Annotated in this window: 55 protein-coding genes and 5 tRNA genes (1 of these 60 running past the window's edge); 27 read left to right on the top strand and 33 right to left on the bottom strand. The window is 35.9% G+C overall.

The window, feature by feature from the left end:
• Positions 1 to 125: 125 nt before the first annotated feature.
• Both O4O04_RS19885 and O4O04_RS19880 read right to left on the bottom strand, forming a co-directional pair.
• The gene (locus O4O04_RS19885) at positions 126 to 1,079 is read right to left on the bottom strand and encodes a hypothetical protein (protein ID WP_272533692.1); all 954 of its coding nucleotides are present in this window, start codon (positions 1,077 to 1,079) and stop codon (positions 126 to 128) included.
• A 50-nt stretch (positions 1,080 to 1,129) separates the two neighbouring features.
• Entirely contained in the window at positions 1,130 to 2,053 is a 924-nt protein-coding gene (locus tag O4O04_RS19880; protein ID WP_272533690.1) for a branched-chain amino acid transaminase, read from the bottom strand.
• A 127-nt stretch (positions 2,054 to 2,180) separates the two neighbouring features.
• Here O4O04_RS19880 and mnmG point away from each other — a divergent pair, with 127 nt between their 5' ends.
• On the top strand, positions 2,181 to 4,055 hold the full coding sequence (gene mnmG, locus O4O04_RS19875) for a tRNA uridine-5-carboxymethylaminomethyl(34) synthesis enzyme MnmG (protein ID WP_272533688.1): 1,875 nt from the start codon (positions 2,181 to 2,183) through the stop codon (positions 4,053 to 4,055).
• 309 nt (positions 4,056 to 4,364) lie between these two features.
• Here the strand turns inward: mnmG and O4O04_RS19870 are convergent, their stop codons facing one another.
• The gene (locus O4O04_RS19870; protein ID WP_272533686.1) at positions 4,365 to 5,093 is read right to left on the bottom strand and encodes a hypothetical protein; all 729 of its coding nucleotides are present in this window, start codon (positions 5,091 to 5,093) and stop codon (positions 4,365 to 4,367) included.
• A gap of 41 nt (positions 5,094 to 5,134) precedes the next feature.
• Between O4O04_RS19870 and O4O04_RS19865 the strand changes: the two genes are divergently transcribed.
• The 3 genes from O4O04_RS19865 to O4O04_RS19855 are packed head-to-tail and all read left to right on the top strand — an operon-like array spanning position 5,135 to position 7,514.
• Positions 5,135 to 5,887: an RsmG family class I SAM-dependent methyltransferase gene (locus O4O04_RS19865; RefSeq protein ID WP_272533685.1), complete on the top strand. Its 753-nt coding sequence runs from the start codon at positions 5,135 to 5,137 to the stop codon at positions 5,885 to 5,887.
• A complete protein-coding gene (locus tag O4O04_RS19860; protein ID WP_272533683.1) occupies positions 5,866 to 6,624 on the top strand; it encodes a ParA family protein in 759 nt (252 codons plus the stop codon). The genes O4O04_RS19865 and O4O04_RS19860 overlap by 22 nt, the downstream gene beginning before the upstream one ends.
• A 5-nt stretch (positions 6,625 to 6,629) precedes the next feature.
• Complete coding sequence (locus tag O4O04_RS19855; RefSeq protein WP_272533682.1) at positions 6,630 to 7,514, top strand: ParB/RepB/Spo0J family partition protein; 885 nt, start codon at positions 6,630 to 6,632, stop codon at positions 7,512 to 7,514.
• A gap of 10 nt (positions 7,515 to 7,524) precedes the next feature.
• Here O4O04_RS19855 and O4O04_RS19850 read toward each other — a convergent pair whose 3' ends face one another.
• From O4O04_RS19850 to O4O04_RS19835, 4 genes are read right to left on the bottom strand one after another with little or no spacing between them, the layout of a single operon-like run.
• Positions 7,525 to 9,315 (bottom strand): ABC transporter transmembrane domain-containing protein, encoded by a 1,791-nt coding sequence (locus tag O4O04_RS19850; protein WP_272533680.1) that lies wholly within the window; start codon positions 9,313 to 9,315, stop codon positions 7,525 to 7,527.
• Positions 9,315 to 9,812: a DUF327 family protein gene (locus O4O04_RS19845; protein ID WP_272533678.1), complete on the bottom strand. Its 498-nt coding sequence runs from the start codon at positions 9,810 to 9,812 to the stop codon at positions 9,315 to 9,317. Before O4O04_RS19845 ends, O4O04_RS19850 begins: the two co-directional genes overlap by 1 nt.
• Positions 9,813 to 9,870: 58 nt before the next feature.
• Positions 9,871 to 10,224, bottom strand: coding sequence for a bactofilin family protein (locus O4O04_RS19840; protein WP_272533676.1), 354 nt, complete (start codon positions 10,222 to 10,224; stop codon positions 9,871 to 9,873).
• The gene (locus O4O04_RS19835; protein WP_272533674.1) at positions 10,225 to 11,220 is read right to left on the bottom strand and encodes a M23 family metallopeptidase; all 996 of its coding nucleotides are present in this window, start codon (positions 11,218 to 11,220) and stop codon (positions 10,225 to 10,227) included.
• A 112-nt stretch (positions 11,221 to 11,332) separates the two neighbouring features.
• Between O4O04_RS19835 and O4O04_RS19830 the strand changes: the two genes are divergently transcribed.
• The 5 genes from O4O04_RS19830 to O4O04_RS19810 all read left to right on the top strand — a co-directional run bounded on the left by O4O04_RS19830 (position 11,333) and on the right by O4O04_RS19810 (position 17,189).
• Entirely contained in the window at positions 11,333 to 12,160 is an 828-nt protein-coding gene (locus O4O04_RS19830) for a TatD family hydrolase (protein WP_272533672.1), read from the top strand.
• A complete protein-coding gene (serS, locus tag O4O04_RS19825) occupies positions 12,153 to 13,409 on the top strand; it encodes a serine--tRNA ligase (RefSeq protein WP_272533670.1) in 1,257 nt (418 codons plus the stop codon). Before O4O04_RS19830 ends, serS begins: the two co-directional genes overlap by 8 nt.
• Before the next feature lie 46 nt (positions 13,410 to 13,455).
• Entirely contained in the window at positions 13,456 to 14,709 is a 1,254-nt protein-coding gene (locus tag O4O04_RS19820; protein ID WP_272533668.1) for an OmpA family protein, read from the top strand.
• 87 nt (positions 14,710 to 14,796) lie between these two features.
• The gene (locus O4O04_RS19815) at positions 14,797 to 15,648 is read left to right on the top strand and encodes a substrate-binding periplasmic protein (RefSeq protein WP_272533667.1); all 852 of its coding nucleotides are present in this window, start codon (positions 14,797 to 14,799) and stop codon (positions 15,646 to 15,648) included.
• On the top strand, positions 15,645 to 17,189 hold the full coding sequence (locus O4O04_RS19810) for a hypothetical protein (protein ID WP_272533666.1): 1,545 nt from the start codon (positions 15,645 to 15,647) through the stop codon (positions 17,187 to 17,189). The genes O4O04_RS19815 and O4O04_RS19810 overlap by 4 nt, the downstream gene beginning before the upstream one ends.
• An 81-nt stretch (positions 17,190 to 17,270) precedes the next feature.
• On the opposite strand, the gene recR is transcribed toward O4O04_RS19810, so the two are convergent.
• The 8 genes from recR to O4O04_RS19770 all read right to left on the bottom strand — a co-directional run bounded on the left by recR (position 17,271) and on the right by O4O04_RS19770 (position 21,402).
• Entirely contained in the window at positions 17,271 to 17,867 is a 597-nt protein-coding gene (gene recR / locus O4O04_RS19805; RefSeq protein ID WP_442915976.1) for a recombination mediator RecR, read from the bottom strand.
• A complete protein-coding gene (locus tag O4O04_RS19800; protein WP_272533662.1) occupies positions 17,860 to 18,216 on the bottom strand; it encodes a YbaB/EbfC family nucleoid-associated protein in 357 nt (118 codons plus the stop codon). Before O4O04_RS19800 ends, recR begins: the two co-directional genes overlap by 8 nt.
• 10 nt (positions 18,217 to 18,226) lie before the next feature.
• The gene (gene dnaX / locus O4O04_RS19795) at positions 18,227 to 19,666 is read right to left on the bottom strand and encodes a DNA polymerase III subunit gamma/tau (protein ID WP_272533660.1); all 1,440 of its coding nucleotides are present in this window, start codon (positions 19,664 to 19,666) and stop codon (positions 18,227 to 18,229) included.
• Between the two features lie 10 nt (positions 19,667 to 19,676).
• Positions 19,677 to 19,763: transfer RNA gene (locus tag O4O04_RS19790), tRNA-Ser, on the bottom strand.
• A gap of 47 nt (positions 19,764 to 19,810) precedes the next feature.
• Entirely contained in the window at positions 19,811 to 20,149 is a 339-nt protein-coding gene (locus O4O04_RS19785) for a deaminase (protein WP_272533657.1), read from the bottom strand.
• Positions 20,150 to 20,257: 108 nt separating this feature from the next.
• Positions 20,258 to 20,334: transfer RNA gene (locus tag O4O04_RS19780), tRNA-Arg, on the bottom strand.
• Between the two features lie 886 nt (positions 20,335 to 21,220).
• Positions 21,221 to 21,307, bottom strand: a tRNA-Ser gene (locus O4O04_RS19775).
• A gap of 11 nt (positions 21,308 to 21,318) precedes the next feature.
• Positions 21,319 to 21,402: transfer RNA gene (locus O4O04_RS19770), tRNA-Ser, on the bottom strand.
• 186 nt (positions 21,403 to 21,588) lie between these two features.
• Here O4O04_RS19770 and O4O04_RS19765 point away from each other — a divergent pair.
• The 3 genes from O4O04_RS19765 to O4O04_RS19755 all read left to right on the top strand — a co-directional run bounded on the left by O4O04_RS19765 (position 21,589) and on the right by O4O04_RS19755 (position 26,157).
• On the top strand, positions 21,589 to 22,725 hold the full coding sequence (locus O4O04_RS19765) for a class I SAM-dependent RNA methyltransferase (RefSeq protein WP_272533656.1): 1,137 nt from the start codon (positions 21,589 to 21,591) through the stop codon (positions 22,723 to 22,725).
• Between the two features lie 92 nt (positions 22,726 to 22,817).
• The gene (locus tag O4O04_RS19760) at positions 22,818 to 24,959 is read left to right on the top strand and encodes a cation:proton antiporter (RefSeq protein ID WP_272533654.1); all 2,142 of its coding nucleotides are present in this window, start codon (positions 22,818 to 22,820) and stop codon (positions 24,957 to 24,959) included.
• A 4-nt stretch (positions 24,960 to 24,963) separates the two neighbouring features.
• The gene (locus O4O04_RS19755) at positions 24,964 to 26,157 is read left to right on the top strand and encodes an MFS transporter (RefSeq protein ID WP_272533652.1); all 1,194 of its coding nucleotides are present in this window, start codon (positions 24,964 to 24,966) and stop codon (positions 26,155 to 26,157) included.
• Between the two features lie 5 nt (positions 26,158 to 26,162).
• Here the strand turns inward: O4O04_RS19755 and O4O04_RS19750 are convergent, their stop codons facing one another.
• The 7 genes from O4O04_RS19750 to O4O04_RS19720 form a co-directional block, all read right to left on the bottom strand.
• Positions 26,163 to 26,552 (bottom strand): hypothetical protein, encoded by a 390-nt coding sequence (locus O4O04_RS19750; RefSeq protein ID WP_272533650.1) that lies wholly within the window; start codon positions 26,550 to 26,552, stop codon positions 26,163 to 26,165.
• Between the two features lie 27 nt (positions 26,553 to 26,579).
• On the bottom strand, positions 26,580 to 27,146 hold the full coding sequence (locus O4O04_RS19745; protein ID WP_272533649.1) for a Tll0287-like domain-containing protein: 567 nt from the start codon (positions 27,144 to 27,146) through the stop codon (positions 26,580 to 26,582).
• Positions 27,147 to 27,148: 2 nt separating this feature from the next.
• On the bottom strand, positions 27,149 to 27,349 hold the full coding sequence (locus O4O04_RS19740) for a YgaP family membrane protein (protein ID WP_272533647.1): 201 nt from the start codon (positions 27,347 to 27,349) through the stop codon (positions 27,149 to 27,151).
• Between the two features lie 145 nt (positions 27,350 to 27,494).
• A complete protein-coding gene (locus tag O4O04_RS19735) occupies positions 27,495 to 28,487 on the bottom strand; it encodes a CE1 family esterase (RefSeq protein ID WP_272533645.1) in 993 nt (330 codons plus the stop codon).
• Positions 28,457 to 28,969 carry a WbuC family cupin fold metalloprotein gene (locus O4O04_RS19730; protein WP_272533644.1) on the bottom strand — a complete coding sequence of 171 codons (513 nt, stop codon included), beginning with the start codon at positions 28,967 to 28,969 and terminating at the stop codon, positions 28,457 to 28,459. The genes O4O04_RS19735 and O4O04_RS19730 overlap by 31 nt, the downstream gene beginning before the upstream one ends.
• Entirely contained in the window at positions 28,932 to 29,114 is a 183-nt protein-coding gene (locus O4O04_RS19725; RefSeq protein ID WP_272533642.1) for a hypothetical protein, read from the bottom strand. The genes O4O04_RS19730 and O4O04_RS19725 overlap by 38 nt, the downstream gene beginning before the upstream one ends.
• 188 nt (positions 29,115 to 29,302) lie before the next feature.
• Positions 29,303 to 30,409, bottom strand: a complete 1,107-nt coding sequence (locus O4O04_RS19720) for a glycosyltransferase family 4 protein (RefSeq protein WP_272533641.1) — start codon at positions 30,407 to 30,409, stop codon at positions 29,303 to 29,305.
• A gap of 72 nt (positions 30,410 to 30,481) precedes the next feature.
• On the opposite strand from O4O04_RS19720, the gene O4O04_RS19715 reads away from it, so the two are divergent.
• Complete coding sequence (locus O4O04_RS19715; RefSeq protein WP_272533640.1) at positions 30,482 to 31,348, top strand: hypothetical protein; 867 nt, start codon at positions 30,482 to 30,484, stop codon at positions 31,346 to 31,348.
• 8 nt (positions 31,349 to 31,356) lie between these two features.
• The gene (gene acs / locus O4O04_RS19710) at positions 31,357 to 33,321 is read left to right on the top strand and encodes an acetate--CoA ligase (protein ID WP_272533639.1); all 1,965 of its coding nucleotides are present in this window, start codon (positions 31,357 to 31,359) and stop codon (positions 33,319 to 33,321) included.
• On the opposite strand, the gene O4O04_RS19705 is transcribed toward acs, so the two are convergent.
• Complete coding sequence (locus O4O04_RS19705) at positions 33,318 to 34,619, bottom strand: tetratricopeptide repeat protein (protein ID WP_272533637.1); 1,302 nt, start codon at positions 34,617 to 34,619, stop codon at positions 33,318 to 33,320. The two genes, acs and O4O04_RS19705, sit on opposite strands and share 4 nt — an antisense overlap.
• Between O4O04_RS19705 and O4O04_RS19700 the strand changes: the two genes are divergently transcribed.
• Together O4O04_RS19700 and O4O04_RS19695 are read left to right on the top strand one after the other, a co-directional pair.
• Positions 34,618 to 36,741 carry a sodium-translocating pyrophosphatase gene (locus O4O04_RS19700; RefSeq protein WP_272533635.1) on the top strand — a complete coding sequence of 708 codons (2,124 nt, stop codon included), beginning with the start codon at positions 34,618 to 34,620 and terminating at the stop codon, positions 36,739 to 36,741. The two genes, O4O04_RS19705 and O4O04_RS19700, sit on opposite strands and share 2 nt — an antisense overlap.
• A gap of 116 nt (positions 36,742 to 36,857) precedes the next feature.
• Positions 36,858 to 37,817, top strand: coding sequence for a TPM domain-containing protein (locus O4O04_RS19695; protein ID WP_272533634.1), 960 nt, complete (start codon positions 36,858 to 36,860; stop codon positions 37,815 to 37,817).
• Between the two features lie 22 nt (positions 37,818 to 37,839).
• On the opposite strand, the gene O4O04_RS19690 is transcribed toward O4O04_RS19695, so the two are convergent.
• From O4O04_RS19690 to cueR, 4 genes are all read right to left on the bottom strand, one after another.
• A complete protein-coding gene (locus O4O04_RS19690) occupies positions 37,840 to 39,318 on the bottom strand; it encodes a carboxypeptidase M32 (RefSeq protein WP_272533632.1) in 1,479 nt (492 codons plus the stop codon).
• A 9-nt stretch (positions 39,319 to 39,327) separates the two neighbouring features.
• A complete protein-coding gene (locus tag O4O04_RS19685; protein ID WP_272533631.1) occupies positions 39,328 to 39,759 on the bottom strand; it encodes a hypothetical protein in 432 nt (143 codons plus the stop codon).
• 90 nt (positions 39,760 to 39,849) lie between these two features.
• On the bottom strand, positions 39,850 to 41,013 hold the full coding sequence (locus tag O4O04_RS19680) for a DUF3095 domain-containing protein (protein WP_272533630.1): 1,164 nt from the start codon (positions 41,011 to 41,013) through the stop codon (positions 39,850 to 39,852).
• Positions 41,014 to 41,130: 117 nt separating this feature from the next.
• Positions 41,131 to 41,520 carry a Cu(I)-responsive transcriptional regulator gene (gene cueR, locus O4O04_RS19675; RefSeq protein ID WP_272533629.1) on the bottom strand — a complete coding sequence of 130 codons (390 nt, stop codon included), beginning with the start codon at positions 41,518 to 41,520 and terminating at the stop codon, positions 41,131 to 41,133.
• A gap of 205 nt (positions 41,521 to 41,725) precedes the next feature.
• Between cueR and O4O04_RS19670 the strand changes: the two genes are divergently transcribed.
• The 7 genes from O4O04_RS19670 to O4O04_RS19640 all read left to right on the top strand — a co-directional run bounded on the left by O4O04_RS19670 (position 41,726) and on the right by O4O04_RS19640 (position 48,057).
• The gene (locus tag O4O04_RS19670; protein WP_272533628.1) at positions 41,726 to 41,938 is read left to right on the top strand and encodes a heavy-metal-associated domain-containing protein; all 213 of its coding nucleotides are present in this window, start codon (positions 41,726 to 41,728) and stop codon (positions 41,936 to 41,938) included.
• Positions 41,916 to 44,231 carry a heavy metal translocating P-type ATPase gene (locus O4O04_RS19665; RefSeq protein ID WP_272533626.1) on the top strand — a complete coding sequence of 772 codons (2,316 nt, stop codon included), beginning with the start codon at positions 41,916 to 41,918 and terminating at the stop codon, positions 44,229 to 44,231. Before O4O04_RS19670 ends, O4O04_RS19665 begins: the two co-directional genes overlap by 23 nt.
• Positions 44,232 to 44,357: 126 nt before the next feature.
• Positions 44,358 to 44,428, top strand: a tRNA-Gly gene (locus tag O4O04_RS19660).
• Between the two features lie 540 nt (positions 44,429 to 44,968).
• A complete protein-coding gene (locus tag O4O04_RS19655) occupies positions 44,969 to 45,457 on the top strand; it encodes a thermonuclease family protein (RefSeq protein WP_272533625.1) in 489 nt (162 codons plus the stop codon).
• Between the two features lie 548 nt (positions 45,458 to 46,005).
• Positions 46,006 to 46,548 (top strand): hypothetical protein, encoded by a 543-nt coding sequence (locus O4O04_RS19650; RefSeq protein WP_272533624.1) that lies wholly within the window; start codon positions 46,006 to 46,008, stop codon positions 46,546 to 46,548.
• A 279-nt stretch (positions 46,549 to 46,827) separates the two neighbouring features.
• The gene (locus O4O04_RS19645; protein ID WP_272533622.1) at positions 46,828 to 47,202 is read left to right on the top strand and encodes a DUF1304 domain-containing protein; all 375 of its coding nucleotides are present in this window, start codon (positions 46,828 to 46,830) and stop codon (positions 47,200 to 47,202) included.
• Positions 47,203 to 47,208: 6 nt separating this feature from the next.
• On the top strand, positions 47,209 to 48,057 hold the full coding sequence (locus O4O04_RS19640) for an RNA polymerase sigma factor (protein WP_272533621.1): 849 nt from the start codon (positions 47,209 to 47,211) through the stop codon (positions 48,055 to 48,057).
• A gap of 9 nt (positions 48,058 to 48,066) precedes the next feature.
• Here O4O04_RS19640 and O4O04_RS19635 read toward each other — a convergent pair whose 3' ends face one another.
• From O4O04_RS19635 to O4O04_RS19625, 3 genes are all read right to left on the bottom strand, one after another.
• Positions 48,067 to 48,237: a hypothetical protein gene (locus tag O4O04_RS19635; protein ID WP_272533620.1), complete on the bottom strand. Its 171-nt coding sequence runs from the start codon at positions 48,235 to 48,237 to the stop codon at positions 48,067 to 48,069.
• Positions 48,234 to 48,686 (bottom strand): hypothetical protein, encoded by a 453-nt coding sequence (locus O4O04_RS19630; protein ID WP_272533619.1) that lies wholly within the window; start codon positions 48,684 to 48,686, stop codon positions 48,234 to 48,236. The genes O4O04_RS19635 and O4O04_RS19630 overlap by 4 nt, the downstream gene beginning before the upstream one ends.
• A gap of 200 nt (positions 48,687 to 48,886) precedes the next feature.
• Positions 48,887 to 49,144 (bottom strand): GlsB/YeaQ/YmgE family stress response membrane protein, encoded by a 258-nt coding sequence (locus O4O04_RS19625; RefSeq protein WP_272533618.1) that lies wholly within the window; start codon positions 49,142 to 49,144, stop codon positions 48,887 to 48,889.
• Between the two features lie 118 nt (positions 49,145 to 49,262).
• Between O4O04_RS19625 and O4O04_RS19620 the strand changes: the two genes are divergently transcribed.
• Positions 49,263 to 50,621: an EAL domain-containing protein gene (locus tag O4O04_RS19620; RefSeq protein WP_272533616.1), complete on the top strand. Its 1,359-nt coding sequence runs from the start codon at positions 49,263 to 49,265 to the stop codon at positions 50,619 to 50,621.
• Between the two features lie 51 nt (positions 50,622 to 50,672).
• Here the strand turns inward: O4O04_RS19620 and O4O04_RS19615 are convergent, their stop codons facing one another.
• Positions 50,673 to 52,421, bottom strand: coding sequence for a methyl-accepting chemotaxis protein (locus O4O04_RS19615; protein ID WP_272533615.1), 1,749 nt, complete (start codon positions 52,419 to 52,421; stop codon positions 50,673 to 50,675).
• Positions 52,422 to 52,570: 149 nt separating this feature from the next.
• On the opposite strand from O4O04_RS19615, the gene O4O04_RS19610 reads away from it, so the two are divergent.
• From O4O04_RS19610 to O4O04_RS19600, 3 genes are read left to right on the top strand one after another with little or no spacing between them, the layout of a single operon-like run.
• Positions 52,571 to 52,843 (top strand): metal-sensitive transcriptional regulator, encoded by a 273-nt coding sequence (locus O4O04_RS19610; protein ID WP_272533614.1) that lies wholly within the window; start codon positions 52,571 to 52,573, stop codon positions 52,841 to 52,843.
• A 15-nt stretch (positions 52,844 to 52,858) separates the two neighbouring features.
• Positions 52,859 to 53,584, top strand: coding sequence for a response regulator (locus O4O04_RS19605; RefSeq protein ID WP_272533612.1), 726 nt, complete (start codon positions 52,859 to 52,861; stop codon positions 53,582 to 53,584).
• Between the two features lie 21 nt (positions 53,585 to 53,605).
• Complete coding sequence (locus tag O4O04_RS19600; RefSeq protein WP_272533611.1) at positions 53,606 to 54,388, top strand: enoyl-CoA hydratase/isomerase family protein; 783 nt, start codon at positions 53,606 to 53,608, stop codon at positions 54,386 to 54,388.
• Here O4O04_RS19600 and O4O04_RS19595 read toward each other — a convergent pair.
• Entirely contained in the window at positions 54,385 to 55,047 is a 663-nt protein-coding gene (locus O4O04_RS19595) for a phosphoribosyl-AMP cyclohydrolase (RefSeq protein WP_272533610.1), read from the bottom strand. The genes O4O04_RS19600 and O4O04_RS19595 overlap by 4 nt on opposite strands.
• A 13-nt stretch (positions 55,048 to 55,060) precedes the next feature.
• On the bottom strand, positions 55,061 to 55,689 hold the final stretch of the coding sequence (locus O4O04_RS19590; RefSeq protein WP_272533609.1) for an aldehyde dehydrogenase family protein. The gene runs 835 nt beyond the window's last position; 629 of the gene's 1,464 nt are visible here — the last part of the coding sequence; the start codon falls outside the window, past its right edge — the gene reads right to left on this strand; its stop codon occupies positions 55,061 to 55,063.

Here is a 55,689-nt window from a genome sequence, read left to right as displayed (position 1 = left end):
AGTTTATGGACAGTACTAAACTTTCGTAACCTAGGTAAGATACAAATGAATTTTCGATATAGGATTATTTTTTTGTTAAAACTTTATGAGATAGAAATTAGTATTATGTCTCTTACGTTCGTATGTTACTTGTTAAGTGAACATAGCTTGGAAAAAAGTTGTGAAAGTATAAAGTTTTCCATTCCATTGAACTGTCGGTGGAGCATTTCTTTGAATTCAAAAACCGCAATGATTGATTCAGAATAATCCTTATCCATATTCTTCCGATATTCATGAATCATAATAGATGTAATCAACTCTAGAAATTTGGTATAATCAAATTCATCAGGCCATTCTGGATGTTTAACTTTATGTTCCCGAATCCATAGTTCAAGATCAAGTAGCTGTCTTGAGTCAAAAATTTTATTTTGAACAATGTCTTTGTATTCTGCCCAGACTATCGGATCCAAAAAATGATAATCAAATGAACCTGCTTGCTGATCGTGTAAAATTATATTTTGTTCAGAATTGATTTGGTTTAATGTTTTTGATGATAGATATCCGAATGGAATAAGGATAGCTCGACTTATTATTGTGCTCTTTAAGCTGTGAATGTCTTCCACAATAAAAATAAATCTAGTATGGTGTGGCGCTTCTTCTAATGTCTTGAGCATGGAAGTTTCTGCTTCACCGTTTATCTTATTTGCATCAGGAATAAGAACGACTCGCCGAGGTGAGATAGAAGGAGGATAGATTATCCTTTGATTTTGCAACCAGCGAATTGTAAATTCTTTGGGATCTTTTGATTCACCAATTGCAATTTTTTCCCCTTCAGGAAAAAGTATAAAGTCTGGATGAGTATTCTTCATGAACGTTCGGCAAGAAATGCAAGAACCACAGGAATTTTGATTCAAACACAATATTGTTCGAGCAAATCTTTCAGCTGCAAACCACTTACCAACACCAGATGGTCCATAAAAAATCAGAAGAGGAGGGATCTTGTCTTGATGCTTGGAATAATTTTCTAGATATTGTGATGCAGTTTTTTGTCCAAGTAGATCTCTTAGCGAAAAACTTGAACTTGCTTGTTCCGTTATCATATTTGAATCCCGATCTATTTTTAAAAGTTTAGAAATTTAACTTTATAGATTTAATAAATCGGAGTCAACCAATGCATAAATTTTTGATTATTTCCTTTTACAACATTGAAATATAGATCTTGTAATTTCTTACTAATAGGACCAATCTTGCCATCTGCGATAATTCTTTTATCAACTGATTTTACCCAGGCAACCTGAACTCCTGTTCCAGAGAAAAAGATCTCATCTGCAATGTAGAGCTCGCTTCTTGCTATCGAGCGTTCTTCGTAATCTATACCAAGTTCTTTTGCTAATTCAAAAATGGTTCGTCGTGTGATTCCTTCAAGTATAGAGGATTCTAAACTTGGCGTTATAATTTTTCCATTTCTAACAATGAAAATATTTTCAGCAGAACCTTCCGATACAAGACCTTTTGAATCCAAAAATATTGCTTCATCAAATCCATTTTGTATCGCTTCAGATTTCGCAAGTGCAGAGTTTACATATCCACCTGATGTTTTGGACATAGTAGGTATTGTTGTATCATCAATTCTTCTCCAACTAGAGATGCAGGTAGTTAGGCCATTTTCTGTATCAAGATAGTCATTCAATTTCAAAACATAAATTCCAATTTCTGTTGGAACATCATGAAATCTTGGTGATAGCTGAAGGGATGATGTATAAATGATAGGTCTTACATAAACATTTTGATGATAGCCACATTGCTTCAGTAATTCAATAGTGATCTCTTCAAGTTCCGCAGGAGATTTGGTAAATTGAAGCTGCATAATCTTAGTTGAATTGATTAATCTCTTGAAATGATCTTTGATTCTGAAGACATATAAATTCTTTTTATCAGAGTTATAGTATCCTCGGATTCCACCAAATACGGAAGTTCCATACTGAAGTGCATGAGTCTGGATACTAAGTTTAGCATTCTGCGCTGGAATAATATTACCTTCAAAGTAAGATAAATCTTTAGATGGTGTAGACATTGGCTTACGAATCTCCTTGTCTTATCCAAGTTCGTAAATTCCATTTCAATGAAAACTAGATTATATTTTGCTTTTAAACTAGAGACCTCATTCAGAATGAAACCAGAAGGTCTATCGTTAATATATTATGTCTAATGAAATCTATCCCAATCGATTCGACTGCATTGTTGTTGGAGCAGGTCATGCTGGAACAGAGGCTGCATACATTTCTGCGAGAGCAGGTCTCAAAACTTTATTGATAACTATGAATTTGGATACAATTGGACAGATGAGTTGTAATCCTGCGATTGGTGGAATCGCAAAAGGACATATGGTTCGGGAAGTAGATGCATTGGGTGGCTTAATGGGAAGAGTAATTGATGCAACGGGTATCCAATTTAAGATGCTTAATACTTCTAAGGGTCCTTCTGTCTGGGCTCCTCGTGCTCAAGCTGATAAAAAAGAATATCAACTAAAAGTAAAACATACTCTTGAAGCCACAGCAAATCTTTCTATAAGACAAGATACAGTTGAAGATTTAATCATAGAAGGTAATCAGCTTGTTGGTCTTCGCACGGGAAGAGGATTTGAGTTTTTTACGAATCATGCAATACTTACTACTGGAACATTTCTATCTTCAGTAATTCATATTGGAACATATCAGAAAGAAAGCGGAAGAATAGGTGAGCCAACTACAAAAGGTTTATCAAAATCTTTGGCAGGTCATCATTTTCGATTAGGTCGATTGAAGACAGGAACTCCAGCAAGAGTTCATCGTAGTTCAATTGATTTTGATGGATTGGAAGAACAACCGGGTGATGAGAATCCACCATCATTTTCTTTCTCAACAGATAAGATTACAAGAAAACAAATATCTTGTTTTATAGCTTACACGAATTCATTAACTCATGAAATCATAAATCAGAATCTTGAATTTTCACCTATGTACTCGGGTCAAATACAATCAACTGGACCTAGATATTGTCCTTCTATCGAAGATAAAGTTGTACGTTTTGCACAGCGTGATCGTCATCAAATCTTTATTGAGCCAGAAGGTTATGATACTAAAGAAATTTATTTGAACGGAGTATCAACCAGTCTTCCGGAAGAAGTACAATGGAAGTTTTTACGAAGCATCAAAGGTCTTGAGCGAGTAGAAATTATGCGACCTGGCTACGCTATTGAATATGATTTTGTGGATCCTACAGAATTAAAGCCAACATTAGAAACTCATAAGATAAAAGGTCTCTATCATGCAGGACAAATTAATGGAACGACTGGTTACGAAGAAGCTGCAGCTCAAGGTCTAGTTGCTGCTTACAATGTAGTTCGATCGGTTAAGAAAATGGAGCCTATGATTTTTAATCGATCTGAATCATACATTGGAGTTCTGATTGATGATTTAGTTTACAAAGGTGTTGAAGATCCTTATAGAATGTTCACGAGTAGAGCAGAGTATCGATTGATACTTCGTCAAGACAATGCAGATCAGAGATTGATGAGATATGGATTTGAAATGGGTTTAGTAGATAGAGAAACATTTGATAAATCTATTGATAAGTACAAGCGAATAGAATCTGTAAAAAAGAAAATTGAAACCACTTCCATGAAACCGTCCGAGCCCTTAGATCTTTTATTAAATAATAAAGGAATTCTAGATTATAAATTTGGCACCAAGGTTTCTGCATTTCTGAAACGATCTGACATTCATATACAAGATATTACTCCATTCTTGCCAGAAATTTCCGAACTAAGTATTGAAGATCAGGCTGTTCTGGAAATGGAAATTAAATATGAAGGCTACCTTAAGCGTGAATTGGATTCTATAGAGTATCGTAAGAAGTACATTCTTACTCCGATTCCTGATGATTTCAGTTATGATTCGATCACGAGTTTAAAGACTGAAGCTCTCACAAAATTGAAAAAACATAAACCAATCAATTTGGAAAAGGCATCGCAGATATCAGGAATCGATCCTTCAGATATAGACCTCTTGTTATTTCATCTCTCGGCTAAGAAGTAGTTTTTCCAAAACAGGTTTTATTAAAAACATTAATCATACTGTGTCGTAATGGATCTATTGTTTACTTCTAGATATAGATTTGTTGTTTGAATTAGTAATGTGAATTTAGCCATGGGCTTAAGCCCCTGGCTGAGGCGCAATAAGACCTTAAAACCATTTCAAGAACAGTATTCTAAAATAGTTTGCATCTACTCATGAAGATAAATTTGTTTTCTTGATTATCAAAACAATAAAGCAAAATAACTCTCATCATTTCCAAAATAGCGGAATTTAAAGTTCAACTTTTGGTTACCATTGACAAAGTAAAACTTAGTAAATCAATTTGTGTGTTTTAACAAGTTGCCATTTTCCATCTTGTTTCACATGAAACGAAAAGCCGATTAATTTGCCTTCACTGTCATAATCAAATAAGTTCTTACGGAATGAGTTATTCTGAATAAACAATCTTTCGGTTACATCACCTTTAGCATTTAAGGAAATTTCAACTCTTGCTATTGGCTTTTTCTTTTCGTCCATAACAGTAAGCACTTTAGATGTTTTGCTTCCTGTAAGGGAAAGTTTCTCTTTATCTTTTGTATCTTGCCAAGTTATTTCACCAGATTGAATCATCTCTCTATCCATAGAATTAATTACGCAGATCTGAATTAATTTTCCATCGGTATCGAAAATCTTGATAGTGGACAAATTTCCTTTTGAGTTGTAGAAGAATTCCTTTGATTCAGTAATTTTATTAGATGAATCATAAGTCACTTCTTTGGACAAACGACCTTTACTATCGTAGCTATACATCGTCCTTCCTTCAGACTTTCCGTCTCGAAAGAATTCTTCAGATTGCAAGAACTCTGAATTATATATGAGCTTGGATGTTAATAGAAGTTTATTATTCTCATCATAGACCTCTTCTTGTTTAGGTTTATGTTTTTGGTCTTTAGGATTTAAAATTAGCCGATCTGTATATGACCATTTTGCTGGAGTATAAGCAGATAAAGAGTTCAAGGAAAATAATAGAGTTGTTATGCAGATAAAAGTTTTCATCATTAAAGCTATCGGCTAAAATACAAAAAGGTTAACTATCGATTATGTCCTATAAAGAACTTGAAGATGCTTTTAAACTGAATTTCCCAACTACATGGGAAGATATCTTGGAAGAATTTGATCTAGAAATTTTGAGCGAATACCTTCGCTTCTTGGAAACTAAGAATGTAGAAGGGGGATTTTTTTCTAAGAATGACGGTAACAATATTTTGATACGACATGTTTTGGAATCAGCCTTCAGCATTTATGTTCTGGCGGGTAATGGATTCATTTCACGTGAAACAAAAATACTAGATGTGGGAACTGGTCCGGGACTCCCAGGTTTCCTTTTTATATGTTTAAAAGAAAGTCCAATCGTAACACTGATGGATAGCCAACGTAGAAAGTTAAGCTTACTTGAGGAATGGTGGAAGCAGTTAAAAACTCATTCTAAGAATTTACAATTTATATATAAAAGAGCAGAAGAGGCTAAAGGTAATTTTGATCTGGTTGTGATGCGAGCTTCAATTCCTTATCCATTCTCTGCTGAAATCGTTACACGCTTAGTGAAGATTGGTGGTTTCTTTTGTCCGTTTCTAGCAAAAGAACAACAGTGGCAGAAAGTGGAATCGGAAATTTTGTCCGAGTGTGGATATACAATTCAAGGCAAGATCGAATTGGATGAACTAAGTTTTCTAGGGAGCAGACATATTAAAGTATTGAAAAAGCTATCTCAAGCAAAACATGGTTATCCAAGAGATTGGAAAATTATCTCAAGAGAAATTAAGGAAAAGACATGGGAAAAATTATCTCCATAAGCAATCAAAAGGGTGGAGTAGGTAAAACGACAACAGCAATCAATCTTGCTGCGTGCCTATGCGAAATTGGTAAGAAAGTTTTAATAGTGGATATCGATCCTCAAGGCAACTCAGGTTCTGGTCTTGGACTTGAAATTAATAAAATAACAAAAACAACTTATGAGCTTCTTCTCGGAGAATGCTCGGTAAGTGAGACAATTAGCAAAACAGGAATTGATAATCTGCATATCATTCCAGCGAACATCAATCTCAGTGGATCGGAGGTGGATTTGCTTGATAACGAAAGAAGAGAATACAAACTTAGAGAAGCTCTTAAGGAAATTAGATCGGAATATGATTTTATTCTAATCGATTGTCCACCATCTCTTGGAATTTTAACAATCAATGCATTATGTGCATCTGACTCTGTGATGATTACTCTTCAGACAGAATATTTTGCCTTGGAGGGACTGAGTCAGTTAATGAAAATCATTGCTATGGTTCAGACGAATCTTAACACTTCGCTTGAGTTGGATGGAGTAGTTCTAACTATGTATGACAAAAGAACAAATCTTGCTAACCAAGTTGCAGAAGATGTGAGAAATTATTTTCAAGATAAAGTATATCAAACTTTAATTCCAAGAAATATTAAATTGAGCGAAGCTCCATCCTTTGGTAAACCAATCAATCTTTACGATTCAGATGGGATTGGTTCTTCAAGTTATCGAAGCCTTGCAAAAGAAGTGATAGGGAGATAATTCGAATGGCGAAATCAAAAGTACTTGGTCGTGGTTTGGGAAATTTAATTCCCATAAACGAAAACAAACAAGAAATGAATTATGACGGTAATAGTAATCTTCGAGAAATAAAAATCTCCGAGATACTACCCAATCCAAACCAACCCAGAAAAACTTTCTCTGATGCAAGTATTGATGAGCTCGCAGTAACAATAAAACAGCATGGAGTAATTCAACCTGTTGTTGTGCAAAAAACAGATAGAGGATACGAACTCATTGCAGGAGAACGAAGAGTAAGAGCTTGTAAAAAAGCTGGCTTTCAAAAAATCCCAGCATTAGTAAAAGTCGTATCGAAAAAAGAATCTTTGGAAATGGCCATCTTGGAAAATATTCAAAGGGAAAATTTAAATCCTATTGATGAAGCTATGGCTTACCAGAAACTTTCAGATGAACTTGGAATAAAGATTTCGGAACTTGCAACTAGAATGGGTAAGAACCGTTCCACTATCTCAAATTTAATTCGGTTATTGAATTTTCCAACTAAGATTCAAGAACTGATTCGCCAAGGTAAAATTAGCGAAGGTCAAGCGAGACCAGTTCTATCGATAGCAGATGAAAGGAAGCAACTAGAGACAATCGATAAGATTATCAATGGTGGATGGACAGCGAGACAAGTTGAAGACTACGTGGCAGAGGTTATGGGTGATAGCAAACCAAAGTCAAAATCTTCTAAGTCACCAAAAGCAAAAGATCAGAGCTTACTCAAATTAGAATCGAAGCTGAGAAATAAATATTCTTCAAAGGTCGAATTGCAACATAATGAGAATAACGGAAAAGGTAAGATTGTTTTGCATTATACGAACTTAGAACAAATGGAATCTATTCTAGAGCAAATGGGAATTAAAATATAAAACTCTAAAGCTATGCAAAGAGTTGCAATTGAGCCAATTTTCTATACAATTCATTATTCTCCAAAAGTTCAGAATGAGTTCCTTTGCCCACAACTCTACCTTGATCCAATACATAAATAAGATCTGCCCTAATAACGGTTGATAGGCGATGAGCAATCATCAAAGTCGTTCTTGCGGCAGTCAATTCCTGTAATGCTTTCTGAATATGGAACTCACTTTCCGCATCTAAGGCTGAAGTAGCTTCATCAAGTAAAAGAATTGCAGGATTTTTTAAAACAGCACGAGCAATCGCAATTCTTTGCTTTTGCCCACCAGATAAACGCACTCCATTTTCTCCTAATGCAGTTTGAAATTTATTTGGAAGTTTCTCTATAAATTCTAGGCAATGCGCTGCTTTGGCAGAAGCAACAACATCATCAAAATTTGCATCAGGTTTGCCATATAGGATATTTGATTCTACTGTTCCCGAGAACAGATTCGGTTGTTGAGGAACAACTCCAATAAGATTTCGTAGAGCTTTAAGATCTACGAAATTAATAGGCACTTCATTTATACTAATGGATCCTTTGCTTGGATCGTGGAAACGGAGGATCAAATCAAAAATAGTTGATTTGCCTGCTCCAGACGGTCCGACGAGAGCCGTTACTTTTCCAGCTGGAATAATTAGAGATAGTTGGTCTAGTGCTGGTTTGTCAAGTCTTGATGGATAATAGAAATTTACAGAGTTAAATTCAACAGTATAAGAATTTCGAACGGGAATAGATAATTTTTGAGAATCAACTGGATTCTGAATTTTTGGTTTTAAATTCAGTAACTCGATCAATCTTTCTGTTGCACCTGCAGCTCTTTGCAAATCACCAATTACTTCGGATACCGAACCAAGTGCGCTCGCAACGATAATTGCATAAAAAGAAAAAGCGATCAGTTCACCGGGAGTGATTGTCCCATCCAAAACATCTTTGCCTCCAGTCCATATCATAAAAGATATTCCAGCAAATATAAGAGAGATCACGATTACGATCATAAATGATCGGAATAAAATCCGTCTTGCTGATACTGTAAAGGCTTCTTCAGCAAAACCAGTGAACCTAACTTTTTCTAAATCTTGATGATGAAAGGCTTGAACGGTTCGTATATTTAGAAGTGATTCGTTTACGTGCGAACCAACGGATGCCAATCTATCTTGGGTATTCTTAGATAATGATTTTACTTTCTTTCCGAACAATAGAATAGGGAATACAACTAATGGAACAGAAATTAGTACTAAGCCAGTCAATTTTGGATTTGTAATAAATAACCAGATTACGCCCAGGAAGAAAATCAATGTATTTCTCAAGAAAATAGAAAACGAAGAACCGACAACAGTTTGCAGTAACGTTGTGTCTGTCAGAATGCGAGATTGAATTTCACCCACAGAATTTTCTTCAAAATATGTAGGTTCCATATCTATCACATGATTGAAAACAGATATTCTTAAATCGGTAGAAACCCTTTCGCCTATCCAAGAAACGAGGTAGTGTCTTACAAAAGTTCCAGACGCAAGCAATAGGCCGAGTATACCTAGAAAGGCAATTGCTAAAGCTAACTTAGCCGTTTGTTCCCATTGATCAACATTGATTGGAAGTAGTGTTAGCAGCTCTGAATTTCCATTTTCCGAGAATCCGATATCTACAAGAATTCGGAGTCCTTGACCTAAGGATAGAGTGGCTACAGAAGTAAAAATTAGTGAGATTCCTGCCCAAATGATTCCAAATTTATAAGGTTTAAGGAATGGCCAAATATGCTTTAATGTATGTATCATTAAGTTTGAATATCTAGAAGTAATCCTTTGATACTATCCATTTGCTTGAGGATTTGAAAGGCAGAATTCTGTGGATGGGTTATTGTTTCAGCCAACAACTTAAGTTTCTCATCAATATGAACGACATGAAAATGTTGTTTCTTCTGTGATGATCCCTTTATAGGTGATTGAAGCTTTTCTTCTCTTGTGTTTTTTGCTAAAATGAGTTTTAGGATGGAACGAATTTGCTCTTTGTATATTTGCAAATTTTCTGAAGATCTGTCAGATATTAAATTTCTCTCAATCTCGGGTAAATCTCTCCAAAGTTCATTGATTTCCCTGGTTGATTCTTTATGTGATGGAGCGATAGCTTCTAACAGTTCCGCAAAATCTGGACGATCAGAATTTGTTATTGGAGATGAGCTTTTAGGAGATCTCGCTTTTGATGAAGAAGAATTGTTATTCGATATTCCTGATTTAGAAGGAGTAAGCCTTGGTCCAATGGGTGATGGGAGCATACCTTAATGATCGGTTTTTTCTGTAAAAAATCTAATTAAAAAGGGACATAATGCAATTTTATGTTCTGGGATTGATCGTGCAGCTTCCTTGAAAAACAACACCTTCTTCAATTATCAATCTTGGAGTAACTATATCACCAGTTAATCTACAACTTGATAGTAAAGTGACACGTTCAGTTGCGTAGATATTTCCGCGAACTTCACCACCTGCCACTACAACTTTAGCTCGAATATCGGTATCAACTACTCCTGATTTCCCAACCAGAACTTTTCCATCAGTCACTATGAGTCCTTTGAATATACCATCAATTCTGATGAGACCAGAAAGTCGAAATTCTCCAGTGAATTCTGCACCTTCTCCAATTATACTATTAACTACGAATTCGTCTTCCGTTCTGTGAGGTTGAGCCATTTATTCCTGAATCTGATTTAAGAAAGAAAAAGGGTTCAATGTTTGTGTTCCGACATGAACTTCATAATGAACATGATAGATTGGATTCTCAGAAGATTTTCCAACATATCCTATCACATCACCTTTTGAAACTTTCTCGTTTTTATTCACTTTGACTCGGTCAAGATTTGAGTAAATCGTTTTCCAACCAAATTTATGCGCTATTTTTATATAGTAACCTGTTGTTGAAGATTGTCCGATTTCATAAACAAGTCCTGGTGCAGTGGATACAATTTCTGAACCTGGAAATGCCGCAATATCCAATCCTTTATTGAACTCTTCTTTTCCTGTGATTGGCGAAATGAATTTACCATAAGGAAAAAGAACATATCCTCTAGTCGGCCAGACAGATGGTGTATGTTTGATAATAGACTTTCTTTTTTTTATCATGTTGATGATTTCTTCAGAAAGTTCTCTGGATAATTTTAAATTGTGAATGTCTTCTTTAATCTTGTAAGTCTCTGATGTTAAATCCTTCGAAGAAGATTTTGTCTCCGAGAACTCAGAAATTCTTGGAGAAGCACCACCTATGCCTTTTGATACTTTTGAAGGATCCCCACCAAGTTTTATATAAAGAGAAGAAATTCGATCATAATAATAATTGATTGTTGAATGAAGCGAACTAACTTCTTCTTTGAGTTTTTCTGATTGTCTTTGGAAATCAATATTAGAGAGGTTTAGTTCAGTCAGTTCATGTACTGATCCACTATGGCTCAAAACATTCACTGCACTTACGAACATCAATACAACAATCAATCCAAGAAAAATTGTTATGGCTTTGTAAGAAATGACGAAGTTGACGGTTTTCCTCTCTGTGTGAGGAATGACCATGATAGTAAGTTTTTCACGACCTTTGATATTTAGGTCGCTGTACTGTTGAGATAATCTAAGCTTCCATTCTTGGAATTTGTATCTTAAGCGATAGAAAATTAGAGTGAGATATTTCTTACTGTCCACGGAACTAACCTTCTTGGTAACAAAGACGACCTTTTTATTTATCGGAAGAACTAAGTTCTTTTATTTCAACCTTTTGTAGATTTGACAAAACCGTCAAGGATGATTGCATTTTATGAGCTTTCGGATCATAGATACACACTGCCACTTAGACATAATTCAGGAACAAGGCCAAGAAATTGAGGTTTCTTTGAAAAAAGCTAAGTCTGCAGGAGTGCAAAAAATACTTCAAATAGGGATAGATCTAGAGTCATCTATTCGAGCCAAAAAAATCGCTCATACAGATTATGATAATTTTGGAGATTCTTCGGATTATCCGTCCGTACATTACTCGATTGGATGTCACCCGACAGAGACTCATGAATTTCCTAAAGCCGAAGAAATTATAGATTTAATTGATCAAAATATTTCAGATCCGAAACTTTCAGCAATAGGTGAAATTGGAATTGATCTGTATCATACAGCCGATTCCAAAAATATCCAAATTGAAATATTGGAAAAATTTCTAGAAGTATCCGCGCGAACTAAGATTCCAGTTGTGATACATTCTCGAGAAGGTTTTCAGGATACTTATGATGTGCTCAAATCTTGGAAGACGAAAGCAACAGGTGTAATTCATTGCTTTACTTATGATTATAATGCCGGTAAAAAATTTGTTGATTTGGGATATTATGTATCTCTTTCTGGAATAGTTGCTTTTAAATCAGCCCACGAAATCCAAGATGCGGCAACCAAACTTCCACTTGATGCATTGTTAATAGAGACAGACGCACCTTTTCTTGCTCCACCGCCTTTTCGTGGAAAGAGAAATGAATCCTCAAATATGCCGATAGTTCTCGAAAAAATATTTTCATTGCGTTCGGAATCGAACGCAGTTATTGAAGAAAAGTTATTTTCTAATTCTCAAAAGTTTCTAAACAGAAAGGCTTACTACGATGCTTGATTTAAATCGAATTCTCAACCAGCCAGAAGATCTAGTTAATCTTCTAAAAAAGCGAAACATGTACGATGCGGGTGTGGAAAATACACTTCTCACATTGATACAAAGTAAAAGAACTCTACAAGCGGAAACAGATGAACTTCGCTCGGAAAGGAATTCTGCCTCCAAAGAAATTGGAGCTTTAAAAGCAAAAGGTGAAGATATAACATCGGCTTCCGATTCTGTTCGTGAGATTGGAAACAAGATTAAAGAATTAGAAGAGAAATTGAATTCTGTTGAAACTCAACTTGCAGACTTGAATCTCGCAATGCCGAATTTTCTATCTGATGACGTTCCTGCAGGAAAGTCAGAAGCGGATAATATTGAGGTATCAGTTTTTGGTAAAAAGAGAGAATTCAATTTCGATCCTAAACCACATTACGAAATAGGTGAAGCATTAGGAATTCTTGATTTCGAACGTGGAGTCAAGATTTCTGGAGCAAGATTTTACACCTATTTTGGGTTAGCTGCTAAGATGGAAAGAGCGCTGATGAATTTTATGCTCGATCATCATGCAACATCCAATGGTTATCAGGAAGTCTGGGTTCCAAGTTTGGTCAATGATGAATCCCTTACAGCAACGGGACAATTGCCCAAATTTAGGGAAGAATTTTATCATTTAGAAAATGATCGACTCAATTTAATTCCCACTGCAGAAGTACCTCTTACCAATCTTTATAGAGATGAGATAATCGCTGATAAGGATCTTCCGATTTCAATTATGGCTCACACATCTTGTTTTCGAAGGGAAGCTGGTTCTTACGGAAGAGATACGAGAGGGCTTGTGAGAGTTCACCAATTTCAGAAAGTAGAATTGGTTAAATTTTGCCATCCGGAAGATTCTCAGAATCAACATGAGAAAATGCTAAAGGATGCAGAATCTATATTACAAAAATTGAACCTCCACTATAGAGTTGTACTACTTTGTTCGGGAGATATTTCCGCTTCTTCCTCTAAAACCTACGATTTGGAAGTTTGGATGCCAGGATTGAATCGATATATGGAAATTTCTTCTGTTTCTAACTTCCAGGACTATCAGGCAAGACGAGCAAAAATCCGATACAAAAATAGAGAAGGGAAGAATCTATTGGTTCATACTTTGAATGGTTCAGGTCTTGCTATCGGAAGAACGCTTGCGGCAATTCTAGAAAACTATCAAACAGATAATGGACAAATAGAAATACCAGAAGTACTCAAAGCATATATTCGATAGAATCGATTGCTTTGATTTTTGAAACTTCCTTTCTTGGAGGTTTATAATGGTTTTTAGATTCAAAATTTTTTTTGTAGTTTTTGTTATTCACTGCTTGCTTCTTTCCAATTCTGTGTTCGCACAATCAGAATTAGTTGTTGAGGAGATTAGAGGAAATGTGAATACATCATTTCAAGAATTTTCACCCTCATTGTCAACAGATGGGCAAACGTTATACTTCTATTCAAAACGTGATCGAAATAGTTATACAGATATTTTTTCTTCGAATCGAAAAACAGATGGAACTTGGGATTTTCCCAAAGAAGTAGTAGAATTAAATTCTGAATTTGATGATCAAAGCCCATTCATAACAGCCGATGGTAAATATATTTATTTCTCTTCCAACCGTGACGGATCTTGGGAAGCTCGATTGGCAAATGGTAAAATAGGAATCTCAAGAGATATTTATGTATCAGAAAAGGTTGGAAATGGTTGGAGTGACCCGCAACCATTACCTATTGAAATCAATTCTGATATGATCGAAGAGAATCCTCATGTTGTTGGCGACACAATGCTATTTACCAGATATCCATTCTCTCAGCCAGAACTTGCGAGAATCTATATTTCAAAAAAGCAGGGAAATAAATGGACTCCGGCAGTTGCCTTAAGCGGTCCAGTAAATGATGCGAATGCAACCATTGCTGCATCATTATCTGATGATCAGAAGAATATTTTCTTTTCTTCGAATCGTCAGGGTGGCTTTGGAGGCTTCGATCTTTATTCTGCTAACTGGGATGGAACTAAAGCAGTAGGTTCAATTGAGAATCTAGGATCTGATTTCAATACGAAAGGAGATGAAGCGTATTTTAGTTATCATCGCTTGTCTAAGACTATTCTATTCTGTAGAAGAGAAGAGGGCAAAAATTTTAATATATTCTCTGCTTATATTCCTAAAACAATCGAACAGAATTTGGTAGAGAATAAAAAAATCAGTTTAGACAATATCAATTTCGAAAAGTCATCGCATGAACTTTTGGATTCATCTAAAATTCCTTTAAATCAAATTGTCGAATATATGAAGAAAAATTCTTCAGTCAAAATTAGAATTATCGGACATACAGATCTTAATGGAAATTTAGAAGATAATATGAAATTATCAAGAGATAGGGCTAATTCTGTAAAAGAGTACATTGTGAAACAAGGGATAAAATCTACAAGACTGGAAACAGAGGGTAAAGGTCCTAATGAGCCTTTATATCAAGGTACTGATGAGAATGTCTCGAAAAAGAATCGTAGGACTGAATTTGAAATACTAAATTGAAATTAGATTCAATTCGATAAAAATAAAATCCTTGTAAGGAATCAAAAGTTTCGACGATCATTACAGTATTATATGAATAATGCATGTATGAATAGAAACTTTATGAAGGTGACATATTTTTGTGTATTGGCACTTAGTCTCAGCATTTCCAATTCATTGAATGCTGAGAGTTCTACTCTTCAAAAAATTCTAAAAACAAAGACACTCACAGTTTCAGTTAATCAATTCTATGATCCATTCTACATTGATGATCCCGTAGAAGGTTCGCCTGGATTGGATGTTGAAATTGCACAAGAGTATGCGAAATACCTCGGCGTGAATTTGAAAATTCTACCTCTTCGTGATTTTGATGAGCATGCTAATCGTCTTGATAAAGGTGACACGCAAATAGCAATTGCGGGGATATCGACGAGTTTAGAGAGATTTAGAAAGGTTTATTTTACAGATCCGTATTTAATAACCAGTCCAGCGGGTCTTATCAATAGACAAATACTTCCACCAGAACCTGAAGGACAGATAATAACCTCGGCTCCATTTCGTTCACTCTTGGATTTACAAACTGTATCTGGAATTTTATTTTCGGTAAGATCGAATGGACCAAACCATGCCTGGTTAAAGAAAAACTTTCCAAAATTTCCAATATATTCTTACTTGGATGATTTCAGAGCCGTAAATGAACTTCGTAAAAACAATGTTAACGTTTATGTAGCAGATACTTTTCGTATTCAAGCATTATTGCAGAAGGAACCAGCACTTAAAACCAACTATCTTCCTCTTTTATCGTCTGTGCAAGAGGAGAATCTTTCGATGGCTGTGGCACAGGGCGACATAGAATTTTTATACCATCTGAATTTCTTTATAAAGGAAATACGAAGAAATGGATGGCTAAACAAGTTATCCTATAAATATTTTTCAACAAACCAATGGATTAAAAAATGAAATTCTGGATTATTCCGGTTGTTTTATTCCTTGGATCCTCAGTTTTATTTTCGAGCCTTAATGCTCAGGAAGAAGAAACGCAAACCAAATTAGACTTTAGCGGTTCATTTCGTACGCGTGGATTTGCACTTGGACGAGATCTCCCACTTGAAAGAACCACTCCAACAACTCCTATATATGATTTAGAAGCTGAGAAAAATGAAGCGAATGATGTCGTAAACCAAACTATTGAAAATGAAATTGAACGATTTCAGACTGGACAAAGATCGGGATTGTCAAAGCGAAAAGAAAACCTGAATTTCTATGATACTCGATTTCTTTTTAACATGAATTTTGCAACCTCCAAATATGTTGAAGGTTTGTGGGGAATGCAAGTAGGAGATATCAATTTCGGAGGTCGTGGACTTCCTGTCTCTGATCCATCAGGTTACGACCCCAATATTGTTGGTGCTCAAGCAGGAGGAGAAAGAGGAAATTCAGCTGTTAACGTACAGACTAACTTCCTCTTTATGAATTTTAAACTTCCCGAATCTGGATTTCAAACAAGGGTAGGACTTCAACTATTCCGTTCTGCTGGAGGGCGTGTTCTTTTTGCGACAGGAACGGGTGTTAATATTCTTAAGACTTTTCAATTTTTGCGCCTTACTTTTGACGGTGGTGTGTTGCGAGCTCGTGAGAGAAGTCTTCTGGATTCTGATAATAATGGTTTTGCGGATAAAAATTTCCAAAATAGCAATATCGTTTTTGGCAAATTGAAAATGAACTATTTTAGAAATTACAATGCCGAATTGTATTCTTATGTTTTAAAAGATAATGATAGAACAACAAATGAGACAGCCGAACTTTATTGGCACGGATTCAATAATGAATTTAACTATTCAAGGTTTAGCGTTATTCTTCATGGTGTTTTGAATACAGGAACAGTTAGACAATTTCGACCCATCTTAGATGAAAATGGGAATCCGTTCTATGCAAAAGAATTTCGACATTTTGTTAAGGGCGGACTTTATGACGTTCAATTTACCTATCGTCTTGATGATACAACCAATATAAGTTTAATAGCTCTTGGTACGACCGGTCGTCCAGGATTTGAGTTGGATGGAATCAGCTCTAATTTAAGAGGGAATGGATATAGACCCCTTGCTCCAGGATACGCAATCTCAAATATCGCTGTTGATTTTACGGGTGGTTATGCACTTTTTAATGCACGTACAATGACCGGTTTGAATGAATATGGAGCTAATTATAACTTCGTTGCTTTTGGACCATATCAGATTACTCTCGGATATTTTCTTTTGTATTCATCGCTTTCCCCAAAAATTGAAAACAACAGAGTATTCAATGAGGCTGCAGGTTATAGAACTTCAACTTACTTCGGGCAAGAGTACAATTTGAATCTTCGTTGGAATATTTATGGAGATTTACAATTGATCTTTCGATCTGGTTACTTCATTGCTGGTGACGGGCTTTATACTTATTTGGATAGTCGAAATGGAAAAATTATTCGAGAAGCTTTTTTTACATTAGAACATAGATTCTAGATTTTTTATTTTATAAGTTAAAAGACAAAGGAATAATTTAAATCTCAATTGTTATTTAAATTGAATTTTAAACTATTCTTCTCATTGGAAAGGCAATCGCGCATTGATTGCTTTTGATAAAGTGTATTGGTCAGAATATTCTATTGTTCCACCCACGGTTAGTCCATGCGCAATTCTAGTTATTCTAATATTAAATTTTTGCAATCGATTACTAACGTAGGAAGCTGTTGCATCTCCTTCTAAAGTTGGATTGGTTGCCAATAGTACTTCTTGTATTTCACTATCCTGAATTCTCTGTTCTAATTCACGAATTCTCAATTGTTCAGGACCAATTCCATCTAAAGGTGAAATCGCTCCATTTAGAACATGGTACTTACCTGAGAAAACTCCAGTTTTCTCTATAAAGAAAATATCTTCCGGCTGCTCTATTACACAAAGGATATGGGAATCTCTTTTTGTTGATTCACAGATTTCGCATATATGTTGTTCTGTAATTCCTGCACATGTACTGCAGAATTTTAAATTAAGTTTGGATGTTCTAATATTTTCAATAAACTGTTCAAAGAAAATGGGATCCATTCTTAATAAATGGAAGGAAATTCGAGTGGCACTTTTTCGACCAATTCCTGGTAACGATGCAAGTGAGGTTACCATTTTCTCGAAAATTGATTCAGACAGGACCAGTACCACCTTTGGCGTTTAACATACTCATCATGTCTTCGGGTGATATACCTATAGACTTTTTGAATTCATATTCTACTGCTTCTTTTGCCTTACGTAAGGCTTCATTTGCTGCAGCGATGATTAGGTCTTCCATCATTTTGATATCATCGCCTTCAAACAAAAGTTTATTTATTTTTATATCTTGAATGGTTCCCTTTGCATTTGCTACAACGGTCACCATTCCTGCACCGGCATCAGCAGTAACATTAATATGTTCCAATCTCTTTTGCATTTCTGCTGATTGGTTTTTTATATCTCCAATTTTAGAAAATATTTCTGAAATATTTTTTATACCTTCAAACATAATAAACTCCTTAGATATCGGGTAGAGTGGATGGATCAACTTCGGTTCCGGAGAAATTTTCTTTTACAAAATTTTCCATTTTGTCACCGAGAACTTGTGCATCAGTTCTACCATCGTTTCTATTTTGGACTGTTGCTTTATTATCAAGAGAGTTTTCATCAGAAATTTTTTGTGATTTTTCACGAGATTCAAGGCTTCCTGTTGCTTTAGGAAGAGATTCTGCCTGAAAAGATGATGTGTTTAATGATTGAGGATCATTTGGGATATGACTAATTTCACCCTGAACTTGCCTTGATAAATCAGAAATTTTCTTAAGCAAACCCGAAACGGTTGGTTTATCCATGTCAAAAAGTAATTTTCGAAATTGTATTTCGAGAAAAATTTTTATTTCTTGGGAATTTCTCAATCTCATCATTGAGATTTTTTCATAGATAAAAAATAATTTCTCCGCCAATAGATTGATATGATTTGGATCAATTTCTCTGAAATCTTTTTTAATTTTATCTATATCTTCAGGTGGGATATTTGAATTTTCTTTATCTAAAAGATTGTGATGGATCATGACTATTGCATTTACAAATTCAAGTAGATCCCACAGAAATTTATATAAGTCTTGACCTTCATCAAAAAGCTTTTCCAGCTTATGAAATATTTTATTTTGCTCTGAAGGATTGAGGATATTTTTTACAAATTCAGCGAATACATCAACGCCGTGATAGCCTATCATATCACGAATATTCTTACCAGTAAGCTTGCTATCTGTGAAAATTACAGCTTGCTCCATAAATGAAAGAGTATCTCTAACCGACCCATCCCCTTTCCTTGCAATCCAGAAAAGCCCTTCAGTATCGAATTCAATTCCTTCTTTATTGCATATTTTCTCAACATGTGATTGTAGAACAGGTTGTGGTACTTTTTTGAAAATAAAGTCTTGGCACCGTGATAATATCGTCTCTGGAATTTTGTGAAACTCAGTAGTTGCTAAAATAAAAACAACATGTGCCGGAGGTTCTTCTAGCGTTTTTAATAACGCATTGAACGCTGGCTCAGTGAGCATATGTACTTCATCGATTATGTACACTCTGTATTTTCCAGACATTGGAGTGAACTTAACATTTTCTCGAAGTTCACGGATATGCTCGATTCCGCGATGACTCGCTGCATCGATTTCTAGTACATCTTGCGAATTGCCTCTAGTGATTTCCGTACAAGATAAGCATTCATTGCATGGTTCGTTTTCGATAGGTGATTTGCAATTCAATCGTTTAGCAAGAATTCTAGCGATTGAGGTTTTGCCAACACCTCGAGGTCCAAAGAAAATATAAGCATGACCTATCTTCTTTTGTTTGAAAGCATTCTGCAATGCGCCGACAGCAAGATCTTGATAGATTACATCTTTGAAAACTTGCGGTCTGTATTTTCGGAATAAAACTTGGTGATTTTCAGACATAGGCTTTTGGTGGCGGAGAGACCGGGATTCGAACCCGGGGTGCTTTTGGCACACATGCTTTCCAAGCATGCACAATAGACCACTCTGACATCTCTCCCTTTTGTCCTACAAGATTAACCATATCTGCAAACTATAGTGAGGGTTCTATCTTTTATCCAGGAAAAAAGTCTTGAACTTTGAAAAAATTTCCTCATTAGGAATTAAGTATAAATTTGGAAAATGATTTAGTTGGTAGATCATCTCAATACTTAAAGATGATATTCCATCGCCAGATTTACTTGGTAAGAAGTAACATACGTCTCTTATTCTGGACTTGATTATGCTACCCGTACAATGGATACAGGGCTCAAGAGCAGTAATCAAAATTGTATCATTCAAATATTTTTCTTTTTTTATTTGAAGAGATTTTTCAATTACTATCCATTCACTATGCTGCAATGGATTTTGTTGCATTTCCACTGCATTCACAGATTGGGCAATCATATCTCCGATAGAGTCATAAATCTCACTGTAAGAAGGGATTTCCGATGGGAATTTCCTTATATGTTCTCGGAAATTAATTAAAAATTGATCTATTGATTTTTGGTAAAATGGCGCGCCCAAAAGGATTTGAACCTCCAGCCTTCTGATCCGTAGTCAGACGCTCTATCCAGTTGAGCTATGGGCGCTTGTGTATCTGAATCTTCTTGTAGGAAAGCCAAGACTACAGAAACTCCCTCAGAAACCAAGGGTATATCTATCTTTTTTCTAGCACTTATCAAGTAAATCAAAAATAGACTCAAACCCAAATAGCCTAAGCATGCCACGAAATGAATTGCATTTGAAAAATATGGTCCCAGAAAAGGAATCCAAGTAAAAATATTAGCAACTACTAATAAAGCAAAAAACAGAACGCTATGCACGAATCCAAAAATACCAATGAGACGTAATTCCGAGTTTTGATATCGCCAAGTAAGAAGTGGTAGCCAAGAGAAATACAAAGGCAAAGCTCCAAATATTCTGAGAAACTTATCTGATTGGATAAATTGATAGATTTGGTCTAAGTAACCTTTTGCCTTTAGTAAATAGTCTTTCATACAAGAATGATATTGCTTTGATAATGTCCCTTGTCTATCAAATTTCGTCACGCTCTCCGCCCATCTCGCAAAGCGCACTTCGACAACACGAGCTCTTGAGCAATTCTACGTTTCCTTTGGTCACTTGAATTGCTTAGCTTTGCGATCGTTCGAATCCCAGGATTAGTTCGTTAGATCTAGATTTTTTTGGATTTTATTTACATGATTTCGGAGACGCTAGTGTTCGCGTCGAGGGTCGTTCCTCCTGAACTCCCTCCACCCATTTTCTTCTGCGAAGAAAATCCCTCGCTTCCTCAATTTGAATAAATTCAAATTTCGTCACGCTCTCCGCCCGTCTCGCAAAGCGCACTTCGACATCATGTCTCGTTAGCAATTCTACGTTTCCTTTGGTCACTTGAATTGCTTAGCTTTGCGATCGTTCGAATCCCAGGATTAGTTAGTTAGATCTGGACTTTTTGGATTTTTATTCACAAGATTTCGGAGACGCAGGGATTCGAACCCTGGGTACAGTTACCCGTACGACAGTTTAGCAAACTGCTGCTTTCGGCCACTCAGCCACATCTCCCAGATAGCTTGCGGAGAAGGTAGGATTCGAACCCACGGTCCTTGTGAGACGACGGTTTTCAAGACCGCTGCTTTAGACCACTCAGCCACTTCTCCAAGCTATTTGTTCAGCTTTTTGGGGAAGTGGTGTACAGTCAAGGTAAAAATGAGTTAGTTATTGAGTCGGGAAAAAAAGTGATAATCATCTAATGAATATTATGTGATAGAAAAATTAAAAAGAAGAACTCAAATAAAATTATAATTCTAATAGACATCGAAATATAAAGTAATTAGTTAATTTAGATGGTAAAGTCAGTAAAAATAACGCCTACAAAGTGGGTTCATGGGGGGGTTTGTCTTGGTTATCATGAAGGAAAGCCAGTATTTATTGTGGGTGGATTGCCAGGAATTGAGTCTGAATGCATAATTGAAAAGGAAACTAGCAAAATTATCCATGCCTATGTTGAGATTTCGTCGGACTGTGAAGTGTTTCCTAAATGTGGTGGATGTAACTACAGACATATAAGTTATGAACAAGAGCATTTATTAAAAAAAGCAGAACTATCCGACTTACTCAAAATTGAATCGGACACTATAGAAGTCCTGAGTAACAAAATGTTCGGATATCGAAACAATGTCCAATTCAAATCATCACCAAAAGCTGGAATTGGATTCTACCAGCGGCATTCTAACTCCATTGTTGACATCCAACATTTAGGATGCAAAAATCTTGATGATAAATTGAATGGAATGCTCTCAACCATTTCAAGTTTGAAAAAACCTTCCAATAATTCGCATGAAGATCTGAATTTAAAATTTCGACTCAACCAAAATTTTCATGGCTCTTCGGAAGATGTGATAGATTATAAATTAGAGATTTCAAATTTCTCTATAGATGATTATTCTTTCCAAGTTCCAATCAATGGCTTTTTCCAAACAAATCAATTTCTAATAAAGCCTTGGCTTGAAATCATTAAGGAAAAATTAGAATCAAAACCAATGCCAGTATTAGAATTATTCTGTGGTGTAGGAAGTATTGGTCAATATGCTTCAAGTTATATTACAAAATTACTAGGAATTGAATCATCCAAAGACTCAATCCAATTCGCTAAGACAAATGCTGAGTTCAACAAAGTTAAAAATTTCCATTACAAAACCATGGATTTGTACAAGAATTTTCCCGTAATAAAAGAAGGAGAATATCCAACCTGGATTGTGAATCCGCCGAGGGCGGGACTTCAAGATAAGGTAATACATGCTCTGGTTAATCTAAGACCTCAAACTGTAATATATTCCAGTTGTGATCCTCATACTTTGGCACGGGATTGGAAAACTATACAGAGTCTAAATAGCTTTTACAAAATATCGAAACTATACTTAGTTGATTTTTTTCCACGAACAAAACATTTCGAAACGATTATGATCCTCAATTCCAAATAATTCAAGTATTACTAATAATTTGCTTTTTTTAAAAAAAGGATTTTCATTCTTTCCACTTTGACAAATATGAAGGCACACGGGGTGTTCAATTCATGTCTAGCAGAAATATTCTTGCTTACCTAGTAATTACAATAGTAAGTCTTTGCATTGCTTCTGTTGTGCTATGGGAAGGACGAACAATGTTGAAGGAATCTGTGCAAACAGAAACTTATCAAGAACAGATAATTCCGGATAGAAATCATTCATCTTCAGAAAAAAATATAATTTTAGAATCTTCCGAATGGAGTAGAGTGGCTTCACAATTTAAGTCAAATGCGTCTTCAAGTCTTGCTAAAATTCTATTTCAAATTGTTATAATCATGATTCTTGCGAGACTTGTAGGAATTTTATTTCGCAAGTTAGGTCAGCCGACAGTTATCGGAGAGATCATCGCAGGTATATTACTCGGCCCAAGTTTTTTTGGATTCTTCGCTCCGGAAATTCATAGCTTTTTCTTTTCGGAAGATCAAATGAAAATCTTGGAAATTTTGAGCCAGTTAGGATTGATTTTGTTCATGTTTGTTATAGGCATGGAGATTGACACAAGCTTTATAAAAAAGAAAGCTCAGTCAGCAATACTAATAAGTCACACGAGTATTTTATTTCCTTTTTTGCTCGGAATGATCTTAGCTTTTATGATCTTTACGGATCATGCTCCAGCAAATGTAAGTTTTATACCATTCGCATTATTCATCGGAATCGCAATGAGTATCACTGCTTTTCCAGTTCTTGCAAGAATATTGCATGAAAAGGGTTTAACGAAAACAAGTCTTGGAACGATGGCAATTGCATGTGCTGCATTTGATGACCTTACAGCTTGGTCCCTGCTTGCTATGATCGTTGCTCTTATCCAATCCGATAGCTACATTGGAGTTGGTGTAACAATAGCTCTCACTGTTATGTACGGAATTGCTATGGTCTATCTAATCAATCCATTTCTTCGAAGATTGAGTGAGATCTATGTAAGTAAAGAGAACTTAACAAAAACTGCCATGGCAATTGTTTTTGTGTTTCTATTCTTCTCAGCTCTTATCACTGAGATGATTGGGATTCATGCACTCATTGGTGCATTTTTTGCCGGAGTCGTAATGCCTTCCGATCAGAAATTAAAAGATCTTATATCTGAAAGAATTGATTACATTGCATTAGTTTTCTTACTGCCTTTATTCTTTGCTTATACAGGAATGAGAACAAATCTTTGGGCTTTAGGAGACAATGGACTTTTCCAAGTTTTACTTCTGGTTCTAGTATTTGCAATTGTTGGGAAATTTATTGGTGCGAGTCTAACTTCACGATATGTAGGAATGAACTGGAAAGACTCACTAAGTCTTGGTGTATTGATGAATACACGTGGATTGATGGAGTTGATTGTTTTGAATATTGGATTTCAATTAGGTATCATTACTCCTGCTCTTTTCTCAGCCTTCGTTGTAATGACATTAGTGACAACTCTTGCGGCGGGACCTGGCTTAAATTTAATTAATAAAATATTTACTGAAAAATCTGAAAAATCAACACCGCTTGAAGCTTTTAAAAAAATATTAATATCATTTGCTCAACCTTCAATGGGAGTCGCACTTATCAAATTGTCAGATTTTCTATTCGGAGGAAGCAAAGACAAGACTCAAATATCCGTTGTGCATATTACACCAACAGAAATCCTTTCGCCGGAAGAAGAGAAAGAATACAAAAAAAAATCATTTGCCGATATTGAGGAACTGACAACTTCACTCAGCTTCAATGTGGAAATGGTTCACAGAACAACCGAGAATGTAACATATGAAATTTTGAATCAGGCTAAGAAAGCCAATTCTCGTTTTCTATTAATTGGTGCCGCGAAATCACTTTTCACTAAAAATATTCTAGGCGGAAGAATTAGATCTATATTGAGCTACGCTCCCTGTAATGTCGGTGTTCTTTTGGATAACGGACTCGACAAAATACGTAAAGTTTTAATTCTAAAAAAGAACAATTCCGCATTAGGTTATGAAAAATTTATACATTATTTACAAAGAGAACACAATAGGAAAATTAAAATACTACCTGTAACCTTATTCTCTACTTTAAAATCGGAAGATTTCAACGATTATCATTTGGTCATAGTAGAGCTGGAATTGTGGAAAGAAAGAGAAGACTTTTTAGAAGTCGAAATACAAAATTTAGATGCTTCTTTTTTGATAATTAAATTTAAATGATCCTATGAATCATAATCGGGACAAATTGTACCTTTTTTCTGCGTCGCTTGGTCTTCTTTCTGGGAATATGTTTAATTATTCTATTATAATATTTTCACATAGCTTGTCAGATCAAAAGTCGTTTGCCTCACTAGTCTTTTTTATTGCCTATTTGCCTTTTTTATTCTTATCATTTAGGGCGGGATTCATTTTAGATAAGTATCCTCGAAAATATGTAATAGGCATAAGTCAATTGATTGCTGCGTCGTCTGCATTCATCCCAGGTCTGCTCAGTTACTTCGGAATTCTGACCTCAGAGAATAAAGAACTTCTTTTTGTTTTTGCATTTACCAACGGAATCGGAATGAGTTTTTTAATGCCAGGTAGATTCGCGATACTAGGAGACTTGGTAGATTCATCCAAAATCACCAAGTCTACAATATCCTTGAACAAGCTTTTACTTTTGGGATTTACAGTAGCGCCAATACTTGCTGGACTTATCCGGGAAATATTTTCTTATGGGACGCTGCTTATGATTACGGGTAGCATCTACTATGTAAGTACGATTGTTTTATTTTTTATCACAGTTCCGCATTTCAAGCAAGATCAACAACCGTTAAGAAAAGCAGCGATGGAAGAATCTTTTGCGTTTGTTAAATCAGAAAACCGAATATCGCAAGCTTTGATAGCAATGTTTATCGCTATGGTCTCTGTAGGAACTATTCAAGTATTGTTACCTGAATTCGGTAAAAAAGATCTAGCTCTATCTGAATCTGGGCGAGGAATGATGATGGGATTGCTCGGAATAGGTTTGATGTCTGGTGCTTTCGCGACTGCTTTGATTATGAAATTTAGCAGTAGAGGTAAATTCATTCTAAACGGACTTTTGATTGGTGCCTTATTTTTTCTAGGTATCGGACTCTCTAAAGAAATTTACATTGTATTCCCTTTACTACTCATTGTTGGTTTTTTTGTCGGTTCTGTCACAACATTTATTCCATCTGTGATTCAAGAATGTACTCCGAATCAGCTTAGAGGACGAGTTATGAGTTTTTATACTTTGATATTTTTGATTACGCCAGCTATATCTGGTTTGTGCTTTGGTAAACTTACGGACTTTTTGAGTTTGTCAGAAACAATCTTTATCTCGGGAATTGTTTCACTTATGCTAGGGATTATTGGTTTTGTATGTCTCCGATCGTTGCGAATGGTTAAGTGAAAAATTTAACCGATTGTCTCAGTGGATTTATTTTTAACAGAATTGGTTTTCCATCCGAAATAGCCTGCTAAACTACTCATTATAGTTGCAACCGCAACTTCATCAATCGGACCAGGAAGATTCGGAAGAAATGGGTAAATCAAAGCAATGATGATTGGCCAGTGTTTCTTAATCGCATCAAAGAGTATACTTTCTCTTACCAGTCTATATAAAGTATATAATGATATTATTATAAATCCAACAATTCCGGAAACCAAATACAATGCCGAAGAGCCTAGGATCTTAAACCATTCTACACCAGTCTGCGGAACATCACTACCCCAAACTAAATAAATACCCAAAAAAACAAAAATATACGCAAATATAAAAGGTAAAAAAAGAATCCATGTTTTCATAATTAATATTTACCTTTATTATACTGATTAAATTTTCCAGGTTCCCGACATAGCGCCACGAAGTTCACCCAGTTTATAACCTTTGGCTTTATCGTTAGGATAATTTAGCTGAATTTTTTCTAAGGTCTCTGGTTTGATATCTTTTTCATTACCGTGGCATTGAAGACAGGTTGGATTATCTATCATAATTGGATTCAGAACTCTAAATTCATTTCCTACTCTTTGAGTGTAAACAGCTGGTTTATCACCTTTTGCTAAAGAAGCCTTCCACTCATCCAAAATTTTTGCTTCAAATTCATCAGGAGCGTGTAAAGGGTTTCTATTCTTATCAGAAATTCTTTTCATCGAGAATCCTTTATTTTTGGAAATTTTAGCTTCAATCTCTGGAGAAATCTTAGCACAAACTTCAATAGAATTCTCAGCACCTCGCTCGTTGACTGCTTTAATAAGTTCGCCTTGCAATTCTCCTTTGAATTCTTTGAAAATTACAATCGTTTTTTGTTTTGTTTGTGCTTCATCAAATGAGGTCGCACATTGCAAAATTGTTACTCCAAATATTAGAGTAACAATTGTATTTGAGAGAATCCTTAGCATTACTATTTTCCTTTAGTCGATATTTTCAATGGAATATAAAGTGGGCAGCTTCCAACAAGACTTGTGCCTAAAAGTACAATGGCAATAACTCCAAGTACAATAGCAATGGTACCTGAGATAAACCCACCGAAATACAATCCAGCGACTATTAGTGCAAGCAGTGCACGGACAATTCTATCTATAGTTCCCATATTTAATTTCATTTTAATACCCTCTATTTACAAATTTATTAGAAAAAGATTTTATTGTCAACTAGAACTTATACCCATCAGGGTATAGGGCGGAAGATAGTTTATTGTAAATATTTTATTCACTAATGGAATGTATAAAAAACCGCAAAGTTAGGAATTATCTAGTGAGCATAAAATCAATAATCAATTCACTTGCATCAATTTCGCTTGAAAGATATCCAAAGTTGTTTTCAGAATGATAATAGAATCCGTTCGGCCAAATATGATTCAAATTTTTTATAGCGTAGCCTTCCAATTCAACATTGGATGCACAATTTTTGTAAGTTGTTTTTAGAATAGCTTTAGAATCTTTTCGATTCACATCACTTATAAATTCTGTATTTTGATTCTGGCAAGAGTTGATCCGAGACCAGAAATCTAAACTATCATAGTATGATTTTGTCTCTCCAAGATAGCTGGTTTTTCCATTCAAAGAAGTTTGGATTTTCCCTCCCGAGAAAGGAACAACCTCGTCTTTCTCCCCAAAGATTAGTAGCATGGATTTATAATGTTTAGGTTTGCATTGGTTATAAATTGGCACTGATATTCCAGCTGCAACTGATGAATACTTATGAAATTCATTCTGTTCTGAGCAAGCAAGCTTCCATGTCATGAAGCCTCCGTTAGAAAATCCTAATATTCCAAATCTCCCTGAATCAGTTGAGAAATTATTGATAAAAAAACTTTTTAGATTTAGAATAAATTTTTCATCATCTATATTTTTTTCGTCCGCAATAGATCCTTGGATTCCTCTTCCGTCATTCCAACGATTTCCGTAACCTTGAGGATAGACTGCGATAAAATTTTTTCTTTCCGCATGATCAGAAATTCGAGTTAGATTGATCATGCTCTGAGGTGATCCTCCACCTCCATGCAATATAAAAATTACAGGCAATGGATTTTTTGGATTGTAGGAAGTTGGAAGATAGTAATGGAAAGATCTTTCTATCCCATCTACTACAATTTTTGCCTGAATATGTTTATCATAAGGTATGAAAATTTGGCGAGCCGAACAGCCAAATTGAAAAACAATAACAAAGATTATGCTGAATAAATTGCTGTGAACGAGGTATACTGATTTTAATATGATTCTTCGAAGAGACTTTCCCAATTTTCAAGAAACTGCCCGCAATCTAAATCACCTTCCTTTGGTGCAAAGCTTGCAAATTCCTTATCATCAGATGGATTATAAGGTCCAGATTTGCCTTCGAAACAAACGCAAACATCGGAAAGTGTTACGATACTATGCCAATCTCCTGGTTTTAAGTCAATGCCGTAAATGGGTCCTTCAGACGAAATAAGATATTTATTAATAATAGCGCCCGAGTCATCAAAGATTAAAAATCCTAATTTGCCTTTTAGTGCGATAAAAGTCTCTGGTTTCGCTGGATTTTTATGGCGGTGCGGTTGAACGTAAGTTCCTTTGGTAAGAACATTTAGAAATCTTTGGTAAACTTCTGGTAATTCATGAAAATTGTGATTGGATCGTTTACGATCAGAATGAAGCGCTTTTTCGATTACCAAGTCAAAAAGATTCGTGTCAATAATTTCGTGACTATGCAACTTCAAGAATTCTGGATAGTCTTTCTTCACAGTAAGCCATCAATTCACCGAGACAAGCTGTGCATACTTGTGCTGCTCCCAATTCTACCATCACCTCGCGATGATCTCTCCCAGTTTCCTGAGCAACTCGAACAATCTCATCAAAAAAAACTTCACCGCAGTGGCATTTAATCATTTAAAATGAACCTCGACATTGAGACCAACGTACGAGGAAGGAGCTGAAAAGTCAATAGAAACTGATAATGATTCTCATTAAAGTTAAAAAAAGATAAAGGAAAATTTCAATCCTCACCAATTATTGATCAAAAATTTAGAACATTTTCAGAGCCAAGATCAATTTTGCAAAGACCGAGAATCTTAAATCTACATCATTTTCGCGATACGCAGATAGTTTTTCTGGATTTCTATCACAGTTTTATCCCAATTAAACTTTTTGGAATGTCTTTGAGCCAAACTGGTAATGATCTTTCTTTTGCTTGCTTTTAATTGCAATGATGCGTGCAATTGAGTCGAAAAACTTTCGGCTGAATATGGATCAAAATACAAGGCGCCTTCGCCTAATACTTCAGGCAAAACTGTAGCATTCGAAGATAGTACTAGAGTTCCCATTGCAGAAGCTTCGACAACTGGGAATCCAAAACCTTCATACAGTGATGGAAAGATTAAAATAAAAGCCGATTGATACATCAGTGGCATTTCCCGATCTGAAATTCGCGGTAGAATGATTATTTTCCTTTTCCACTTCTCGTAGGTATCCTTCAAGTAGTTCGGGATTTTTCCTCCAACTCCTGCTATAACCAGGGGCGGCATATTAGCTTCCTTCATCCATTCGTTACCTAAGCAATCTATCAGAAATTTTTGGTTCTTATGACCTTTTCCAATTCCCACTGTTAGAAAGAACTTTTCTGGAAGATTGTATTTCTTTTTAAAAGATTCAACCTTAGAAATTGGTTGGGACCTGTATAAGTAGTGGTCAATACCATTATGAATCACAACAATTCCATTGCTTGGCATGCCAAATTCCCTTTCTATATCAACAGCTGTGAATTCCGAAACTGCTACAATCTGTTTCGATTTTTTAAATATTCTATTTAGGTTAATTCTAAGATAGATTCGTTTTATCCAACTCGAATGGAATTCTCTCATAACCCATGGAATCAAATCATGAATCGTAACTATTGATTTATGCAAATACTTAAGCGGAGCATTGAAATGTGGAATATCTAATAGATCCATTTTCTTCATCAATGGATGACCAAAGAGTTCTCTGATTGAATAGATTTTTGCTTTGTAGCGTATGATTTTGGAATGCTTCGGTAGTATATAATTTTCTAATAGATCTGGATCACCAAAAATATAGAGTTCAGTGTCTGGAAAAGGATCTTTCCAGAATTGAAGAACATTCTGTATTCTTACTCCTATGCCGGAATGGTTGATCATTCTCGCATCTATACCGATTCTAAAAGTCATAATGCATACTGCTTTGATGATCTATTATGGAAAAGTAATTATTCTCTCGACAAACCAGTCAATTAAAGGAAAATGATCGAAAAAAGAGGTTCATCAATGATTGGCAGCATTTTACTACCTATGGATTCAAGTTCTTATACCCAGGCCGGTTTAAATCTTGCTTCCGATATTTCTTCCAAAACAAAAGCAAAACTTTTTGGTATGTCGATAGTCGATGAACCTGCAATAACTGAAACCAAAGCAAAACCTTTAGGATCGGCTGGTTTTTCCGATAGAGCCAAAGAATCTGTATTAAAAGAGGCTTTTGATGCAGCTGATGCTTTATTTCAAACTTTTGATAAGACAGCGAAAGAGCGTAGAATCCAATCTGAGTTTATTAGAAAAACAGGAAATCCGACTGAAGAGATCATTCATGAAATGGTTAAGCATGATCTTTTAGTTATTGGTTCTAAAACTTATTTTAAATATGCAACTCAACGAGAAGAATGCGATACCTTCTCTCATATCACCAAGTCAACTCATAGACCGATGATGATTGTACCAGAAGATGTATCTCCTAATTCATTTAAAGAAGCCGTGATAACAACTGATGGAAGCATCTTATCCAATAAGTCGATCCAAATGTTTGTTCTTACTGGACTTGCCAACCAATATGAAAAAATTACTGTTATATCATCTTCTTCTAATATCGATCAAGCACAATCGAACGTAAAAACCGTTAGCGAATATCTAAGTCATCATAATATTAAATGTATTGAGAAACCGATCCACGCACCTGATACAACTTGGGAACCGGTAATCGGTTACTTTAAAGAGCACAATCCATCTCTTTTGGTAATGGGTGTCTATGGAACCGGTGGAGTGAAAGAATTTTTTGTTGGATCATTTACTTCAGCGATTCTTGGAAAAATCAACTCACCGATCTTTACTAGTAGATAATTTTTGTTATGGCAAAGGAAAGAATTCTCACACCTTCCAAAGAATTCGTTAAAAAATCGAATCTTACTCTCAAATCCTATAAGGAATTGTATAAGTTATCTATAACCAATCCTCAGAAGTTTTGGGGAGAGCAAGCGAAGAGGTTGACTTGGTTTAAGAAGTGGACAAAAGTTTTAAGCCATGACTTTAAAAATGCTAAAGTAAAATGGTTTGAATCGGGTAAATTAAATGTTTCATACAATTGTATAGACCGCCATCTCACAACTCCACTTAAGAATAAAGCTGCATTGATCTGGGAAGGTGATAACCCTGAAGAATCACGCACTTTAACCTATCTAGATCTATACCGCGAAGTAAATAAATTCTCAAATGTAATCAAAAAGTTCGGTGTTAAGAAAGGAGATCGAGTATTAATCTATCTGCCGATGATTCCAGAATTGGCGATAGCTTGCCTTGCATGCACGAGAATAGGTGCTGTTCATTCGGTGGTGTTTGGAGGCTTTTCCCCTGAGGCATTGCACGGAAGAATTGAAGATTGTAAACCTACTTTAGTGATCACTTCCGATGGTGGTTACCGGGGTGGTAAGATGATCGACCTTAAAAAGAATGTCGATGATGCCATTGCTCTATGTAAAGAAAAAATCAAAAATATGATCGTCGTAAGAAGGACTGGTTCGGAGACCAATCTTAATTGGAAAGAAGGACGAGATCATTGGTATCATTACTTGATGAAGGATCAGGCTAATAGCGTTGAGTGTCCTCCGGAAGCGATGGATGCAGAAGATCCGCTATTCATTCTTTATACTTCTGGATCCACAGGAAAACCCAAGGGAGTTTTGCATACTACAGGTGGTTACCTCTTAGGTGCCAATTTGACTTTCAATTATGTTTTTGATTACAAACCAGAGGATACATATTGGTGCACAGCAGATATCGGATGGATCACTGGTCATAGTTACATTTTGTACGGACCTTTGTCTAATGGAGCAACTTCAATAATGTTCGAAGGAGTTCCAACATATCCTGATGCGGGAAGATTCTGGGACGTTATTGATAAGTACAAAGTGAACGTTTTCTATACAGCACCAACTGCCATTCGTGCACTTGCAAGAGAAGGCGTCGATCATGTGAATAAAAGATCACTTAAGTCTCTAAGATTGTTGGGAACTGTTGGAGAGCCAATCAACCCAGAGGCTTGGGAATGGTACAATAAAAATATTGGAAAAGGACAATGTCCTATAGTAGATACATGGTGGCAGACAGAAACAGGTTCCATCATGATATCACCTTTGCCTGGTGCCATTGCGACAAAGCCAGGTTCAGCTACTTTGCCATTCTTCGGCATAAAGCCAGTGTTAGTTGACAATGAAGGAAATGAGATAAAAGATAAAGGTGAAATATCTGGTAATCTTTGTATATCAAGCCCTTGGCCGTCTATGATGCGCGGAGTTTACGGAGATAAAAAAAGATTTTTTGATACATACTTCTCTCAATTTCCAGGATACTATTTCACGGGAGACGGGGCAAGGCGAGACAAAGATGGTTACTATTGGATTACAGGACGTGTTGATGACGTACTAAATGTATCCGGGCATAGAATTGGATCTGCAGAAGTTGAATCAGCACTGGTTGAACATAAATCTGTTGCCGAAGCAGCTGTGGTTGGTTTTCCACATGATATCAAGGGGCAAGCGATCTATGCCTATGTTACGGTCAAACAAGGTGTCGCTACTAATGATGATTTAAAGAAGGAGTTGATCGCGTCCGTTGAGAAGATCATTGGGAAAATTGCAAGACCTGATATTATTCATTGGACTCCTTCCCTACCTAAGACTCGGTCTGGAAAAATTATGCGTAGAATTTTGCGAAAGATTGCCTGTGGAGAATTCGATGGATTGGGTGATATCTCAACATTGGCTGATCCATCCGTTGTAGCAACGATCATTGAAGATAAGAAGAAATATCATTCTTAGTTTTTTTCTTGAGTGAAAGGACCAATTACACGGATCAATTCCGTCTCTTCATTTTCAAGATCACGGTCTTTGAGTTGTTGATTGAGATTTTTGATTTTGCTAATTAATGCAGACTCTACCGAAGGATCGAAATCTTCTTTTGTATTAGATTCTAATATTCTCTGATCAAGAAAATAAATGGCATATACCAAAATCTCTCTATTCTTCGGATAGGTGATCGTTGCTTGCAGTAGTCTTTTTTCCTTCTCTGCATCTTTTGATTTCAAGATCTTTTGAAGTTCTGCAAGCGCTCGCGCATCATGCTCTCGATTGAGAAAATGATAGGTCTGTCGAATCAGAAAACTTACTTCAGACAATTGCCTGTCATTTGACTCACGCAAAATAATCGTATAAGCCCGACGAAATGCTGCAAGTGCTTCAAGCATTCTTTCTTTTTCTTGTAAGTATATTCCGTATCTTATAGAAAAATTTGCATTGTTGTAAAATATTGCATTGGAGTCCACGATTGCTTTTTCTAGATCTTTGTGATCTGATGCTCTAAGTGCTAAGATGAGATATTCGTGAAGAAGTGGATCTCTTGGGAAATACAGAAGGAATTTTCTGGATTGTTCAATAGCTTGATTCCAGTTCTTAAGGGTAATCAGTCTTTGTATATCTTCTCGAATCGCTCCAATTTCTTTTTCATAGTTTTTGTCCCCTTCTAATAATTCCCATTGCTGAATTGCGAATTCGTTCTCTCCAACTTGTCTTGCAAGTATGGCAGACCTATAGATTTGATTTTTATTATCAGGAACAAATTTAAAATAAGATTTAAGAATTTCTAATGAATATTGAGGTCTGCGATCTGTTTCATGGAACACACTCAATTTCAATAAGAGTTCAATCTGTCCTGGTTCGAGTTCTAAGGACTTTTTGAATTCATGGTTTGCTTCTGTAAACTTGCCCATTCTATAATAAGTCTCTCCTAGAATATAATAGAATCTATAATCTAAAGGAACTTGCTTGTCTCTGGCAAGTGTGAGCTTGTCTAGTGCTCGGCCATAATCGTAAGCTTTCAATTTTGCGACAGCTTGATCCAACAATTCATCATAACTATAAGAAGAAGGGGCGGGATACAAAAGTATTGGTGAAAAGAGCAAAGAAATCAAAAACAGAATTGAAAAAATGCTAGAAGATTTTACCAAACTCCTTTTTATAGTTGTGAAAACGTTGCCCATACTATTTCCATCGGAACTTTTGGGCTTTTTCAATCGTTTTGCACCGTGCATTTTTTTTAAAATAGAAAAGAGGTAATTCATGACCCCAGAGATAATCATCATCGCTATGTCCGTATTAGCGATACTTACGGCAATGTTCTACACATACCGGGTCGTAACAATCAAAGTAGGCGGAGTGAATGATACAACTCCCCAAACTGTAAAATTAAAGGAAATCGCTGCTGCAATTGCAGATGGTGCTATGGCATTCTTAGTTAGAGAATACAAAGTAATCTCTCTATTTATTGCGTTCATGGCAGTAATGATTTTCTTACTTTTGGACAATCCTAAAACAGAATTCTCAGAAGGATTGCATACAGCTATTGCTTTTGTTGTTGGTGCTGCAATCTCCTGTCTATCTGGCTTCATAGGAATGAAGATAGCAACTGCTGGAAACGTTCGAACAGCTCAAGCAGCTAAAACTTCTATGAGCAAAGCATTCCGAGTTGCTTTTGATTCTGGTGCTGTAATGGGATTTGGACTTATAGGTCTAGCAATACTTGGACTAATTGCACTTTATATGATCTTCACAGGTTTGCATGCAACAGTTCCAACTCATATTCTAATGGAAGCATTAGCAGGTTATGGCTTGGGTGGTTCCTCAGTAGCACTTTTCGGTCGCGTTGGTGGTGGAATCTATACAAAAGCTGCTGATGTTGGTGCTGACTTAGTAGGTAAAGTTGAGAAAGGAATACCAGAAGATGATCCAAGAAACCCAGCAACAATTGCTGATAACGTTGGAGATAACGTTGGTGATATCGCTGGTATGGGTGCTGACCTTTTCGGATCTGCTGCTGAGGCAACATGTGCCGCTCTAGTGATTGGTGCAACCTCTGCTGCGTTAGCTGGTGATTCTTCTGCCCTACTCTATCCAGTATTGATATCTGCTTTTGGAATTCCTGCTTCGTTGATAACTACATTCTTTGCGAGAATCAAAGAAAATGGTAGTGTTGAGAAAGCGCTAAAACTTCAACTTTGGATTTCAACATTTATCGTAGCAGCTATGATGTATTTTGTAACAGACTATTTCATGATCAACGAATTTGAAATCGATGGTCTGGTCATTACAAAATGGAATGTTTATACATCACTACTACTTGGATTGTTTGGTGGAATGTTGATTGGTTGGATTACAGAAATTTATACATCTCACACTTACAAACCAGTTCGTGAAGTTGTTGATTCTTGTGAGACTGGTGCAGCTACAAACATCATCTATGGTCTAGCATTAGGATATAAATCATCTGTGATTCCTGTTGTAATTCTTGTGATTACAATTGTTGTCTCTTCCGTAATCGCTGGTATGTATGGAATTGCCATTGCTGCGATCGGTATGATCTCAACTATTGCTGTCGGACTTACTATTGATGCTTACGGTCCTGTATCTGACAACGCGGGTGGTATTGCAGAGATGGCAGAGCTTGGTAAAGAAGTTCGTGATAGAACTGATACGCTTGATGCTGCTGGTAATACAACAGCTGCAGTTGGAAAAGGATTTGCAATCGGATCGGCTGCTCTGACTTCGCTTGCTCTGTTTGCAGCGTTCATAACAAGAGCTAGAGCTGAAGATGAATCTCTAAGAAATATTGAGCTATTAGATCCATTTGTATTCGGTGGATTATTATTTGGTGCTATGTTGCCTTTCGTTTTCTCTGCTATGACAATGAAGTCAGTTGGTAAAGCGGCTTTGGATATGGTTGTTGAAGTAAGAAGACAATTCAAAGAAATTCCAGGCTTGATGGAAGGAACAGGTAAACCTGATTACAAAAAATGCGTGGATATATCAACTGCTGCAGCACTCAGAGAAATGATTGCTCCAGGAGTTCTAGTATTGGCATCACCAATTGTTATGGGATATCTTTTTGGTGTGAAGTCGCTCGCGGGTATGCTTGCTGGAGCCTTGGTGTCTGGAGTTGTTCTTGCTATTTCATCTGCTAACTCGGGTGGAGCGTGGGATAATGCTAAGAAATACATTGAGAAGCTTGGCAAAAAAGGTTCTGATCAACACAAAGCTGCCGTTGTCGGTGACACCGTAGGAGATCCTTTCAAAGATACATCTGGTCCTGCGATCAATATTTTAATTAAATTGATGGCGATTACAAGTCTTGTATTTGCTGAATTCTTTGTTCTACATGGTGGAGTGTTAACAAAGTTATTCAAGTGATTGGATAAGATCTAGAAACTGTTAAAAAGTAAAAGCCTCTCGGGATTTTCCTGAGGGGCTTTTTTTATCTTGAATCTCAAAACTACCTATTGCTATTCTAGATTTGGAAACAAATTATGAAAATGTTAACAAATCGCATTCTTACTTTATTTAAACTAGCTATTAACCTCAATGGGGTAAATCGAATACGCACTAATCGCTCTAATCCCTGTATTCGATTTCTATATCTCGTACATTTTGTAACATTTTTCTTGATATCTCCTACATTTCTCCACTCTCAAGATATATCTCAGGTTTTAGAACTTCGTGATCCTGTTGAAGATAAAATAGGGCTTCTATCAAATGAATCAAAACAAGAAATCAGAAATATAATCTACACTTTGCAAAAAGATAAGGGAAGTCAGATTCAAGTTCTGATTGTTAACACAACGGAGCCCGAAGCGATCGAACAGTTCTCTATGCGGTATGCGGAAGCTTGGAAAATCGGACGCAAAGGCGTTGATGATGGCGTTATCTTGGTGATTGCTAAGGAAGATAGGAAACTCAGAATCGAAGTTGGATATGGTTTGGAAGGCGCAATTCCTGATGTTACAGCAAGAAGAATTATCAATGATTACATCACGCCTCATTTCAAAGAAGGAAATTTCGACAAAGGAGTGTTAGAGGGAGTTAAAGTTTTAGATGGTTTGATTCGCGGAGAGTTATCGGATCTTGGTAGTGAAGCAAATCCAAATTACGACACTTCCGATGTTTCTTCATGGAGTACAATTCAATCTGTTCTCGTAGTCATTGGACTTGTAATTGCTTTTATCCTCATAGTCATGGGTCGTTACTTAACAGCTTTTGTTGTTATATTTATATTTTTCGGAATTGGAAGCTTATTTTCAGAAATGAAAAGAGCAGATATACCCTTTGAAACTCTGACATTTTCTGTGATTGCATGGATTTTTCTAACTGCAATTCGACACGGCGGAGGTGGATCAGGTTCCTCTGGAGGTTGGAGTTCTTCTGGAGGCGGAGGCTGGAGTGGTGGTGGTGGAAGTTTTGGTGGTGGTGGATCGAGTGGAAGCTGGTGATTCAACCAGCCTCCAAATCATATTAGATATTGCTTAAATGTTTAATTAAACTTGCACTACTCGGCTCAGAACCCGTCGCTTTCTCAATCAATTCTGGAACCTCGTAAATTCTTCCTTGATGATGAACATTCTTTTTTAGCCATTCGAGCAAATCTTTGGTTTCGCCTGTTTTCGTTAAATGATCTTTGAAAACTGGATTATCGCGAAGAAAGGCTTCATATAGTTGCGCTGAGTAGATATTCCCGAGCGCATAAGTCGGGAAGTAACCAAACGCTGCCATTGACCAATGAACATCTTGTAGCACACCTTCTGCATCGTTATCGATCTTCAATCCGAAATAATCTTGCATCTTTGATCGCCAAAGTTCTGGAAGATCGGATACTTTAATCTTGTCTGCGATAAGATCTCTTTCAATTTCAAATCTAAGTATGATATGCAAATTGTAAGTAACAGGATCCGCTTCTACTCGTATTTTGGATTTCTGAACACTCTGTATATAATTGAAAAAATCATCGAATGGTAGATCCCTCTCTTTGAGTTCCCAACTCTCTAATGCAACAGGATAGTAATAGTTCCAAAATTCTCGGCTTCTACCTACTTGATTCTCCCAAAGACGACTTTGTGATTCGTGAATCCCTAGCGATAGAAATTCTGCTAATGGATTCGGTGCCTCGGGCATTTCTGATAGTCCAGCTTCATACAATGAATGACCGGTCTCATGTAGCACACCAAATACAGCAGAAAGAGGATCCAATTCATCATAACGAGTTGTTATTCTTTTGTCCTTAGAACCTAAGCTTGTTGAAAAAGGATGAGCACTAATATCCAATCGAGAAATATCATGAGAAAGTCCAAGTCGTGGTGGAAGGAGTTCACAAAATTTCTTTTGCTTCATTGCATCAATGGGTAGCTTGAAAGGATTTGGATAGGATTTTGCTTTGGATACAATTGGAACGAGATCTTTCTTAAGATTGTCAAAAAGTTCCGAAAGCATCGTTCCAGTTGCTCCTCTTTCATAGTCATCTAGTAAAGCGTCGTATCTTTCGTTCTCGTAACCATAGTAGTCTGCTTGCACTTTTGCTAGATCAACTAACTCTGATAATGTTTCAGAAAATAAATTGAAATCTTTCTGCTTTTTAGCTTCTACCCATTTCGCATGAGCAATATTGGTTTTCTGAGATAATTTAGTAACAAAATCGGTTGGTAATTTTTTTTGTTTATCTAATCGTCTTGTAATAACTTCCAATTCTCTTTTTCTAATAAAATACTTTGGATCATTGTTATTCTTTTCAATTTCATTGGATGCTGCTTCAAGAGCCCTTGCAAATTCGCTGCCAGTAAAAATCTCGTGAATCAACTTTGTCATTTCGGCAATTTGGAAAGATCTTTCTTCCCTTGCGGCAGCTGGCATCGTGACTTCGCTATCCCAATTTAGGATGCTCTGTATGTTAGAAAAATGTTGAATACGATTGTAGATTTCTCGGTATTTGGAAAATGCCATAATGTACAATCATTGAAGTTGTTTTATAGAAATAAAGAAATATCCTAATAGTAGAAAACTTTTGAGACTCCAGAGAATGGTTCGTATCCAATTGGTCTGATTTAATTTCTGTATTAGTACTAAATTAAAATTTTGAACTAATGCATTGTGAATGGGAACAGAAATGAGGAAAGTAGCAAGCCAAATCAATAGCACCAAAGACGCATTGACAATAGAAAATTGATTCAGCTCCAAAACCAGCCAAGCGATCGATATCAATAGTTCACAGATCATAAACGGAATAACAAGAATGGAGATTCGAGTGGTATGGTTTTTATGAAATTGAATGAATTCATTTTTTCCAACATCATTAAAAGAGGGATAGTGAACCAACTGAATCGTCCAGATCAATCCAGTCAGAAAAATTGTTAGGAAAATCTGTACTAATTTGATGATGAGCATAGCTATTATTGAATTGGTTGAATTAGTTAAATTAGATGAAGTGGTATAGATATATTTAAAATGTTTTGGATTCCATTAAAAATCTAATACCTACAGTTTTGATTTGAGAATCTTTGCTGCCATCGCATATCCACCATCAGCTCCATCAACAAAATGAACTTCACTTTTGGAATCCGAATGCATAAGGCAGGTAAGCAAAGCACGGTCAGAAATATGCATTCCATAAACCAATCTACCTGCCTTCTCTTGCTCATCTAGATATGCAACCATTGACTTTCTTTTGGTATCGGTAAGTGATACCACCATTTTTAAGTCACCATCAAATTTTCGAAAATCAGATGAATTGACTTGATGAGCTTTGAGATCCTTAAGAATATAAATGTCTGATTTAATGGGTAAGCGAAAAAAGATAGCTAGTCGCATAACAAGAGTTTCGATATAAATTCGAGCGAGATTAAAGATTTTTCCCAAACCTCTTGAGCTGCGAGCAGATACCATTGCTTCTTTAGCAAGAATCTTAAATTGATTAACAATATCTAAGTTCGCCTCATTTAGCGGATGGTAATCATTCACATCGCCCAAGATTGTTTCTAAGTTTGTGAAGGTTTTGTTAAAATTTTCTGTATCATCAAACTCACTTAGAAATCGAATAATTAAGGAGATGGTTTCTCCCTGAGGTGATGGTATGTCCTTCCAGCGGCAAGTAAAACCATTGAAGTTAGCTAGAATTGGAGTGGGTTCGTCATCACCGATGGTATAAGGTGAATTGAATTCTTTGACCCAGCTCTCGGCTTGACCAACACCTGGTCCACGCAATATCGCTTGTTTATAATATTTGCTAATGGTCCATTTGCCAACAAGAATAGGCTTATTCTGGATTTTTAGCTTGGCGATAGGAACAACACCCACGCGAAGATCCAAATCAAAAAAGTTTTTTACACTTTTCTTGGTATCCATTAGGACAGAACGCACGTCTGCGAGAATATTGCCAGGAATAAGAAAGGTTATTCCGTCACCACCGAATACAAATGGATGTTCCATATCAGTGACAAGATTGGACAAAGCCATTGCACAGAGTCCTCCGGAAATATTTACATCCTTGTATCTTCCTTCTTCAATAGCTTTTGTAGAATTCTGAACATCAGTAACAACGATCCACCAATCATCCGGAACTTCGGTATAAGACTCGGATCTAAGTAAATCACTGAAATTCGAAATTGCTGGTAGATTGCGATAAAAATCATTGCCACTCATTGCTTGTTAGACTGATTCTAAATAGTTTAATTTAGTATTTCGCACTACTGTTTTATTCTTTTCTAAAGTTTCTGCCTGTGATAATCATTTTAAAGTAAGCATAGTATTTGGAAAATTTCAAGTATCACTTAGCTTTTTGAGAATAGGACAATCTGGCCTATGATCTCCGTGGCAATTGTGGACAAGATGTCTCAAGGAATCTGCCATATCCTTCATTAGCTTGAGCTTATTTTCTAACTCAACTAAGTGTTTATTTGCAAGCAATTTTACCTGCTCACTAGTTCGTGATTTATTTTTCCAAAGGCTCAATAGCTTTTTTATATCAGGCAGAGAAAAGCCCAATTCTCTAGCACGTTTGATAAATCTTAAATTATGAATATCAGATTCTGCATAAATGCGATAGCCTTTCTCTGTTCTGGCTACTTTACTAATTAATCCGATCTCTTCATAGTGACGAATGAGCTTAGAACTAACTCCAGATTCTTTAGATAGTATTCCAATATTCATTAATATTCTCCTTTTTTAGGTTACTTAGACAAGCTTACAATAATGTTAAGGTTTGGAAATTTACTATATTTATAGAAAAAACTGATTCACTTTTTTCTATAAAGTTGAATTTTTTTTGTTCTTGGGTATTGACATTCCAATAGTTGGAAGGTATAGACTGGCATCATACTAAGATATAAATTACCATTAATGGAGAATTAAAATTATGAATATTGAATATAGATTAGAAGGAATGACTTGCGGACATTGTGAAATGACAGTGGAGGAAGTGTTTTTGGATAACGGATTCCAGGCAAAAGCAGATAGATCGAGAAATATAGTTACATTGGATTCTGAAATCTCGGAAGACAGTTTGTTTAAAATCAAAGAAAATTTGCAGGAAGGAGGATATTCCCTTGGAAACAAAATCAATTCTTAAAGAATCAGAAGAAACTGAAAAAGAGGTCACTCTTGATTTGTATGGTATGACTTGTGCAAACTGTGCACTTCGTATAGAAAAAGGTTTGATCAAACAAGAGGGAGTTCAAGAAGCAAGAGTAAATTTTGCAAGAGAGACAGCCTACGTTAAATTTGATGGAAGTATACAAAAGGAAGATCTATATGAGAAAGTAAAATCATTGGGATACTCAGCTTCGGAACATTCCGAAGCAAATAGATCACTAGCTGAAGACAAACATAAGGACGAACTACGGAAACTTAAAAATAGATTCTTTATATCAGCTGGATTGTCCTTACCACTTCTCTATACGATGGTTTCACATGTAGGCTTTCTATCTTTTCTACCGCTTCCAACCATTCTTATGCATCCTTGGTTTCAGTTTATACTTGCAACTCCTGTGCAGTTTTGGATAGGTTTTCCATTTATAATGGGAGCCTATCGTGCACTTAGGAATGGCTCAGCGAATATGGACGTGTTGGTTGTAATGGGAACTTCGGCTGCTTACTTTTATAGTCTTGCATTAAGTATAATTCATGGATACAATCAGTCGGATCTGTTCTATATAAATAGTTTAGAACATTATGAACATCTTTCGAGTCTGGGACACTCTGTATTTCCGGCTCTATACTATGAGACTTCTGCCGTTCTACTCACAATAATCTTAGTTGGCAAATGTATTGAGACTGTAGTTAGAGGACAAAGTTCGCAAGCGATTGAGGCACTTTTTAATCTAAAGGCTCCTAAGGCATTAATTAAAAAGGAAGAGTCTTGGGTTGAATTACCATCAGAATACATTAAAGTCAATGACGTGATAATGGTTAAAGCGGGTGAAAAAATCCCAACGGATGCGAGTGTGATCGAAGGTGAAAGTTCAGTTGATGAATCTATGTTAACTGGAGAAAGTCTACCCGTAGAGAAGAAGCCCAGTTCACAAGTTATGGGCGGTACGATTAATGGTTCAGGAACTTTGATCATTAAAGCTAAAAAAGTTGGATCAGACACGGTTCTTGCATCTATTATTCGAACTGTTGAGGAAGCTCAGGGATCCAAGGCTCCATTGCAGAAAATTGCAGATAGAATTTCTGGAATTTTTGTTCCTATAGTTGTCTTTATCGCTGTCGCAAATTTCTTTCTTTGGTTGTTCATCTTGGAAACAGGGAATCTTCCTGGTGCTTTAGAAAAAGCAATAGCAATTCTTGTGATTGCTTGTCCCTGTGCGCTTGGCCTTGCAACACCCGTGTCATTGTTAGTTGGAACGGGTAGAGCTGCAGCGAGAGGAATTCTTTTCCGGAATGCTGAGAGTTTGGAACTAGCTGCATTCATTGATACTATAGCTTTTGACAAGACGGGAACTCTCACTGAAGGAAAACCGTACGTTGTGAACTTTGCAACAAATACGGAAGAGTCAATGATAAATGATTTTCTGATATTGACTGCATCCATCGAATCAGGCTCAGAACATCCATTGGCTAAAGCAGTAGTAAACTATGCTAAAGTGAAATCCGTTAGTCTTTTACCTTTCCAAGACATCCAAGTTGAATCAGGTGGAGGAGTGAGTGGAATAGTAAATGATTGGAAAGTGAGTATAGGTAAATTGAGCTTTTTACAATCAAAAAATATTCATATCGATGCATCGTTACTAGAACAAGCTAAACTATGGGAGAGTGCAGGTAGTACCGTATTCTTTGCGGATGTGACAAATTCGAATCAATCTCAACAAGGAATATTTGCTATGGAAGATAAACTTAAAGAAAATTCCATAAAGGCAATCCAGGAACTTAAAAAGTTAGGTATAGAACCTATTCTTCTAACAGGTGATAATGCTAAAACAGCCGAGAAGATCGCAAAGGAAGTGGGTATTGAAATTTTCCATGCATCCTTACTACCGATCGATAAATTAAATTGGATCAACAATTTTCAGTCCCAAAATCGTAAGATCGCCATGTCGGGCGATGGTATCAATGATGCACCAGCTTTAGCGACTGCTGATTTAGGAATCGCAATGGGTACTGGAACGGATGTTGCTATCGAAACAGCTGGAGTTGTATTAGTCAAAGGTGATTTGGAAAGATTAGTCGATGTCATAAAAATCAGTAGAAGCACAGTACGAAATATTCGACAAAATTTCTTCTGGGCTCTTGGATACAATACGTTGGGAATACCTATCGCTGGTATTGGATTGCTTGCTCCATGGCTAAGCGGAGCCGCTATGGCGTTTAGTTCTATATCTGTTGTATTGAATGCACTCAGCCTCAATCTAAAAAAGGATTGAGTCGTATGTCCTTTTAGAATCTAAAAGGACATAATGAAGCTATCGGATATTGTCTATCGGCAACTTCTATGATTCTTCAAAAATGTTGACTTTAGACCCTCGCTAAAAACACTGTCCTTACACAATGCGGGTGTGGTGTAACGGTAGCACAGCAGCCTTCCAAGCTTCTGGCGAGGGTTCGAGCCCCTTCGCCCGCAGGTCGAAGGGACGTAGTCCCTAAGCCCATAAACTTTGCTGGTAGCCATCAGGCGGTAAGCAAAGTTTGAGGTGAGTCCTACAGACGAACCTTGGGGGACTAAACTTCATTCTTAAAAAGACGTCTCCACAATTCTAACTTAATCTTGAAGAGGGGTGAGAACGACCACGAGGCAAAGCGATAGTAGCGCCCAGCGGAAGCTTTAGTATCGCTCACGAAACAGGATGTTGAGTGTGCCGAGTGGGACGGGCGAAACTTGAGAAGCAGGAAGCTTCGAGAGTTGAGCGAGCCCCTTCGCCCATGAACTTTGTTGGTAGCCCTCAGGCGGTAGACAAAGTTTGAGGTGAGTCATTCAGACGAACCTTGGGGGACCAAACTTTAATCGTAAAAAAAACATCTACACAACTTTCATTAACACAACAAAACATCCTAATAGTATAAAACGTTCGAGCTCGAATAGCTGAACGACCCGCGAGCGATCGACCCAGCACCATTTAGCGCTCACAAGCGAAATCCCCGTCAACAAGCTAAATGGTGTTGGATGCCAAATCTTGACCTTGGTTTTAGAATTAAATACGAGTTAGGTGATAATTCCAGCTTGGATGGATTCAAATCAGGGGATCTTGTGTCTGTCCGTAAGTCAAGAAATAGTTTCCAATTTGAAAAGATCGCTAGTGTGAGGGAGCTTTTTTCATACAAAGCGTACTTGGATAGGGTTGTGGACGGTGATACTTTGCTTGTACAAATTGATTTGGGTTTTGGAATTTTTATCGAAGAGAGACTTAGGCTTCGTGGTTTGGATGCTCCTGAAGTAGCCGAAAGAAATGGTCAAGCTGCTAAGAAATTTGTAGAGCGCGAATTGAAAGGTACAAACTTTCTAATACTCAAGACATACGGATCAGACATTTACGACAGATATCTTGTTGAAGTTTTCTATTTAAAGAATGAATGGAAGGTTGAAAAGATAATAGAAGATGGAAATTTTCTAAACAATCGACTGCTACAAGAAGGTTTGGCAATTCGGATTTAAATGGTTATTTTCATACGGTAAAGATAATTTCTTTATAATTATGTGATAGAAGACATTTATCAATCTACAGTGCATTTACGCGCTAGGGATTGCAGCGGAAAGCCCGAGCCAGCAAACTTCTTCTTTCGAATATACAAAAATTCTTGTTTCAAACTTCGCGGCTGGATTTTCGAGCACTAATGATGGGACTGCTGCATTCAATAATTTGAGAGGCACTTGTTCTTGTTCTTTCACTTATTTGCGTTTTGATTATTATATTTTTCAATTAACAAGGAGAAATTAGAAATCATTAATCTTCGTTTTCCGTTTAAGTGGTACGGATATCTCATTTCTCAAATTTTCAAAATTATTTTATAGAGTTCAAATGCTAAAAATTGTAAAAAAAGAAATAATATTTGAGTAGTTGACAATATTTTATTAAATTATTTTGATTGACCGGAGATTTCAGACAATATTTAAATTTTTGAGATATTGTAAAAAAACTGAATTCTAGCATAAATTAATCAGCTTGTTCTGGAAACCGGAACAGGTAAAATCAAGGAGTAAAAATGTTTGTAAGAATAATAACTACACTAGTTGTAATTTTATCGCTAACAATGAACTGTGGAGAGACCGAAGAGGAAAAGGAAGCAAAAGCAGCAGAAGATTCTTTATTTTTTCTTTTAGCTCTTTCTGCAGCATCAGTAGCGGCCCAACCACAATGTACTAGAACTTTTGAAAGCTTCAGTGGCAATTCATATGATATGACTACTGATTCGGCACTTTTATGTTCAAATTGTTCGTCTACCAGCTGTGACATAAGAGTAAATTTTCCGAATAGTGGTAATTATCAAATTACCCTTCAAAGAAGAAACAGAGTCAGAACTTGTGGTTCAACAACTCATAGGAGTACGACAGATGTGAGTTTTGCTGGAATCCAGACTTCAGCATCCGAACCGACTAAGACCACAACTACAACTTTTGCAGCTGGTGGATTTGGAACCATTGCTGGTATTACAGGCTCTTCTTTTCCATCGGGAACGTGCACAGGTGGTTCTTTTTCGTTCTCTGGTTTTGATTATTATACAGTCCAGATTACCAAACAGAATTGATTCGCAAATTTCAGATCATTAACTTAGTCATGAAATAAAGAATAGAAATACTCAGTACCATTTTACGTGCGCAGCCGATTTTCCATAAAATATTTCTTTTGGATATCGATGGTGAATATTTTCAATAGCATCATAAATGGTACCGAGGAAAATCCAATTTAATTTTCCAATTATCGTACGTAATGAACGGATTCACATGCAAACGTTCAAAAAAAAGCTCGCTTTTTTGTCACAATATTCGATTCTCTTTTGTCACAAGATGTATTCAGGAGAGTAAAAATGAAATTAGCAGTTAAAATATTGGTGGTTTTTGTAGCCGTCCAACATATTCTTTTTTTGGTTTTGGAAATGTTTCTATGGGAAACCGCATTTGGAATGAAAACATTTAACTTAACGCCAGAGACGGCAAGTTCGTCGGCAAAATTAGCAATGAACCAGGGACTCTACAATGGATTCCTCGCAGCTGGACTTTTGTGGAGTGTATTCTTTGTTAAAGATTTGAAGCATAGGTTTCTGAATCTTAATTTTTTTCTAATTTGTGTTTTGGTAGCTGGGGTTTTCGGTGGGTTTACAGCAAAAATATCTATCTTATTCATTCAAGGTCTTCCTGCACTTATTGCATTAGTATTGTTGAATATATCTGAGAAAAAATAAAAATTTATGAATTCTTTTCAAGATCCTCTCATTCCTCTATTAGAAAAATGTCTCGCTGGAGATCATTTCGCATTGGAAGGTTTAGTTGATCAATTGCAACCAAAAATTTTCTCAATGGCTTTGCATTTTTTATGGAGTCCGGAGGATGCAGAGGATGCTTGTCAAGAAATTCTAGTTAAGGTTATTACTAAATTAGAGAGTTTTAGAAGAGAATCAAAACTTTCAACATGGGTTTATAAGATTGCTGTAAATCACTTAATTCAAGTAAAAAGAAGCAAATTAGAAGAATCAAAAATCAGATTCAAATACATTGATCATGAATTAAGAAATTCTCAGCATTCAAGTGCTGCTTTGGATGAAGAGAGTGATATCTCTCTTTATATAAGGGGCGCATGTACCTACGCAATTTTGCATTGTTTGAAAAGGACTTATCGTATTGTTTTTGTTATGGGAATCATTTTTGGAATGAGTAGTGAAGAAGGAGCGTACATTCTTGAGATTACTCCAGTGAACTTTCGAAAGCGATTGTCAAGATCTAGAAAAATGATGAGTGATTTTATGAAACCAAGATGTGGTTTACTAGATTCATCCAACGCATGTAAATGTAAGAATAGAATCAAATATTCCAATCAATCTCCACAGTTCAATTCCTTCTTAAATCTTTCGATGGATTTAAAAAAATCTTGGGAATGGAATGAAATAGAACCTTCTTTAGATGAATCCAAGGAAATATTAGCGATTGCTAATCTATTTCGATCCACACCCGATTTTCAATCTAAGAAAAAAGTGATGGATGAATTAAAGAGACTGATTCTAAGAAATCAATTTGATCTTTTTAAAGAAACTAATTCTTAAAAATAGGAATCACAAGCTTTCTAGTTCAAGAATCAATTTTTCTGCTTCTTCTAAAGCATTATCTTCGGTAATTTCAATTTTTTCTGAAGGCTTTTGATTGCTTTTACCATCACCACCGCATTGACTAAAAAGTAAAAAACAAAGCAATGATAGTGTTAAAATATTTTGAATAAATTTCATTTTTCTTCCTCCATTGATTCCTCAGAATCATCACCTTCTTCTATTTCAGTTTTCTTTTCTTGAAGGGTAGATTCAGCTTTTTTTATTTTCTCTCGAATTTTGGAAGCTTGTTCAGTCTTACCTTGGGATTCTAATTTTGTAGCAATTTCTTTTAAGCGTTCAATTTTTCTTTCGGCGCCTTTAAGTTTTTCTGTTTTATTGGAATTATCTTTTTGTTTATCTTTATTCTTTTCTTTCGAGTCTTTTCCTTTATTCTCTCGATCTGCCTTATCAGGTTTACCAGTTTTGTCAGTATTCTCTGGTTTTCCTTTTTTTGTTTCTTCAGTTACATTTTTATTTTCTTTTGATTTATCTTTCATTTCTTTCTGAGCGGAAAGTCCTGAGAAAATTGTCATACAGAAAGCAACGATGAGAATTGTTAAAATTCTTGTTCGAAAATTTTTTGTCATAATGGATCCTTTTTATAATAGATTATTATTTTATTGAATTTAGAAAGAATCGTCAATCTTATTTGTTTAGATTAGATTGGGAAAAGTATTGAATGAATATTCAGTTTATTTAATGAAAGCTGAAGAGTGGTGGGATTTTTGTATTAATGAATCCACATACTCAATTAAACTATCTAAGCATGTGGACTCTGTTGGATCATTTACATTTTCTTTTTGAGAAATCCAATAATTAAGAGTAATAGAATTGCTCCACCGATTGCGATCAATGCTTGGCCAATCAAATTGCTTGCTCCAATTCCAACCAATCCAGCAACGAAGCTACCAACGAATGATCCGATAACTCCCACTACCATATTCCAAAGAATACCTAAGCTCTTGTTCTTTATAACTTTCGCGGCAACCCAGCCTGCAAGTAGACCGATTAATAAAAAAATAATCAAATTTGTAATTGAACCCATAGTTTCTCCTATTTCTAAGGTGATGTTAAGTTTTGATTATAAAAAAACAATCAATTTATAAAATACAGAATAATTTAAGATAGACCTAATGAGAAATGATCTCAAGAATATACAATAAATGGCTTCTGATGATAAGAATGAATTGAGTTCTGATAAATTTTTCGGTTTGAAGGACGTTGAGAATTTTAAGAAAAATTTTATAGACCTCAATCGAGGTAAGCCTTTATTTCTAATTCGTTTCGAGAATATTCAGGGAACAGATTTACTGGATTTTATCAATCTCATTCGCAGAGAAGTAAATATCATTCTTGATTTAGATGATATTGAATTTGGCTTTCATTACATAGATAAGCGTCAGACTTTATTACTTGGTATCACTCCATTTCATCAATGGATGGTTGATAAATTTCCAAATATTGATAATGCTGTAGGTCGATTTCATCAAGATTGCATTAGAAACAAAATTGCTAGTTTTAATTTTGGTGTTTCTAGGACGCAAAGTAATTTTATTTCCAATTCAGATGAGATTTATATTGAATTGTATCAAGCTTCACAGAAAAACCTAAATGACAATTTGGTTCGCTGGAGTTGGACATATTACAATAAAGCAAATACTTATATTTCAGGTAATGTTCATGAGGCTATGATTCAGCCTACTGTTTACTACGATCCCAAAAAGAAAACTTTCTCGGTCAAAGGTGGTGAAGTTTTTGTTGGGGGTGGTGCCTATGCAGGATACAAGCAATTAATCAATGATATACCGCCTGATCAAGATTTGAATCGAATAGAATTATTAATTCTTGAGAAACTAATTATTGCATGTGAGAAAGCTCCTGGACTTTTGAAATTTAATATCTCACCACAATCATTAATAGATACATTTTCTAAATATGAAAAAGTAAATCGTCTTCATGAATTGATTCGATCCATGAGTTTAAAGGCTGAAAACATTAGATTTGAATTGGTTGAAAAGCCCTATGATGAGGGAGAATTTCTTCTCAAAGATGTCTGTCGTGATTTCTGGAATTTAGGAATTAGCTTTGCTGCAGATGATTTCGGTGTAAAGTCACAAAGTCACCAGATCGTTTTAGATTTAGGTTTGATGATCAAGGAATTCAAATTGGATCCGATTAGTTTTAAATTTAAAATCGAAGAGGATCAAACTAAATTTTTGGACAATCTTGCGTTTATAGATTATTGTAAAAGATTAGCAGACAACAGAGAAGCAACAATCACGGCCGAAGCTGTTGAAGATATTGATACACTGCGATTTTTGATGGAGCATCAAATCTTCCATTTTCAAGCAAATATACTTTTTAACAAAATGACCCTTGAACAATTTAGAGAATCGTATGAATATTATAATAATATGCCGGAAGCAGTAGTCTGGGAGATTTTAAATAGTCCGATACTTCTTGAACGTCAAAAGAAAGAAGGAAATATTTATAAATTAGCAAAGTCTGAAAAGCTAATGTAGATTCAAATTTTTTAGAATTTATAGATTCTAATTCGTATTTATTAGTCTTCTTTACCTATTCAGATCCGCAACAATTTGTTCTAAACTTTTCGAAAATTCATCTAAGTTCTTTGCTTTGTTCTCAATTTGTAACATGGCAATCGATTGCATTTCGGAAGATTCCATTACGTTCAAAGAAGATTTGGAAGAGTCTTGCGATATTCTAAGGTTCTGAGTCATGCTAGAAATTACTTGATCACTGCTCGCAGAAATCTCCTCAACAGAAGCAGAGACATCACTAATCTGTTCAGAAACATTTTTTGCTAGTTCGACAATGTCATGAAAATTAGCTTCAGCATCATAAATACTCTTTGTTCCAATTCCCATTGAGCTTTCTGTTTCTTTCATGCTGATAGTTAGATTTTCTATCTTGCCTCTAATATCAGAGATCATCACCTGAATTCTTTTAGCTGATACTGTAGATTGATCTGCAAGTTTGGAAACTTCGTCGGCAACTACGGCAAATCCTTTTCCTTGTTCTCCTGCTCTCGCTGCTTCAATTGCAGCATTTAAAGCCAGCAAGTTTGTTTGTGAAGCAATTTGAGTTATTGTATCAACTATCTTACCAATTTCTTGTGAACTTTTACCAAGTTCTTGCGCAATGGAACCGGAATGTTCAATCGATGACTTAATATCATTCATTCCCAATATAACAGAACTTAGATGAGATTCGCCTCTTTCCGCCGCCTCATAACTTCTTGAAGCTGCATCATTTACCTCTGCAGATACAACACTGATTCTATGCAACGCAACACTTACTTCTTCCATAGCTAGTTTGCTTTCTTGTAAACTACTAATTTGTCCTTCTACAACATGATTGAGTTGTTTAGCAGATTCTGATATACTTTTACTCATCTCTATCGATTCACTAGATGACTGAAGTAGAGTTCCTCCTGTCTCAGTCATTAGTTTGGCTGCCTTCTTCATTCTTTCCATTAAGCTTCTCAACTTAATTACCATGTCTTCAATAGCTCGATAGACTTTTCCAACCTCATTTTCTTGGTTGTAATCAAATTTTACATTTGAATTGCCTTTGGATATTTCTTGTGCAAGAAAAACTAATTTTCGAATCGGCTCAAATATTAATTTCATCCTAAAATACACAATAACATTCACAAATAATAAACTGATCAATCCAAACAGACCAATTTTTAAAAAGTAATTGATTAGTTCGGATTTCATTTTATCCAAATGAATATCTATTCCATACACTGCTAAAGTTTCTCCAGAGGTATTTTTAATTGGATACAATATTGAAATCCAATCGCCAAATTCATCTGAATACTCCGCCGTAACCGCGGTCACACCCGATTTTGCAGTTTCGACACCACCTTTGAATATTTCGTCTGCTTCATATAACATTCCTGGGACGACATCTTTATTGTATAGATTTTGATTCGCGATATAAATCGGATAAAAAGTTTTACCTTCTTTCTCTACAGGATTTCCATCTGTAATGTATGTTTGTTGAATGATTTCATATGCGTTTGGTAAAAGGTCGATATGATTTTGAATTTTAATCAAATCTTCATTGGATTTCAAAATATCTGGATTTTTGGAAATTTGTTTGAACGAATCTGAAAAATTATTTGCGACTTTATTGAATTCATAGCTATGTGTGAATCCTAAAACTTCATAGGATTCTAAGAATCTTGCTTTTTCATAATAGTATATAAAGGATAAGAAAATAATTGCAATGAAAGTCAGAAAAAGGCTAAATTCGAGTAGGATCCTTGATCGTATCTTATGATTCAGATTCATATCTCTTATCTTGTGGATCTATTATTACTTTCAACTAATATTCTCTATTTCAGAACATTCTTCTCATTAATTTACTTATAATTTTTATACGCAATTCTGAATTGCAAATTGAACTTGACTTAGGAATTATACTATACAAGGTATTATATATGGTCACCAAAAAAGAAATGGATAAGAGCGATCTTATCAATCGATTGAATCGGATTCAGGGTCAAATTGAAGCTCTAAAGAAAGTTGTGAATGACCCGGAGGCGGAATGTATGAAAGCTATGCAGCTATTGAAAGCAGCAAATAATGCACTCAAAAAGTTTGGTGAATCTTATGTCTCAAGGCATCTAGATGAGTGCCTTCGCTCAAAGAATTCTATTCAAGAAATGGAATCAGATTTGAAAAATGTCATTAGCGCTAGTTTCTTTTTATAATATATGGATTTAGTAATGGTCATTGAAAAAGATCCAGATTCTTATTCGGAGCTTGAAAATTTTTTTCAAGGCAATAGGTTTCGAGTAATTATTACAACCTTTAGTTTACGAATGCTTGAATATATTAAATCAGCAAATCCAGATCTAATTCTCATTGGACTCAGTTTACAAAATAATTCAGAATTCGATTTAATTATAAATTTAAGGAAAGATCCTCTGACAGAGAATATTCCTTTGATTGCAATGATTCCAAGAAAAGATGAGAACTTTGTATTCAATTATAAAATACTAGGTTTTCAAGATTACATAGTGAAACCTTTTCAAAAAGAACAAATAATTTCAAGAGTAAATGAAACTATTCAAGAATACAAAGGTGTTCGTAGGAATAAATCAGATGTTTCTAATTCTCATATCAACGTAGTGAGTTTAGGTTTTCAAAGTACGATCTACTTGAAGTCATCTCTTTCTATATACGTCGCATCAGAAATTTCAGACATTTTGAACAAAGCGATCCTACAAAAATTAAAGGATGATACAATCTGTATTGATATTAGAGGACTTTTTGATTTGCAGTTAAAAGAAATTGCTATTTTACAAAGGATAATTCTGTTGTTTCCAGGCAGACCCGTAGGAATTGTAGCAGGTAGATACTTTGGTTTACTATTAGAATCAGGAAATTTTGAACAAGTTGTACAAGTGTTCATGACTCCAGAAGAATACCAAGCATCAATTGAGAAATAGTTATTAAATTAGGAGAAAAGAATGTTTTATAATAGAGAAGTGGTTGAGCTTGGCGGTAAAAAAGCAGAAATAATTACAATACAAACCAACGATCAGAATTCACTAACAGGCGCTAACATGAAAGCGCTTACGAAAATACTTCATGAAATTCAAGCTGATCCAAATATTCGTGGAATAGTTCTCGCTTCTGATAATGAGAAATTTTTCTGCAATGGACTTGATGCAGAGAATCTTTTATCCACACCTAGAGATAGATTGATCGAAGAGGTTGGCGGAATTGTTCTTCTTTTCGGTGAACTTATCAAGTTTAGTAAACCTATAATCGCCGAAGTTTCTGGTTATGCGATGGGCGGAGGTGCTGTAATCACCGTAGCTAGTGATTTTAAATACATGTTAGATTCTAAAGCACGAATTGCATTTACGGAGATCCTCGTTGGACTTCCGCTTCCAGGTAGTTTTATTGATAGAATTAAAGGATGCGTTACACCAAAGTATTGGGGAGAAGTTTGTCTAACTGGAGCGAATTACAAAGCAAATGAGGCTAAAGAAATTGGTCTTATTGATGACGTTGCTCCGAACAGAGCTGAACTTAGAAAGATGACTTTAAAAAAACTGGAATACTTAATTAAGCTTCCTACTTCAGCTTATCAATCAACCAAAAAAGTTCTAAATCGCGAACTTCTTTCCAAACTTGCAGTGTATGAGAAAGAGACTATGGATTCATTTGCGATTCCAGGAGTTATCGAAAACCTATTAGAGGCAATGAGTGCTTTAAAGGAAAAACGAAGACCTAATCTAGATTAAACGGGTTTTAGATCGATAGCATTCCAGGAAGTAACCTTCCGAAAAAAACAAGAATACTCACCGGTATGGCAAGCGGCTCCCGTTTGCTTTACATGGTATACAATCGCAAAAGGGAAGGAAGATTGCAATTCTATCGACTGAATGCTTTGTAAGTGCCCACTTTCTTCTCCTTTGATCCATAATTTATTTCTCGAGCGCGAGAAGTAAGTTCCATGATTAGAATCAACAGTTTCTGTTATAGCCGCTCTGTTTCCCCATGCTTGCATAAGTATGCGACCATTTTCATCTTGTGCTATTATTGGCAGCAAACCTTGAAACGGGAATTTACCGTTTTTGTACTGAAGATCTAGTTCTGATTCTGCATTATCCAACCAATTGAATAATTGCTCTTTATCTTGCACCAATACCCATTGCGATTCGATTCTTTTTGACAGTTCACGATCGGAATCCTCAGATTCAATTTCATTCTGATGCAAAACAAAAGTATCTAAATCACAGTCGACTTCCCAAAGATAATTTTTCGCATTTTCAAATTTGGATTCTACTTTTCGATTCGTTGTAATATCGACCGACCAGATCTTTTTCTTGGTTAATGTCTGCCTTAATAACGTCACGATTCTATTTGCATCGTATCGGTAATCATTTGAATATTCTGACATCCGGTTTTTTCCTTTACGCTTTCTTCACGACCAAAGTTTTCCTTTCACAGAAATCTTCCATTGCATAGCGTACTCCTTCGCGACCTAAACCAGATTCCTTTACGCCTCCATAAGGCATATGGTCTGCTCGAAAAGTAGGAACTTCATTCACAATAAGACCTCCCACTTCCAAATCTTTGAAGGCGTGGTTCATTTTGTTTAGATTGTTGGTGAAAATTCCAGCGTGCAATCCGTACTTTGAATTGTTCAGTTTCGCTATACCTTCCTCCAAATTCTCAATCTTTTCCAAAATAGCAACCGGACCAAAAACTTCTTCTTGCGAGATTTTGGCATCGAGGGCTACGTTTTCCAGGAGGGTCGGAGGAAGGACTTTATCATCAAGAGTTCCTCCCAGCAAAACATTGCATCCTAAGCTTTTGGCTTCTTGAATCCAAGATACTATTCGTTCGGATGCTTTACGGTCGATCAACGGTCCAACTAGAATTTCTTTTTTTGTAGGATCGCCAGTCTTAACTTTTTTAAATTCAAGCAAAAGCTGAGTCCGAAAATTATCATAAATTTTCGCATCAACATAGATTCTTTGAACGGAAATACAAGATTGCCCAGCGTAAGAAACAGATCCAAAAGCTATTCTTTCTGCAG

The sequence above is a fragment of the Leptospira sp. GIMC2001 genome (assembly GCF_028462125.1).
GTDB lineage: Bacteria > Spirochaetota > Leptospiria > Leptospirales > Leptospiraceae.
Note: the sequence above shows the minus strand (reverse complement) of the source record. Positions and strands in the feature narration are given on the sequence as shown.

Coding starts and splice junctions, on each gene's coding strand:
- O4O04_RS19885 (WP_272533692.1), bottom strand. CDS start 1,079: ATGATAACGGAACAAGCAAGTTCAAGTTTTTCGCTAAGAGATCTACTT.
- O4O04_RS19880 (WP_272533690.1), bottom strand. CDS start 2,053: ATGTCTACACCATCTAAAGATTTATCTTACTTTGAAGGTAATATTATT.
- mnmG (WP_272533688.1), top strand. CDS start 2,181: ATGTCTAATGAAATCTATCCCAATCGATTCGACTGCATTGTTGTTGGA.
- O4O04_RS19870 (WP_272533686.1), bottom strand. CDS start 5,093: ATGATGAAAACTTTTATCTGCATAACAACTCTATTATTTTCCTTGAAC.
- O4O04_RS19865 (WP_272533685.1), top strand. CDS start 5,135: ATGTCCTATAAAGAACTTGAAGATGCTTTTAAACTGAATTTCCCAACT.
- O4O04_RS19860 (WP_272533683.1), top strand. CDS start 5,866: ATGGGAAAAATTATCTCCATAAGCAATCAAAAGGGTGGAGTAGGTAAA.
- O4O04_RS19855 (WP_272533682.1), top strand. CDS start 6,630: ATGGCGAAATCAAAAGTACTTGGTCGTGGTTTGGGAAATTTAATTCCC.
- O4O04_RS19850 (WP_272533680.1), bottom strand. CDS start 9,315: ATGATACATACATTAAAGCATATTTGGCCATTCCTTAAACCTTATAAA.
- O4O04_RS19845 (WP_272533678.1), bottom strand. CDS start 9,812: ATGCTCCCATCACCCATTGGACCAAGGCTTACTCCTTCTAAATCAGGA.
- O4O04_RS19840 (WP_272533676.1), bottom strand. CDS start 10,224: ATGGCTCAACCTCACAGAACGGAAGACGAATTCGTAGTTAATAGTATA.
- O4O04_RS19830 (WP_272533672.1), top strand. CDS start 11,333: ATGAGCTTTCGGATCATAGATACACACTGCCACTTAGACATAATTCAG.
- serS (WP_272533670.1), top strand. CDS start 12,153: ATGCTTGATTTAAATCGAATTCTCAACCAGCCAGAAGATCTAGTTAAT.
- O4O04_RS19820 (WP_272533668.1), top strand. CDS start 13,456: ATGGTTTTTAGATTCAAAATTTTTTTTGTAGTTTTTGTTATTCACTGC.
- O4O04_RS19815 (WP_272533667.1), top strand. CDS start 14,797: ATGAATAGAAACTTTATGAAGGTGACATATTTTTGTGTATTGGCACTT.
- O4O04_RS19810 (WP_272533666.1), top strand. CDS start 15,645: ATGAAATTCTGGATTATTCCGGTTGTTTTATTCCTTGGATCCTCAGTT.
- O4O04_RS19800 (WP_272533662.1), bottom strand. CDS start 18,216: ATGTTTGAAGGTATAAAAAATATTTCAGAAATATTTTCTAAAATTGGA.
- dnaX (WP_272533660.1), bottom strand. CDS start 19,666: ATGTCTGAAAATCACCAAGTTTTATTCCGAAAATACAGACCGCAAGTT.
- O4O04_RS19785 (WP_272533657.1), bottom strand. CDS start 20,149: ATGATTGCCCAATCTGTGAATGCAGTGGAAATGCAACAAAATCCATTG.
- O4O04_RS19765 (WP_272533656.1), top strand. CDS start 21,589: ATGGTAAAGTCAGTAAAAATAACGCCTACAAAGTGGGTTCATGGGGGG.
- O4O04_RS19760 (WP_272533654.1), top strand. CDS start 22,818: ATGTCTAGCAGAAATATTCTTGCTTACCTAGTAATTACAATAGTAAGT.
- O4O04_RS19755 (WP_272533652.1), top strand. CDS start 24,964: ATGAATCATAATCGGGACAAATTGTACCTTTTTTCTGCGTCGCTTGGT.
- O4O04_RS19750 (WP_272533650.1), bottom strand. CDS start 26,552: ATGAAAACATGGATTCTTTTTTTACCTTTTATATTTGCGTATATTTTT.
- O4O04_RS19745 (WP_272533649.1), bottom strand. CDS start 27,146: ATGCTAAGGATTCTCTCAAATACAATTGTTACTCTAATATTTGGAGTA.
- O4O04_RS19740 (WP_272533647.1), bottom strand. CDS start 27,349: ATGAAATTAAATATGGGAACTATAGATAGAATTGTCCGTGCACTGCTT.
- O4O04_RS19725 (WP_272533642.1), bottom strand. CDS start 29,114: ATGATTAAATGCCACTGCGGTGAAGTTTTTTTTGATGAGATTGTTCGA.
- O4O04_RS19720 (WP_272533641.1), bottom strand. CDS start 30,409: ATGACTTTTAGAATCGGTATAGATGCGAGAATGATCAACCATTCCGGC.
- O4O04_RS19715 (WP_272533640.1), top strand. CDS start 30,482: ATGATCGAAAAAAGAGGTTCATCAATGATTGGCAGCATTTTACTACCT.
- acs (WP_272533639.1), top strand. CDS start 31,357: ATGGCAAAGGAAAGAATTCTCACACCTTCCAAAGAATTCGTTAAAAAA.
- O4O04_RS19700 (WP_272533635.1), top strand. CDS start 34,618: ATGACCCCAGAGATAATCATCATCGCTATGTCCGTATTAGCGATACTT.
- O4O04_RS19705 (WP_272533637.1), bottom strand. CDS start 34,619: ATGAATTACCTCTTTTCTATTTTAAAAAAAATGCACGGTGCAAAACGA.
- O4O04_RS19695 (WP_272533634.1), top strand. CDS start 36,858: ATGAAAATGTTAACAAATCGCATTCTTACTTTATTTAAACTAGCTATT.
- O4O04_RS19690 (WP_272533632.1), bottom strand. CDS start 39,318: ATGGCATTTTCCAAATACCGAGAAATCTACAATCGTATTCAACATTTT.
- O4O04_RS19685 (WP_272533631.1), bottom strand. CDS start 39,759: ATGCTCATCATCAAATTAGTACAGATTTTCCTAACAATTTTTCTGACT.
- O4O04_RS19680 (WP_272533630.1), bottom strand. CDS start 41,013: ATGAGTGGCAATGATTTTTATCGCAATCTACCAGCAATTTCGAATTTC.
- cueR (WP_272533629.1), bottom strand. CDS start 41,520: ATGAATATTGGAATACTATCTAAAGAATCTGGAGTTAGTTCTAAGCTC.
- O4O04_RS19670 (WP_272533628.1), top strand. CDS start 41,726: ATGAATATTGAATATAGATTAGAAGGAATGACTTGCGGACATTGTGAA.
- O4O04_RS19655 (WP_272533625.1), top strand. CDS start 44,969: ATGCCAAATCTTGACCTTGGTTTTAGAATTAAATACGAGTTAGGTGAT.
- O4O04_RS19650 (WP_272533624.1), top strand. CDS start 46,006: ATGTTTGTAAGAATAATAACTACACTAGTTGTAATTTTATCGCTAACA.
- O4O04_RS19645 (WP_272533622.1), top strand. CDS start 46,828: ATGAAATTAGCAGTTAAAATATTGGTGGTTTTTGTAGCCGTCCAACAT.
- O4O04_RS19640 (WP_272533621.1), top strand. CDS start 47,209: ATGAATTCTTTTCAAGATCCTCTCATTCCTCTATTAGAAAAATGTCTC.
- O4O04_RS19635 (WP_272533620.1), bottom strand. CDS start 48,237: ATGAAATTTATTCAAAATATTTTAACACTATCATTGCTTTGTTTTTTA.
- O4O04_RS19630 (WP_272533619.1), bottom strand. CDS start 48,686: ATGACAAAAAATTTTCGAACAAGAATTTTAACAATTCTCATCGTTGCT.
- O4O04_RS19625 (WP_272533618.1), bottom strand. CDS start 49,144: ATGGGTTCAATTACAAATTTGATTATTTTTTTATTAATCGGTCTACTT.
- O4O04_RS19620 (WP_272533616.1), top strand. CDS start 49,263: ATGGCTTCTGATGATAAGAATGAATTGAGTTCTGATAAATTTTTCGGT.
- O4O04_RS19615 (WP_272533615.1), bottom strand. CDS start 52,421: ATGAATCTGAATCATAAGATACGATCAAGGATCCTACTCGAATTTAGC.
- O4O04_RS19610 (WP_272533614.1), top strand. CDS start 52,571: ATGGTCACCAAAAAAGAAATGGATAAGAGCGATCTTATCAATCGATTG.
- O4O04_RS19605 (WP_272533612.1), top strand. CDS start 52,859: ATGGTCATTGAAAAAGATCCAGATTCTTATTCGGAGCTTGAAAATTTT.
- O4O04_RS19600 (WP_272533611.1), top strand. CDS start 53,606: ATGTTTTATAATAGAGAAGTGGTTGAGCTTGGCGGTAAAAAAGCAGAA.
- O4O04_RS19595 (WP_272533610.1), bottom strand. CDS start 55,047: ATGTCAGAATATTCAAATGATTACCGATACGATGCAAATAGAATCGTG.